Source organism: Rhodococcus sp. PvR099, assembly GCF_017833315.1.
Taxonomy (GTDB): Bacteria; Actinomycetota; Actinomycetes; order Mycobacteriales; family Mycobacteriaceae; genus Rhodococcus_G; species Rhodococcus_G oryzae.
In genome coordinates this window covers 4767857-4823655 of record NZ_JAFIBV010000001.1, presented here as the reverse complement: position 1 = coordinate 4823655, position 55799 = coordinate 4767857, and the positions used below count along the sequence as shown (strand labels likewise).

59 protein-coding genes and 2 riboswitches (2 of these 61 running past the window's edge) are annotated in these 55799 nt (G+C 70.2%); of the genes, 24 read left to right on the top strand and 35 right to left on the bottom strand.

The features are described 5' to 3' along the window. Both JOE46_RS22385 and JOE46_RS22380 read right to left on the bottom strand, forming a co-directional pair. Positions 1–244, bottom strand: the 5' portion of a protein-coding gene (locus tag JOE46_RS22385) for a CorA family divalent cation transporter (RefSeq protein WP_097210161.1). 116 nt of this gene lie to the left of the window's left edge; 244 of the gene's 360 nt are visible here — the first part of the coding sequence; its start codon is at positions 242–244; the stop codon falls past the left edge of the window. Between the two features lie 513 nt (positions 245–757). Next, positions 758–1414 (bottom strand): TetR/AcrR family transcriptional regulator, encoded by a 657-nt coding sequence (locus JOE46_RS22380; protein ID WP_257017024.1) that lies wholly within the window; start codon positions 1412–1414, stop codon positions 758–760. A gap of 157 nt (positions 1415–1571) precedes the next feature. Here JOE46_RS22380 and JOE46_RS22375 point away from each other — a divergent pair, with 157 nt between their 5' ends. The 3 genes from JOE46_RS22375 to JOE46_RS22365 all read left to right on the top strand — a co-directional run bounded on the left by JOE46_RS22375 (position 1572) and on the right by JOE46_RS22365 (position 4867). Next, the gene (locus JOE46_RS22375) at positions 1572–3065 is read left to right on the top strand and encodes an MFS transporter (protein ID WP_097210159.1); all 1494 of its coding nucleotides are present in this window, start codon (positions 1572–1574) and stop codon (positions 3063–3065) included. Positions 3066–3144: 79 nt separating this feature from the next. Continuing rightward, positions 3145–3996, top strand: a complete 852-nt coding sequence (locus JOE46_RS22370) for an SDR family NAD(P)-dependent oxidoreductase (RefSeq protein WP_097210158.1) — start codon at positions 3145–3147, stop codon at positions 3994–3996. 85 nt (positions 3997–4081) lie between these two features. Further along, positions 4082–4867 carry a patatin-like phospholipase family protein gene (locus JOE46_RS22365; RefSeq protein ID WP_097210157.1) on the top strand — a complete coding sequence of 262 codons (786 nt, stop codon included), beginning with the start codon at positions 4082–4084 and terminating at the stop codon, positions 4865–4867. A gap of 23 nt (positions 4868–4890) precedes the next feature. Here the strand turns inward: JOE46_RS22365 and JOE46_RS22360 are convergent, their stop codons facing one another. From JOE46_RS22360 to JOE46_RS22345, 4 genes are all read right to left on the bottom strand, one after another. Then, positions 4891–5715 carry an O-methyltransferase gene (locus JOE46_RS22360; protein ID WP_209928521.1) on the bottom strand — a complete coding sequence of 275 codons (825 nt, stop codon included), beginning with the start codon at positions 5713–5715 and terminating at the stop codon, positions 4891–4893. Between the two features lie 67 nt (positions 5716–5782). After that, positions 5783–7402, bottom strand: a complete 1620-nt coding sequence (locus tag JOE46_RS22355) for a GMC oxidoreductase (protein ID WP_209928519.1) — start codon at positions 7400–7402, stop codon at positions 5783–5785. Positions 7403–7446: 44 nt separating this feature from the next. Then, complete coding sequence (locus JOE46_RS22350) at positions 7447–8037, bottom strand: hypothetical protein (RefSeq protein WP_209928517.1); 591 nt, start codon at positions 8035–8037, stop codon at positions 7447–7449. Positions 8038–8040: 3 nt separating this feature from the next. Further along, on the bottom strand, positions 8041–8448 hold the full coding sequence (locus JOE46_RS22345; RefSeq protein WP_209928516.1) for an NUDIX domain-containing protein: 408 nt from the start codon (positions 8446–8448) through the stop codon (positions 8041–8043). A 177-nt stretch (positions 8449–8625) separates the two neighbouring features. On the opposite strand from JOE46_RS22345, the gene JOE46_RS22340 reads away from it, so the two are divergent. From JOE46_RS22340 to mnhG, 6 genes are read left to right on the top strand one after another with little or no spacing between them, the layout of a single operon-like run. Continuing rightward, a complete protein-coding gene (locus JOE46_RS22340) occupies positions 8626–11451 on the top strand; it encodes a Na+/H+ antiporter subunit A (RefSeq protein WP_097210153.1) in 2826 nt (941 codons plus the stop codon). Further along, the gene (locus tag JOE46_RS22335; RefSeq protein ID WP_209928513.1) at positions 11451–12035 is read left to right on the top strand and encodes a Na(+)/H(+) antiporter subunit C; all 585 of its coding nucleotides are present in this window, start codon (positions 11451–11453) and stop codon (positions 12033–12035) included. The genes JOE46_RS22340 and JOE46_RS22335 overlap by 1 nt, the downstream gene beginning before the upstream one ends. Beyond that, a complete protein-coding gene (locus JOE46_RS22330) occupies positions 12032–13660 on the top strand; it encodes a Na+/H+ antiporter subunit D (protein ID WP_097210151.1) in 1629 nt (542 codons plus the stop codon). Before JOE46_RS22335 ends, JOE46_RS22330 begins: the two co-directional genes overlap by 4 nt. Further along, complete coding sequence (locus tag JOE46_RS22325; protein WP_209928512.1) at positions 13657–14244, top strand: Na+/H+ antiporter subunit E; 588 nt, start codon at positions 13657–13659, stop codon at positions 14242–14244. The genes JOE46_RS22330 and JOE46_RS22325 overlap by 4 nt, the downstream gene beginning before the upstream one ends. Then, complete coding sequence (locus JOE46_RS22320) at positions 14241–14501, top strand: monovalent cation/H+ antiporter complex subunit F (RefSeq protein WP_097210149.1); 261 nt, start codon at positions 14241–14243, stop codon at positions 14499–14501. Before JOE46_RS22325 ends, JOE46_RS22320 begins: the two co-directional genes overlap by 4 nt. Next, positions 14498–14839: a monovalent cation/H(+) antiporter subunit G gene (gene mnhG / locus JOE46_RS22315; RefSeq protein WP_097210148.1), complete on the top strand. Its 342-nt coding sequence runs from the start codon at positions 14498–14500 to the stop codon at positions 14837–14839. The genes JOE46_RS22320 and mnhG overlap by 4 nt, the downstream gene beginning before the upstream one ends. A gap of 1 nt (position 14840) precedes the next feature. Here mnhG and JOE46_RS22310 read toward each other — a convergent pair whose 3' ends face one another. The 9 genes from JOE46_RS22310 to JOE46_RS22270 all read right to left on the bottom strand — a co-directional run bounded on the left by JOE46_RS22310 (position 14841) and on the right by JOE46_RS22270 (position 22894). Continuing rightward, entirely contained in the window at positions 14841–15140 is a 300-nt protein-coding gene (locus tag JOE46_RS22310) for a DUF6191 domain-containing protein (RefSeq protein ID WP_307861324.1), read from the bottom strand. A 42-nt stretch (positions 15141–15182) separates the two neighbouring features. Next, positions 15183–16076, bottom strand: a complete 894-nt coding sequence (locus JOE46_RS22305; protein ID WP_209928511.1) for a DUF559 domain-containing protein — start codon at positions 16074–16076, stop codon at positions 15183–15185. Positions 16077–16166: 90 nt separating this feature from the next. Further along, positions 16167–16910, bottom strand: coding sequence for a hypothetical protein (locus JOE46_RS22300; protein ID WP_209928510.1), 744 nt, complete (start codon positions 16908–16910; stop codon positions 16167–16169). A gap of 261 nt (positions 16911–17171) precedes the next feature. Continuing rightward, a complete protein-coding gene (locus JOE46_RS26880; RefSeq protein ID WP_209928508.1) occupies positions 17172–18353 on the bottom strand; it encodes a hypothetical protein in 1182 nt (393 codons plus the stop codon). Positions 18354–18536: 183 nt separating this feature from the next. Further along, positions 18537–19808 (bottom strand): phosphatase PAP2 family protein, encoded by a 1272-nt coding sequence (locus JOE46_RS22290; RefSeq protein WP_219912800.1) that lies wholly within the window; start codon positions 19806–19808, stop codon positions 18537–18539. A 92-nt stretch (positions 19809–19900) separates the two neighbouring features. Continuing rightward, complete coding sequence (locus JOE46_RS22285) at positions 19901–21025, bottom strand: glutamate--cysteine ligase (protein WP_097210143.1); 1125 nt, start codon at positions 21023–21025, stop codon at positions 19901–19903. A gap of 113 nt (positions 21026–21138) precedes the next feature. Beyond that, positions 21139–21789, bottom strand: coding sequence for a superoxide dismutase family protein (locus tag JOE46_RS22280; protein WP_373560223.1), 651 nt, complete (start codon positions 21787–21789; stop codon positions 21139–21141). A 170-nt stretch (positions 21790–21959) separates the two neighbouring features. After that, on the bottom strand, positions 21960–22529 hold the full coding sequence (locus tag JOE46_RS22275; RefSeq protein ID WP_097210142.1) for a LytR C-terminal domain-containing protein: 570 nt from the start codon (positions 22527–22529) through the stop codon (positions 21960–21962). 38 nt (positions 22530–22567) lie between these two features. Continuing rightward, positions 22568–22894 (bottom strand): DUF3263 domain-containing protein, encoded by a 327-nt coding sequence (locus JOE46_RS22270; RefSeq protein WP_027501275.1) that lies wholly within the window; start codon positions 22892–22894, stop codon positions 22568–22570. A 214-nt stretch (positions 22895–23108) separates the two neighbouring features. Between JOE46_RS22270 and JOE46_RS22265 the strand changes: the two genes are divergently transcribed. The 3 genes from JOE46_RS22265 to JOE46_RS22255 all read left to right on the top strand — a co-directional run bounded on the left by JOE46_RS22265 (position 23109) and on the right by JOE46_RS22255 (position 25554). Next, positions 23109–23699, top strand: a complete 591-nt coding sequence (locus tag JOE46_RS22265) for a peptide deformylase (RefSeq protein ID WP_077040530.1) — start codon at positions 23109–23111, stop codon at positions 23697–23699. Continuing rightward, positions 23692–24651, top strand: a complete 960-nt coding sequence (locus tag JOE46_RS22260; protein WP_097210141.1) for a GNAT family N-acetyltransferase — start codon at positions 23692–23694, stop codon at positions 24649–24651. The genes JOE46_RS22265 and JOE46_RS22260 overlap by 8 nt, the downstream gene beginning before the upstream one ends. Positions 24652–24738: 87 nt before the next feature. Next, a complete protein-coding gene (locus JOE46_RS22255; protein ID WP_097210140.1) occupies positions 24739–25554 on the top strand; it encodes an exodeoxyribonuclease III in 816 nt (271 codons plus the stop codon). On the opposite strand, the gene JOE46_RS22250 is transcribed toward JOE46_RS22255, so the two are convergent. Beyond that, a complete protein-coding gene (locus tag JOE46_RS22250) occupies positions 25551–26225 on the bottom strand; it encodes a hypothetical protein (RefSeq protein ID WP_179800436.1) in 675 nt (224 codons plus the stop codon). The two genes, JOE46_RS22255 and JOE46_RS22250, sit on opposite strands and share 4 nt — an antisense overlap. A 191-nt stretch (positions 26226–26416) precedes the next feature. On the opposite strand from JOE46_RS22250, the gene JOE46_RS22245 reads away from it, so the two are divergent. Further along, positions 26417–27589: a class I SAM-dependent methyltransferase gene (locus JOE46_RS22245; protein ID WP_257017023.1), complete on the top strand. Its 1173-nt coding sequence runs from the start codon at positions 26417–26419 to the stop codon at positions 27587–27589. A gap of 19 nt (positions 27590–27608) precedes the next feature. Here the strand turns inward: JOE46_RS22245 and JOE46_RS22240 are convergent, their stop codons facing one another. From JOE46_RS22240 to JOE46_RS22230, 3 genes are all read right to left on the bottom strand, one after another. Next, positions 27609–28262, bottom strand: a complete 654-nt coding sequence (locus JOE46_RS22240) for a hypothetical protein (RefSeq protein WP_097210139.1) — start codon at positions 28260–28262, stop codon at positions 27609–27611. Between the two features lie 160 nt (positions 28263–28422). Then, complete coding sequence (locus JOE46_RS22235) at positions 28423–28749, bottom strand: GNAT family N-acetyltransferase (protein WP_097210138.1); 327 nt, start codon at positions 28747–28749, stop codon at positions 28423–28425. Between the two features lie 199 nt (positions 28750–28948). Next, positions 28949–29281 carry a GNAT family N-acetyltransferase gene (locus tag JOE46_RS22230; protein ID WP_097210137.1) on the bottom strand — a complete coding sequence of 111 codons (333 nt, stop codon included), beginning with the start codon at positions 29279–29281 and terminating at the stop codon, positions 28949–28951. Positions 29282–29436: 155 nt separating this feature from the next. Further along, a riboswitch (TPP riboswitch) is annotated at positions 29437–29544 on the top strand. On the opposite strand from JOE46_RS22230, the gene thiC reads away from it, so the two are divergent. Then, the gene (gene thiC / locus JOE46_RS22225) at positions 29536–31227 is read left to right on the top strand and encodes a phosphomethylpyrimidine synthase ThiC (protein ID WP_097210136.1); all 1692 of its coding nucleotides are present in this window, start codon (positions 29536–29538) and stop codon (positions 31225–31227) included. It overlaps the preceding riboswitch by 9 nt. A gap of 10 nt (positions 31228–31237) precedes the next feature. Next, on the top strand, positions 31238–32077 hold the full coding sequence (thiD, locus tag JOE46_RS22220) for a bifunctional hydroxymethylpyrimidine kinase/phosphomethylpyrimidine kinase (protein WP_097210135.1): 840 nt from the start codon (positions 31238–31240) through the stop codon (positions 32075–32077). 57 nt (positions 32078–32134) lie between these two features. Here the strand turns inward: thiD and JOE46_RS22215 are convergent, their stop codons facing one another. The 8 genes from JOE46_RS22215 to thiO form a co-directional block, all read right to left on the bottom strand. Further along, positions 32135–32314 (bottom strand): hypothetical protein, encoded by a 180-nt coding sequence (locus JOE46_RS22215; protein WP_027501286.1) that lies wholly within the window; start codon positions 32312–32314, stop codon positions 32135–32137. A 45-nt stretch (positions 32315–32359) separates the two neighbouring features. Then, on the bottom strand, positions 32360–33097 hold the full coding sequence (locus JOE46_RS22210; protein ID WP_373560222.1) for an adenylate/guanylate cyclase domain-containing protein: 738 nt from the start codon (positions 33095–33097) through the stop codon (positions 32360–32362). A gap of 225 nt (positions 33098–33322) precedes the next feature. Beyond that, complete coding sequence (locus JOE46_RS22205) at positions 33323–34804, bottom strand: M28 family peptidase (protein WP_097210133.1); 1482 nt, start codon at positions 34802–34804, stop codon at positions 33323–33325. 108 nt (positions 34805–34912) lie between these two features. Beyond that, on the bottom strand, positions 34913–35707 hold the full coding sequence (locus tag JOE46_RS22200; protein ID WP_097210132.1) for an ABC transporter permease: 795 nt from the start codon (positions 35705–35707) through the stop codon (positions 34913–34915). Further along, positions 35707–36651, bottom strand: a complete 945-nt coding sequence (locus JOE46_RS22195) for an ABC transporter ATP-binding protein (RefSeq protein ID WP_097210131.1) — start codon at positions 36649–36651, stop codon at positions 35707–35709. Before JOE46_RS22195 ends, JOE46_RS22200 begins: the two co-directional genes overlap by 1 nt. Before the next feature lie 105 nt (positions 36652–36756). Next, positions 36757–37527 (bottom strand): thiazole synthase, encoded by a 771-nt coding sequence (locus JOE46_RS22190; protein WP_097210130.1) that lies wholly within the window; start codon positions 37525–37527, stop codon positions 36757–36759. Next, complete coding sequence (gene thiS, locus JOE46_RS22185; protein ID WP_027501293.1) at positions 37520–37738, bottom strand: sulfur carrier protein ThiS; 219 nt, start codon at positions 37736–37738, stop codon at positions 37520–37522. The genes JOE46_RS22190 and thiS overlap by 8 nt, the downstream gene beginning before the upstream one ends. Positions 37739–37745: 7 nt before the next feature. Further along, positions 37746–38813, bottom strand: a complete 1068-nt coding sequence (gene thiO / locus JOE46_RS22180) for a glycine oxidase ThiO (RefSeq protein WP_097210129.1) — start codon at positions 38811–38813, stop codon at positions 37746–37748. Beyond that, a riboswitch (TPP riboswitch) is annotated at positions 38810–38920 on the bottom strand. Its footprint overlaps the gene before it by 4 nt. Before the next feature lie 26 nt (positions 38921–38946). Here thiO and thiE point away from each other — a divergent pair. Continuing rightward, positions 38947–39654, top strand: a complete 708-nt coding sequence (gene thiE / locus JOE46_RS22175; RefSeq protein WP_097210128.1) for a thiamine phosphate synthase — start codon at positions 38947–38949, stop codon at positions 39652–39654. An 18-nt stretch (positions 39655–39672) separates the two neighbouring features. Here the strand turns inward: thiE and JOE46_RS22170 are convergent, their stop codons facing one another. After that, the gene (locus tag JOE46_RS22170; RefSeq protein ID WP_097210127.1) at positions 39673–40572 is read right to left on the bottom strand and encodes an NUDIX domain-containing protein; all 900 of its coding nucleotides are present in this window, start codon (positions 40570–40572) and stop codon (positions 39673–39675) included. 169 nt (positions 40573–40741) lie between these two features. On the opposite strand from JOE46_RS22170, the gene JOE46_RS22165 reads away from it, so the two are divergent. The 3 genes from JOE46_RS22165 to JOE46_RS22155 all read left to right on the top strand — a co-directional run bounded on the left by JOE46_RS22165 (position 40742) and on the right by JOE46_RS22155 (position 45506). Then, a complete protein-coding gene (locus JOE46_RS22165) occupies positions 40742–42097 on the top strand; it encodes a hypothetical protein (protein WP_257017021.1) in 1356 nt (451 codons plus the stop codon). A gap of 89 nt (positions 42098–42186) precedes the next feature. Continuing rightward, positions 42187–43122: a glutamate ABC transporter substrate-binding protein gene (locus JOE46_RS22160; protein ID WP_097210126.1), complete on the top strand. Its 936-nt coding sequence runs from the start codon at positions 42187–42189 to the stop codon at positions 43120–43122. Positions 43123–43133: 11 nt separating this feature from the next. Then, positions 43134–45506, top strand: a complete 2373-nt coding sequence (locus JOE46_RS22155) for a tetratricopeptide repeat protein (protein WP_373560217.1) — start codon at positions 43134–43136, stop codon at positions 45504–45506. 48 nt (positions 45507–45554) lie between these two features. Here the strand turns inward: JOE46_RS22155 and JOE46_RS22150 are convergent, their stop codons facing one another. From JOE46_RS22150 to pta, 3 genes are all read right to left on the bottom strand, one after another. Further along, positions 45555–46151 (bottom strand): dihydrofolate reductase family protein, encoded by a 597-nt coding sequence (locus tag JOE46_RS22150; protein ID WP_097210124.1) that lies wholly within the window; start codon positions 46149–46151, stop codon positions 45555–45557. A 75-nt stretch (positions 46152–46226) separates the two neighbouring features. After that, on the bottom strand, positions 46227–47444 hold the full coding sequence (locus JOE46_RS22145; RefSeq protein ID WP_097210123.1) for an acetate kinase: 1218 nt from the start codon (positions 47442–47444) through the stop codon (positions 46227–46229). Continuing rightward, entirely contained in the window at positions 47441–49537 is a 2097-nt protein-coding gene (gene pta / locus JOE46_RS22140; protein ID WP_097210122.1) for a phosphate acetyltransferase, read from the bottom strand. Before pta ends, JOE46_RS22145 begins: the two co-directional genes overlap by 4 nt. A gap of 406 nt (positions 49538–49943) precedes the next feature. Here pta and JOE46_RS22135 point away from each other — a divergent pair, with 406 nt between their 5' ends. After that, entirely contained in the window at positions 49944–50480 is a 537-nt protein-coding gene (locus JOE46_RS22135; RefSeq protein WP_097210121.1) for a hypothetical protein, read from the top strand. Next, complete coding sequence (locus JOE46_RS22130; protein WP_143548373.1) at positions 50467–51084, top strand: hypothetical protein; 618 nt, start codon at positions 50467–50469, stop codon at positions 51082–51084. The genes JOE46_RS22135 and JOE46_RS22130 overlap by 14 nt, the downstream gene beginning before the upstream one ends. Positions 51085–51089: 5 nt before the next feature. Here the strand turns inward: JOE46_RS22130 and JOE46_RS22125 are convergent, their stop codons facing one another. Beyond that, a complete protein-coding gene (locus JOE46_RS22125; protein ID WP_097210119.1) occupies positions 51090–51449 on the bottom strand; it encodes a nuclear transport factor 2 family protein in 360 nt (119 codons plus the stop codon). Between the two features lie 116 nt (positions 51450–51565). On the opposite strand from JOE46_RS22125, the gene JOE46_RS22120 reads away from it, so the two are divergent. Further along, on the top strand, positions 51566–52519 hold the full coding sequence (locus JOE46_RS22120; protein WP_097210118.1) for a LysR family transcriptional regulator: 954 nt from the start codon (positions 51566–51568) through the stop codon (positions 52517–52519). Here JOE46_RS22120 and JOE46_RS22115 read toward each other — a convergent pair. The 3 genes from JOE46_RS22115 to JOE46_RS22105 form a co-directional block, all read right to left on the bottom strand. Next, positions 52450–53052, bottom strand: a complete 603-nt coding sequence (locus JOE46_RS22115; RefSeq protein WP_097210117.1) for a suppressor of fused domain protein — start codon at positions 53050–53052, stop codon at positions 52450–52452. The genes JOE46_RS22120 and JOE46_RS22115 overlap by 70 nt on opposite strands. Before the next feature lie 42 nt (positions 53053–53094). Further along, complete coding sequence (gene fgd, locus JOE46_RS22110; protein ID WP_097210116.1) at positions 53095–54102, bottom strand: glucose-6-phosphate dehydrogenase (coenzyme-F420); 1008 nt, start codon at positions 54100–54102, stop codon at positions 53095–53097. Between the two features lie 101 nt (positions 54103–54203). Further along, positions 54204–54545, bottom strand: coding sequence for a YidH family protein (locus tag JOE46_RS22105; RefSeq protein WP_077040504.1), 342 nt, complete (start codon positions 54543–54545; stop codon positions 54204–54206). Between the two features lie 252 nt (positions 54546–54797). Here JOE46_RS22105 and JOE46_RS22100 point away from each other — a divergent pair, with 252 nt between their 5' ends. Both JOE46_RS22100 and JOE46_RS22095 read left to right on the top strand, forming a co-directional pair. Next, positions 54798–55250: a C40 family peptidase gene (locus JOE46_RS22100; RefSeq protein ID WP_257017016.1), complete on the top strand. Its 453-nt coding sequence runs from the start codon at positions 54798–54800 to the stop codon at positions 55248–55250. A 97-nt stretch (positions 55251–55347) separates the two neighbouring features. After that, positions 55348–55799: the 5' portion of an HAD-IIA family hydrolase gene (locus tag JOE46_RS22095; protein ID WP_209929228.1), read on the top strand. The gene runs 307 nt beyond the window's last position; the window shows 452 of its 759 coding nt (coding positions 1–452); its start codon is at positions 55348–55350; the stop codon falls past the right edge of the window.

The window sequence follows — 55799 nt, the reverse complement described above, 5'->3', positions numbered from 1 at the left end:
TCGAGCCGTACAGCGACCCGAGGGCACCGGGCACCACAGCGACCGCCGTCCACGCGGTCACCCGGCGGGTCTGTTCGGTGACCTTCAGCTGGTCCTGAGTGATCTCGCAGATTTCTTCCATCTCCGAGTTCAGTCCGCGCAACTCAGTGCTGATGTCGCGTAGCAGCCCCACGTTCTCGGCGCTCGGCGCCATCGGGTCGGCGGTCGTCTGCGCGTAGTCGTTGGTCGGCATCGTGCTGCTCATGGGTGAATCCTTCTTTTCTCGGCATGCCGAAGGGCTGCGCGGTGCGCAGCGGGCGCATCGCGCGGGCAGGCCCGGCGCATGCCTCGATGGGAACGTATTTCGCTGGGAGATCAAGCGGTACGGCACGCGTCAAGGCCGCACCTCCCGGCGGTCGAGGGTGAGCGAAAGCCCAGGCACGACCGCGTGGCGGTGTCGAGAAGAGCGTGGTCTAGGAAAAGCAGGGAGGCGCGAGCACCGCGCAACCGATCGGCGAAGGCACAAGGTCCGGAGGATGGGCCTGTACACGCGAGTCGCCACGCCACGGGGCGTCCGACGGTGCCGTCCCGCGGCACCGGGGCGTTGCTACCGGGCGTCGAACGGGATCGGTAACGGAACCGGTGACGTCTGCGCCTCGGATCTGAGACCAGGCACGCCTACCACCTCCCGCAAGTTGGGGCACGGGCTCGGCACGCGCCGCAGACAGGTTAAACGAATAGCAAAGCAATGCCAAAATCGACGGCCTGGCCGCCCCGCTCAGCCGCGGGCGCGGGCGGTCTTGGCCACCTCGACCTGTTCGTCGGTCAGCGGCGCCAGCGGCAGCGGGTCGCGCGTGGCCCCTTCGGCACGCATGCCGTCGAGCACCAGCGAGAGATACCGCCGCCAGGTCTCGGGCGAGACCGCCCGGTTGAAGTCGATGACCGCGTCGAGCATGCAGCTGACCGCGAACAGGTCGTTGACCTGGATCTCGGGGCGCAGCGCACCCGCTTCCTTCGCCCGGTCGACGAGCTGCTGGATCGCAGGCGTGATCCGCTGTCGCGCGCACGCGACCTGCTCGCGGCCCTCGTCGTTGGTGAAGAAGACATCGCCGAGGCCCCTGCTCAGCGACATCCATTCACTGGTGAGCCCGATGAAGTCGACCAGCGCGGCCCAGGGGTCCTCGCGCCGCAACGCCGACTCGGCCGCCTCGGCGATCTGGTCCATGCTCTGCTCGAAGACACCGTCGACCAGTTCCTGCTTGCAGGTGAAGCGCCGATAGACGGTGCCGATCCCGACCTTGGCGTGCCGCGCGACGTCGTCGAGGGTGATGTCGATGCCGCGGCTCGCGAACAGCTCCATCGCGGCGTCGAGGATCTTGCGTCGGTTGCGTTCGGCGTCGGCGCGCAATGGTCGTGCTGCTGGGGCGGTACTCACAATCGTCGATTCTGCCATTCCCGAAATCTGCCATCAGGGGATTTGTCGTAGCGACCAAATTAAGTGGAGACAAGTCCTCCGCTTAGTGCTACCGTTCCCTAAGTGGAGAATACTCCTCCACTTCAACCTCCACCACTCCACGAGGCGAGGCTCGCTCATGACCACGACCACGACCGAACGCCCGCAGACCGGGCCAGGAGATACGACGCGGGAGCACCAACTGCGCTGGCTGATCCTGGCCGTCATCGGCCTGGCCCAGCTGATGGTGGTGCTCGACGCGACCATCGTGAACATCGCCCTGCCCGCGGCGCAGCAGGACCTCGGCTTCTCCGACGCGGACCGGCAGTGGGTCGTCACGGCCTACGCACTCGCCTTCGGCAGCCTGCTGCTGCTCGGCGGCCGACTCAGCGACCTGTTCGGACGCAGGAACACCTTCGTCATCGGCCTCGTCGGCTTCGCGGGCATGTCCGCGCTCGGCGGCGCCGCGGTGAACTTCCCGATGCTGGTGGCCGCGCGCGCAGGTCAGGGCGTCTTCGCTGCCCTGCTCGCGCCCGCCGCACTGTCGCTGCTGGCGACCACCTTCACCAAGCCGGACGAGCGAGCCAAGGCGTTCGGCGTCTTCGGCGCGGTCGCGGGCGCGGGCGGCGCGGTCGGGCTGCTGCTCGGAGGGATCCTCACCGAGTGGACGTCGTGGCGCTGGAGCCTGTACGTCAACCTGATCTTCGCGGCCGTGGCGCTGGTCGGCGCGGTCCTCATGATCGCCCCGCACCGGTCGGACCACCGGCCCAAGCTCGACATCCCGGGCACCATCACGGTCTCTGCCGCGCTCTTCGGCATCGTCTACGGGTTCTCGCACGCCGAGTCCCACGGCTGGTCCGACCCGATGACCATCACCTGGCTGGTGGCGGGCGGCCTCCTGCTCGCGGCGTTCGTGGTCATCGAGACTCGCGTCGCCCACCCGCTGCTCCCGCTCCGGATAGTCCTCGACCGCACCCGCGGCGGGTCGTACCTGGCGATGTTCGTCACCGGCTCCGGCATGTTCGCGGTGTTCCTGTTCCTCACCTTCTACATGCAGACGGTGCTGCAGTACACGCCTATCATCACCGGCGTGGCCTTCCTGCCGATGGTCGCAGGCATGGTGACCTCCGCGACCACCGCGACCGCGGTGCTGCTGCCGAGGGTCGGGCCGCGGGTGCTGATCACCACCGGCCTGGTCGTCGCCGCAGTCGGGCTGGCGGTGCTCGCCCAGATCGAGGTCGACAGCTCCTACGTGACGATCATCCTGCCCGGACTGGTGCTGCTCGGCCTCGGCATGGGCATGGTGTTCGCACCCGGCATGCAGGGCGCCATCACGGGCGTCGACCCCGACGACGCGGGCGTCGCCTCCGCGACGGTGAACACCATGCAGCAGGTCGGCGGATCGATCGGCACCGCATTGCTGAGCACCGTTGCCGCGACCGCGGCCACGAGCTTCATGAACGGGCGGGTGCCGTCCCAGGAGAACGCGGCCCTCGCCGCCGTCCAGAGCTACACGACGACCTTCTGGTGGGCCGCAGCGATTTTCGTGGTCGGCGCGGCGATCTCGGCGTTCCTGCTCCCCCGCGGTCTGCTGCCCGCCCCGGCCGAGGGGCAGCCGGCCATGGCGCACTGACCCGGATCGCAGCCACGGGCCGTGCTCGACCGCTACGCTCCGACACGGCCCGTGGCCACCCAGGCGACAAGGAGCACAGATGCCGAAAACCGTTGTGGTCACCGGAGCCAATTCCGGGATCGGCCTCGCGATGGCGCACGAACTGGCGGCCCGCGGGGCCACGGTGTGCCTGGCCTGCCGCAATCAGGCAAAGGCGGAGGCCGCCCGCGAGGAGATCGTGCGCCGGACCCCCGGTGCCGAGGTGGACGTGCTCTCCCTCGACCTGGCCTCGTTCGAGCACATCCACCGATTCGCGACGGACCTCGCCGCGCGCCATGAGCGCGTCGACGCGCTGATCAACAACGCCGGCGCCTCCCCGCTCAAGCAGCAGTTCACCGCCGAGGGTTTCGAGTTGCAGTTCGGCGCGAACTACCTCGGCCCCTTCCTGCTCACCCACCTGCTGTTGCCGCAGCTGCGGCGCGCGGCCGAGCAGACCGGCGACGCGCGAATCGTGCACGTGGCGTCCGTCGCCCACAACATCGGCCGCATCGATCCCGACACGTTCCGCGGCCGCTCGAAGTACCGGCCGTTCCCCGCGTACGCGCAGTCCAAGCTGGCCAACCTGATGTTCAACTACGCCCTCGCCCGGCGACTGCCCGACGGACTGAGCACACATGCCATGCACCCAGGGGGCGTCGACTCCGACATCTACCGGGAACTGCCGCGGCCCGTGCACGCGGCGCTCCGCCCGTTCCTCATCTCCGCCGACCGGGCCGGCCGCCTGGGCACCGAACTGGCGCTCTCCCCCGAATACCGGGACCGCTCGGGCGAATACCTCACCGCGCAGCGACCGAACCCGGTCAGCCGACGGGCCCGCGATGTCGCGGCGCAGGAGGCGCTGTACGCCGAGAGTGCCGTGCTCGCCGGCGTGGAGCCGCTCCCCCGACGCTGATCACACCGAGATGCACTGGGTCCGACGCGAATCGGCTGCGGCGCGCCTTGACCTCAGCCACGGTTGAGATAGCAAGATCTTTCTCATGAAACGCGCACTCGTACTCGGTCCCGGTGGCATCGTCGGTACGGCGTGGCTGGCCGGACTTGCCGTCGGCCTTCGCCGTGCGGGCGTGGACCTGGCCGGTGCCGACCTCATCATCGGCACATCGGCGGGCGCGATCGTCGCCGCGCTGCTCGCCACCGGCCAGGACCCGAACCGCCTTGCCACCCTCACCAGATCCGGGAACGGCGCGGCCGACCCTCGCACGCTGACCGAGGTGCTCGCGACGCTCCAGGATCCCGCCCTGGAGCAGGGCGAGAAGTTGCATCGGGTCGGGCGGATGGCCCTCACCGCCGACGTGCCCTCCGAACAGACCCATCTCGACCGGACCGCAGCCCTGATCGTCGCCCGCGACTGGCCCGAACAGCGCCTCCTGATCACCGCGGTCGACACAGAATCAGGCGAACCCGCGCTCTGGGATCGGCACGGGGATGCGTCGCTGCTGCAGGCCGTCGCATCCAGTTACGCGGTGCCCGGCCTCTACCCGCCCATCACGATCAGCGGCCGCCGCTACATGGACGGCGCCTTCCGCGCCGGATCCGACGCGGACCTGGCGGCCGACGCGGGCACGGTGGTCGTCATCGAGCCGCTGGGTCATCTCTACCCCAGCGGAGCCCCCATCTCGATCGCCCCCGACCGGGCGAGCTTGGACGCTTTCGGCCCCAACCTGCACGACATGTCGGCCTGGGAGACGTGCTTCGAGGCCGGTCTGCGGCAGGCGGTGCCTGCCGCAGACCTCATCGGTGGGCCGTGGAACGGCAACGGCTGAGGAGCCCGCTCACGCAGTCGCCGCTACCCCTGATACTCGGACTCGAGCACCAGGTCCCTGAGCACCCGTTGGTATTCGACGTGGGTGGGGTGCTCCGTTGTCCGCCACCGCCCGCCCTCCTCCGAACGCATGAAGGCCAGGTAGTCGGGGGCGCCGGGGAACCTGACGTTGTCCGCGACCACCCGGCTGCCGGGGTGGAGCCAGCCCTCGTCCACGATGCGGAGCAGGTCCGGCAGGTAGGCGCTCTTGAGGTGGTCGACGAACACGAAATCGACTGTGCCGGTATCGATACCGTATTCATCCCGCAGTCGCCTCATGGTCTCGCCGCCGTCTCCGATCGACCCGACCACCGAGGTGATGCGTTCGCCGACCCCCGCGTGCTCGAAGATCCGCCGGGCGATCGCCTCGTTTGCCGGGTTGATCTCGACGGTGCAGATCGTGGCGTTCGGGGGCATCACCCGCGCCATCCGCAGCGCGCTGTACCCGCAGTACGTCCCGAGCTCGAGCAGCAGCGCTGGCCGGGCGCGCCACACCGCCGCGTCCAGGATCTCGCCCTTCTCGTCGCCGACGTTCATCAGGAACTTCCGGGTGTGTGCGAAGTCGTCGATGGCGCGGATCACGTCGTCGAGGTCCCCGCGACGGGCCGTCGCCAGCACGTGCGCGGCCAGCGCCTCCTCCCGCCCGTCACCGACCTGCCCCTCACCCAGCAGGCGCCTGGCACCGAGCGCGAACCGGATCACCGACCACCGCAGAAACGGCACGGGCTTGCCTGCCAGCCGGTTGGCGATCACCGCCGCGCCGACGAAGGCGGCGGCGAACGTCGCAACCACCACCGGTCTCGAGGTCATCTCATCCCCTTCGCCGCTCCCCGCTCAATCGTCGACCCCACGCCGCCACTCGGCAACCGCGCACGCCTCAGCCGTTGGTGGCCAGGAAGTGGTCCATGCACCGCTCCGCGACCGCCGTGATCGTCAACGACGGGTTCACCAGCGCGGTGGAACCGGGGATCAGCGAGCCGTCGACGACGTACATGTTGTCGTAGCCGGCGACCCGGCCCTCGAAGTTGCACGCCTGGCCCATCACCATGCCGCCGAGTCCGTGGAAGGTCGCGGCGCTGCCGAATCCGGCGAGCCGCGGGTAGATCGGGATGCCGTTCGCCGGGTACCCGTGCGCCACGTCCGCCCGTTCGTGGAACCGGCCGGCGAACCGACGCCCGCGGGCGTCGACATCGCTGTCGGCCTCGCCGTGCGGGTAGTTCAGTTCGGCCCGGCCAAGCGCGGGGTTGTAGTCGATCGAACCCCGCTCGCTCGTGATCAACTGGATCAGGTTGGTGCTGGTGTTGCCGCCCGCGATCTCCGGGAACGGCGCCGCCTGCCACGACATCGCCACCGTCCCGTCGGGTGTGTCGTCGTCGTAGAGGGCCGCGACGCCCGGGCCTGCCTGCTTGGCGCCGTACTCGCGGTGCGTCAGGGTGCGCGAGATGAGGAAGTCGCCGTTGTTGCCGAAGCCCTTGCCCACGTGCTCGTTCAGCCTCGGCAGCGCGCCCTTCGCCTTCGCGGTCACCAGCAACGCGCTTGTATAGAACGAGCCGGCCGCCATGAACAGGTAGTCAGCGACCAGGCGTTTGTGCTCGAGGACGAGCCCGTACTCGTCGATGCGCTTGACGGTGACCTCGAACCCGCTCTGCCCCTGCACCTCCCGGATCTCGACGACCTCGTGCAGCGGCAGCACCGTGACGTTGCCGGTCGCCTCGGCCCTCGGCAGGTAGTTGTGATCGACGCTGTTCTTCGCCCCGGAGTTGATGCCGTAGGGACCCTCGCCGACGGTCACCGACGGGCGCCGCGTCCCGGCCAGCTCTTCGCGCACCAGGTCCCAGTCGACGCAGAAGTCGTGGAAGGACGGCTGACCGCCGTAGTCCGCGACGTCGGCGAGCCACGCCCGCGCGCCCTTGTAGGCGGGGTGGGCGAGCAGATCGGCGGGCAGCGGCGAGGTGCCGAGCGACGCCCGCGCCCGCGGGTAGTACACCCGGTCCAGCTCGCCGTAGTCGATCTGCCGCGGGAAGACCTGGTCGAAGTCGCGCCGTCGCGGCTGCGGGGTGTAGGTGCCGAACACCAACGAACCGCCGCCCACGCCTGCGCCGTAGACCGAGTTGATGCCGTTGCCCCTGACCTCGTCGACGACGCCGACGTAGCGCTGGATCGGCTGCAGCTGGGTCAGCGGGTTGATGTACGGCCGGTCGTGCAGCCAGGACGCGCGGCCGTCCGGCGCGTCCAGGGTGGCGAACGTGTTGCCCGCCGGATCGATCGGCCAGCGCCTGCCGCGCTCGAGGACCGTGGTCTCGATGCCCGCCATGCCCAGCCGCAGGCCGGCCACCGCGCCGCCGAAGCCGCTGCCGACGACGATCGCGGTCTTGCCGCCCGGCGGCGCGGCCTGTGCCGCGGCGGTATGGGTGGCGAGCGGGCCGAACGCCGCGGCGCCCAGGCCGAGCGCGGCACCGCGCAGAACGGTACGACAGGACAAGCGAGGCGAGTCCATCTCCGGAATCTAGCCCTCCCGACCGCGGGCGGGAGGGGGAATCGTCAGGCGCCCTCGCCGTCGGCGAAGACGGTGTCGAGCACCCTCCTGCCCCGCGGGCTCAGCCGGTAGCCGACCTCCAGGCTCTCGGTGAGCCCGAGTTCCTTGAGCCGGCGCACCCGGATCTTGAACGGCTGCCGCTCCATCGACATCGCCTCCGCCAGCTCGGTCGAGACCACCGCGGGCCGTTCGCCGATCAGGCGCAGGGTGGCCTCGGTCCAGGCCCCGTTCGCGTCCATCCGCGCCAGCCGCCGCCTCAGCTTCTCCAGTTCGGCCTCCGACAGCTCGGCGTTCTCCCGTAGCGCCTGGCGCGGATCGGCGCCGCCGTAGCGCAGCGCGATCCGGTACAGGATCGGACCGTGCGCCTTCTTGTCGACGAAGGCGAGCATCTTCTCGGCCGACGGGAACCCGGCCGCCTCCGCGTCGGCGTCCGAAACCTCCGCGGGCGTGATCTCCTCGACGGCGTCGAACGCGATCACCCCCACCGCAGTCCGCTGGCTCGACCCCGCCCGCACCCGCGCGCGGTCCCACCGCCGGAACGCGAGCGTCACCGCGCCGGACCTGATGCCCTCGAGGTGCGCCGCGGCGAAGATCACGGGTCAGTCCACCAGACCCAGCGCCCGCAGCCGCTCGAACACCAGCCGCGAGCCGGGCGCGGTCTCCGGCATCGCGGCGTACTCGTCGACGGTGAAGTACCGGAGCTCTGCGATCTCGCTCGTCGCGGTCGGCTCATCCGTCAGGTCCGCGAGGAAACACGTCATGTGCAGCCGGGTCCCGGCCGGGTGCCCGAAGGCCTCCGCCTCGAAAACGCCGAGCGTGCTGAGCGTGTCCTCGACCACGCCCGCGTCGAGCTCCTCACGAATCTCCCTGTGCAGGGCCTCTTCCGGGGTTTCGCCCGGGTCGATCTTGCCGCCTGCCATGTAGAAGGCCGACTTGCCTGCGGAGCGGGCCTGCAGCATGCGGCGGTCCCGGATGTGGGCGAGGGCGACGGTCCTGATCTCGGCCATGCGGACACGGTAGGCGCTCACGCGCCCGTGCGCACATAGCAAGTCCAGGGACTCGCCAACCGCGCACGGGTCGCGAAGCGGCCAACGGCATCCACTAAACTCGGACATCGAGCCCCGGGTACCTCCGGGGCGTATTGACACCCCGCCGCCGCACACGAACAAACGACGGAGTGCCCATTGCTCGCTGTCCTGCTTGCCCACGCGATCGCCGCCGTCCTGGCGCCGCTTGTGGTGCGAGCGATGGGCCGCAACGCATTCCTCCCGCTCGCCCTGGTGCCGCTGGCGAGCCTCGGCTGGGTGATCAAGAACTGGGGTACGCAGCAGAGCCTGCACATACAGTGGGCGCCCGGGCTGTCGATGGACATCGACATGCGGTTCGACGCCCTCGCCGCGATCATGTCCGCGCTGATCCTCGGGATCGGCAGCCTCGTGCTGGTCTATTGCTCGCGGTATTTCACCGACGACGAGCCCCGCCTCGGCATCTTCGCCGCCGAGATGGTCGCGTTCGCCGGCGCCATGTTCGGCCTGGTCACCAGCGACAACATGCTCATCCTCTACATCTTCTGGGAACTGACCACGGTGCTCTCGTTCCTGTTGGTCGGGCACTACGCGGAGCGGGCGTCGAGCCGCCGGGCCGCCACCCAGGCGCTGCTGGTGACCACCGCGGGCGGCCTCGCGATGCTGGTCGGCTTCCTCATCCTCGGCCAGGTCGGCGGCAGCTACCTGATCTCCGACCTGCTCGCCGACCCGCCCGGCGGCTGGCTCGCTGGCGTCGGTGTGGTGCTGGTCCTCATCGGCGCGCTGTCGAAGTCCGCCATCGTGCCGATGCACTTCTGGCTGCCGGGCGCGATGGCCGCCCCGACACCGGTCAGCGCCTACCTGCACGCGGCGGCGATGGTGAAGGCGGGCATCTACCTCGTCGCTCGGCTCGCGCCCGGGTTCGCCGACTCCGCACCGTGGCGGGTCACCGTGATCACGCTCGGGCTGGCGTCGATGCTGCTCGCGGGCTGGCGGTCGCTGCGGGCCTTCGACCTGAAGCTGATCCTCGCCTTCGGCACCGTCAGCCAGCTCGGCTTCCTCATCACCCTGGTCGGCATCGGCGACCGGAACGCCGCGCTGGCAGGCATCACCATGGTGGTCGCACACGCGATGTTCAAGGCCGCGCTGTTCATGGTGGTCGGCGTCATCGACCACACCACCGGCACCCGAGACATCCGCAAGCTCGCCCACCTGGGCAAGCGCGCCCCCGCGCTGTGCGTCATCGCGGTCCTCGCCGCCGCCAGCATGGCGGGGCTGCCGCCCTTCCTCGGCTTCGTCGGCAAGGAGGGCGCCCTCGAGGCGATCGCCACCACCAACGCGCTGAGCCCGCCCGTGCGGACCCTGGTGCTCGCCACGGTCGTCGCCGGCTCGATCCTGACCGTGACGTACAGCATCCGGTTCATCTGGGGCGCGTTCGGCCGCAAGCAGCTCAAGCGGCCGAGCCCCGCCGTCCAGGGCATGCACGCCGCCGGCCCGCTGTTCCTGTTCGTCCCCGCCCTGCTCGCCGTCGGCGGACTCGCCGCAGGCCTGGCGGCCCCGGTGATGGACCGCCTGCTCAGCCCGTACGCGCAGACGCTGCCCGCCGACGGGAACGCCGACTACCACCTCGCGCTGTGGCACGGTTTCGGCCTGCCGCTGTATCTGACCATCCTGGTGATCGGCTGCGGCGCCGTGCTGTTCGTCGCGCACCGCTGGGTCAGCCGGCTGCGCTTCGAGCATCCGCCGCTCGGCAACGCCGACCGCGTGTACGACGCCACCCTGCGCGCGATGGACACCATCTCGATCAAGCTGACCGGCACCACCCAGCGCGGTTCGCTGCCGCTGACGCAGGCGTCGATCCTCGTCACCCTGGTGCTGCTGCCGACGATCCTGCTGGTGTTGAACACCGACACCGGGGTCAATCTGCGGCTGTGGGAGTCCCCGATCCAGTTCGCGGTCGGGCTGATCATGATCGCCGCCGCACTCGCCGCGACCGTGATGCGCAACCGCCTGGCCAGCGTCATCCTGGTCGGCGTCGGCGGCTACGGCTGCGGCGTCATCTTCGCCCTCGACGGCGCGCCGGACCTGGCCCTGACCCAGTTCCTGGTGGAGACGCTGACCCTGGTGATCTTCGTGCTGGTGCTGCGCAAGCTGCCCGCCGAGACCGACGAGCGGCAGTCGGTCGGCTTCAAGGTGCCGCGCGCCCTGCTCGGCGCCGCGGTCGGCGCCACAGTCACGGCGCTCGGTGCGTACGCGATGAACGCCCGCAACACCGCGCCGATCTCGCTGCAGCTGCCCGAGGCCGCCTACACGATCGGCAACGGCAAGAACGTGGTGAACGTGCTGCTGGTCGACATCCGCGCCTGGGACACCCTCGGCGAGATCTCGGTGCTGCTGGTCGCCGCGACCGGCGTCGCCTCGCTGGTGTTCCGGACCCGTCGGTTCGGCACCGCGCCGCGCGTGTCCGACGCGCCGGGGGCCGAGGAAGCCGCGTCGAGCTCGGAGACCACCTGGCTGCGCGGCGGCGACCTGATCGACCCCCGGCACCGGTCGCTGGTCCTGGAGATCACCACCCGGATGATCTTCCCGACGATGATGGTGCTGTCCGTCTACTTCTTCTTCTCCGGCCACAACGCGCCGGGCGGCGGCTTCGCGGGCGGGCTCACCGCGGGCCTGGCGCTGGTGCTCCGATACCTGGCGGGCGGTCGCTACGAGCTCGGCGAGGCGGTCCCCATCGACGCGGGCAAGATCCTCGGGCTCGGCCTGATGTTCTCCGCGGGCACCGCGATGGCGTCGCTGTTCCTCGGCGCCCCCGCGCTCTCCTCCGCGACCCTGGAGGTCACGCTGCCGCTGCTCGGCCACATCAAGATGGTGACCGCGATCTTCTTCGACCTCGGCGTGTACCTGATCGTGGTCGGACTCGTGCTCGACGTGCTGCGCAGCCTCGGCGCGCGTCTGGACGCAGAGGTCGAGGTGAACGCCTGATGAGCGCGAACTTCGGCATCCTCATCGTGGTCGGCGTGCTGATCGCGTGCGGGGTGTACCTGCTGCTCGAGCGCAGCATCACCAAGATGCTGCTGGGGCTGCTGCTGTTCGGCAACGGCGTGAACCTGCTCATCCTCACCGTCGGCGGGCCCCCGGGCAGCGCGCCCATCGTCGGGCGGACGAACGCGGTGTACGACAACATGGCCGACCCGCTGGCGCAGGCGATGATCCTGACCGCGATCGTGATCACGATGGGCATCGCGGCGTTCGTGATGGCGCTGGCCTACCGGTCGTACAAGATCAACACCAAGGACGCGGTCGAGAACGACCCCGAGGACACCAAGGTGATCCGCCGCCGCAGCCCCGCCGAGGCACCGGATCACGACCGCTCCGACGACCCGATCACCGGCGACTCCACCTTCGGCGGCGACGCCTTCGACGACAAGGGCAATCCGATCCCGCTCGAACAGCTCAAGAACCTCGAGGACCTCGAGTGCTACGAGGACCTGCGGGAGGGCGACTTCGACGAGTTCGACTCGGATGGCGACGAACCGCTCCGAGTTCCTGGCGGTGATCGCGAATGACCCTGTCCCCCGATCTGATCCACACCCTGATACCGCTGCCCGTGCTGGTGCCCATGCTGGCCGCGGCGGTCACCCTCATCGGCGGCCGCAGACCGCGGTTCCAGCGCGCGGTCACCATGTCCGCGCTCGTGATCGGCCTGGTCGTCGCCTGCCTGCTGCTGTACCTCACCGACCGCGACGGCATCGCCACGCTGCAGGTCGGCGGTTGGGACTCGCCGATCGGCATCACCCTGGTGGTGGACCAGCTGTCGGCGGTGATGCTGGTGGTCTCGAGCATCGTGCTGCTCGCCGTCATGGGATTCGCGGTCGGGCAGGGCATCCACGACGGCACCGAACGCCAGCCGGTGTCGATCTTCCTGCCCACCTACCTGGCGCTGACCGCGGGCATCTCCAACGCGTTCCTTGCGGGCGACCTGTTCAACCTGTACGTCGGGTTCGAGGTGCTTCTCGCCGCGTCGTTCGTACTGCTGACGCTCGGCGCCAGCGCCGACCGGGTGCGCGCGGGCGTGTCCTACGTGATGGTCTCGATGGTGTCCTCGCTGATCTTCCTGGTCGGCATCGCCCTCGCCTACGCCGCCACCGGCACCCTCAACCTGGCCCAGATGGCGACCCGGCTCGACGGCATCCCGGTCGGCACCAGGACCGCGGTCTTCGGCGTGCTGCTGGTCGCGTTCGGCATCAAGGCCGCGGTGTTCCCGCTCTCGACCTGGCTGCCCGACTCGTACCCGACCGCGCCCGCCCCGGTGACGGCTGTGTTCGCGGGCCTGCTCACCAAGGTCGGTGTGTACGCGATCATCCGGGCACACACCCTGCTGTTCCCGCAGGGCGAGCTCGACAACGTGCTGATGATCTGCGGCCTGCTCACCATGCTGGTCGGCATCTTCGGCGCCATCGCGCAGACCGACATCAAACGACTGCTCTCGTTCACCCTGGTCAGCCACATCGGCTACATGGTGTTCGGCATCGCGCTGTCCACCCAGCAGGGCCTGTCCGGCGCCATCTACTACGTCGCCCACCACATCATCGTGCAGACCGCCCTGTTCCTGGTGGTCGGCCTGATCGAGCGGCAGGCCGGGTCGTCCTCGCTGCGCAGGCTCGGCGGGCTGGCCGCGGCCAGCCCGGTGCTGGCGCTGGTGTTCCTGGTGCCCGCGCTGAACCTGGCGGGCATCCCGCCGTTCTCCGGCTTCATCGGGAAGGTCGCCCTGCTGCAGGCGGGCGTCGCGCACCCGAGCGCGTTGTCCTGGGTGCTGGTCGCGGGCGGCACCGTCACGAGCCTGCTCACCTTGTACGTGGTGGCCCGGGTCTGGACGAAGGCATTCTGGCGCTCGCGCGCCGACGCCCCCGAGGGCGACCTCGCCGACGTCAGTCCGTCCGCCCTGATCGACGAGTCCGAGGAGGACATCGCCTTCGACGACCGCGCCGACGTCGGCCGGATGCCGGCCCTGATGCTGATCCCCACGATCGGCGTGGTCGTGGTGGGCCTGGCCCTGACCCTGTTCGCCGGCCAGTTCATCGCGATCACCGACCGCGCGGCCGCGGACCTGCGGGACCGCTCGATCTACATCGACGCCGTCCTCGGACCCGGATACGCCGAGCAGGCGGCCGCGGCGGGGGGTACGCGATGAACCGGGAACGGGTGCTCCGCGTCGGGGTCCTGGTGTGGCTGACCACGGTGTGGATCCTGCTGTGGGGCAACATCAGCGTCGCGAACATCCTCGGCGGCCTGGCCGTCGGGGTGCTGATCATGGTGCTGCTCCCGCTACCCCGGGTACCGGTCGAGGGCCGGATCCACCTGTGGTCGATCGCCAAGCTGGTCGGGCTCTGCATTGTGTACGCGGCGCAGTCGAGCGCGCAGGTGGCCTGGCTGGCGGTTCGTCCCGGTCCGCCCCCGGTGACCGGTGTGTTGCGCGCCCGGTTGGCCATCAAGTCCGATCTGGTGCTGACCCTGTGCATCGACGTGCTCAACCTGATCCCCGGCACCATGGTGCTGGAGGTCGATCAGGTCAAGCGGATGGTGTACGTGCACGTGCTCGACGTGGGCACCGACAAGGCCGTCGACCAGTTCTACCGGACCGTGCGGCAGCTGGAGCGACTGTTCATCGCCTCGTTCGAGCGCGACGAGGAGTGGAAGCCCTCGCCGTGGCACGTGGACAACCCCGTCTTCGACCCCTCCGCGCTCAAGCCCACCGACCGAAAGGATCTGCCGTGACGACAGTGCTCGTGATCGCCGGGGTGATGCTGTCGGTGGCCGCCGTGATGACCTCGTTCCGACTGCTCGACGGTCCGTCCACGCTGGACCGTCTGGTCGCGATGGACACCCTGGTCGCGGTGGCCATCTGCGGGCTCTCGGTGTGGGCCGCCTACAGCCTCGACACCACGCTGGTGCCCGCCATCGTCGCGCTCTCCCTTGTCGGCTTCGTCGGCTCGGTCAGCGTGGCGCGGTTCCGGGTGCGTGACGACCAGTGAACACCGTGCTCGAGGTCGTCGCCGCCGTTCTCATCCTGCTGGGCGCGCTGCTCGCCATGACCGCCGCGATCGGGATCGTGCGCTTCCCGGACACCCTCTCCCGCATGCACGCCGCGACCAAGCCCCAGGTGATCGGCCTGGTGCTGGTGTTGATCGGGGCGGTGATCCGGCTCCGCGGCAACGTCGACATCTGGATGCTGGTGCTGGTCGGGCTGTTCACCCTGCTGACCGCACCGGTCATCGCGCACACAGTAGGTCGGGTGGCCTACCGCGAGCAGCGCAGTCGCGACGGGCTCGGCATCGTCGGGGACCTCGACCGCAAGGACGGGCCGGAGTAGGTCAGTCGCTTGAGCCGCCCGGTGGGTCGAGCCGGACCGTGCCGCCGCCCAGATCGATCCGCATCCGGGTGCCGTCGCCGCTCGACGCGTCGTGCCGCAGCGACTTCTGCGTCCGCTGCTCGTCGACGACGTGCCGGTGCGAGGGCGACAGCAGCGACTGGATCTCCCCGAACGCGCCGGTGACCGCACCACCGTCGACCGGCGGTCTGCGCTTGCGCCAATAGATCCACCCGCGGCGCTCTGCCCACAGCCCGACCTGGTCCAGGGCGACACAGGCGGCCACCAGGGCTGCAATCGCCACCACAGCATGCATCCGCGTCCCCCCTTCCAGCTCTCGCCCAGGCTACCGACGACCGTTCCCCGCCGGCAGGTCCGTCGCGCCGCCTGCCCGTAGCGCCGAGGCGACCCGCTCGAGCAGTTCATCGGGGTGCCGCAGGACCATCTCCTTCGTGGCCACCACGACATCCCACCCGAGACGACGAATGCTGTTCGTGCGGCGGATGTCCCGCGCGTAGCGGTCCCGTTCCCGGTGGTGGTCACCGTCGTACTCGAGCACCACCCGGTACGTCGGCCACGCCATGTCCACCTGCGCGACGAGTCGGCCGTCCCCGTCGACCAACAGCACCTGGGTCTCGGGCTTCTCGAATCCCGCGCGCACCATCAGGAGTCGGGTCCGCGTCTCCCACGGGGACTCCGCGCCGCCGTCGGCCAGTTCGACGACCCGACGCAACTGCTTGAGCCCCCGGTCTCCGCGATGCCGCTCGATCAGCGCGTGCAGCCCATCGGGGTCGCAACGACCGAGGTTGCAGAGCCCGTCGACCGCCTCGACGGCCCGGTCGAGCGGCAGTCGGCGGCCCAAGTCGTACGCGGTCCGCAGATGTGAGGTCAGCTCGTACCCGTAGACGTCCTCGTGCTCGTCGACGGCCAGCGCACCGTATCCGAACCGCACACCCACCCGACGCCTCGCCGGGCGCGGCAGGATCAGCTCGGGTTCTACCCGCTCGGGGACGTACCGGTACCCGTGCAGCGCGGCGGCCGACCACCCGGACAGCACCCCGTCCGGGAACGCGACGCCCAGCGCCCGCGACCGCTGCGGGTAGTCGACGGGCTGGTCGGACCGCACGTACACCCCGTTCAACACGGGCGTGTAGTCGCGCGAGATCTGCCACGCCGTCATCGTCTGCAGCAGCGTCGCGCGACGGATCGGCCCGGCAGGAAGCTTCGGTACGCGGCCCATCCGCGGGAACCTATCCGCGAGCTAGTTGTTCTCGGGCAGTTTTCGGCACTGACGCCACCAAAACGACTAGCTCGCGGCGCGATTCATGTGTTACGCGACGAGTGCGAGCAGTTCCGGCGACGCCAAGACCGGAACAAAACCGTCGACGAGGACCCGGCGGCAACCATCGAGCTCGATCAGGACGGGTACCGGCGCGGTGTACTCGGGACCCAACAGGGACAGACTGGTTCCCGCGGCCGCACTCGCCGTCGACGTGCAGGGCGGAGCCGGTTCGAGCGCCTCGAAGTACGGGTCGAGACTGTCCCACTGGCTCTCCGCCCCGGCGAACGCGACACCAGCGGCATCGAATCGGTATCGACACACCGAACTCCGCACCGAGTAGTCGCCTGGGACCAGAACGCCCGCTCCAGCCACAGGCAGGGCAGGAACCGTGCCGCACCCCATCAGCTGCTCCACCCCATCGGGCCGCAGCTGGACGCGATGATCGACCCGCCCGACGTTCTCGAGCGCCTCGACCGCCCTCAATCCGCCGATACGCTGAAACTTGCATTCGTCGACCGGATACGACGGCCGGATCGCCCGACCCGCGGCGTCGATCAGCCACAGATCCGGAATGGCCACCATGCTGGCGATCCCGCAGGTGCCCTGGTCGAGGCGGCTTCCCTCGGACGGCGCGTTCAGCTTCGCGATCGCCCCGGAAAAATCTCCCTCCCACCGATGCTCGGCAAAACTGGCCGTCAGATCGGCGTTGATGGTTCGAGCTGAGGTCGGGTCGCAGGTGATGGCCGCCACCGGCTCGAAGTCGTCGGGAACGGTGCCAGGTCGCGGCTGCATCGCCACGAGATCCGGCGGTGTCGTCGCTATCCCATCAAGGTCCACCGGCATCCGGCACGTCGCCGCGCTCACGATCTCCGCAGGCTCCCGGACGGGCGCGGGCCCGTGAATGTATTCACACCCTGCCAACACGGCGGCCGACGCCAGAAACACCGCAACGCGTCGACTCATCACCGATGCATGGTTGCGCGAGCTAGTCGTTTTTGGGTGGTTTTCGGCGCGGACGCCACCAGAACGACTAGTTCGCGGTTGATATCCGGGTTAGCGGCCACACGGGTCGGTCGGTGAGGTCCCCGGGGCACCCGGGGCGCCCGGCGTACCGGAGGCCCCCGGCGTACCGGGAGCCCCCGGCGCACCGTTGGCACCGGGAGCACCGTTGACACCGGAAGCACCCGGCGTGCCCGACGCTCGCGGCTTGTGTGGCGCCGGCAGGCCGGCCGGGTCGGGCTGCGACGGGTCGGGGTCGCTGACCAACCGCACCGAATAGCTGAGCCCGCCCGCGCGCCAGCTGGCCGGCGCGGTGGTGGGTCCGGGTGCGCCGACCCGCGCACAGGGGTCCACGGGGAGACCGGGCGATTTCAACTCGGAGACATCGCTGCGCTCGGGTGTGGTCGGCGCGACCGGTCCCTGCGTCGACGTGGGGGACGGAGCCGGCGTCACCAGTACGGCCGTGAGACCGGCGAGCAGGACCGCGACGACCGCGGCCGCACCGGCGAGCACCTTCCCCTTGGGAAGTGCCTTCGTCTCCCCCGCCGCCGTCGCCGCGAACGCGGCGGGCACGGACGTCTGCACTTCCGCAGCGCTGATCGCGGCGCCGGTCGCCAGATGCCACCGGCCGGCATACGGGACAACGGCGGCCAGCCCGAGCGCAGCGGCGGCGGAACGGATCACGCTCGTCTCGGACGGCCGGATTCCCAGCACGACGACGGCGACCTTGCCACGCGGGGCACCCGACTGCATGTCCTCCAGCAGCGCGGTGGTGAAGGACACCTCACTGAACGTCCCCGCGGTCACCCGCTGGACGCCTGCCTGCGCCGCACCGGACCGTAGGTCGACCGCGTGGGCGAGCACCTCGCCCGGCCACTCGGCGAGAACGAGAGCGGTACGGGCGCCTGCCAACTCGGGTATCGAGCGAAGGAAGGCCAGCCGGGCCTCGGCCGCACCGACCACCGTGACGGCCGGCACGCCGTCGCTGCCCAGCTTCGCCTTGATCGCCTCCGCCGCAGCCGGGTCCGCGGCGACGATCCCGACCGCCGTCGGGTTCAGTCCGATCCGCCTTGCCCGGTCCACCATCTGCTCGGTGGCCCAGACGGCCTGCCCGACATCGTCTCCGGCGCGGTCCTCGAAGCGGCTGTCCACCGGCCCGAGACCGGGCACGTGGGTGTCGATGAGGACCGCCCGCACGCCCTCCTTGCCGAGCGTCACTCCCACAGACTCCCGCACGCGTCCTCCACCGTTTCCCGTCGACAGTGGCTCGCGGGTAACCGGAAGGGACGCCTGTGGTTGCGGCCCGCCGAATTCCTCACTCAGTCCGTCGAATCGAGGTCACCGTAGCGGACCGACCCCGAGACGTGCAGCCGTACCCCGCCCGCGGCGCGGTTCGGACCCGCCGAGCGGCCTCGTCCGCTAGCTCGCGGCGCGCACCGGAACCGGGTCTGCCTCGACCCGTCCGCCCCACCGACCGAGCGCGGTCCCCGGTGCGGCGAAGAAGCTCGCATAGAACCCGAGCACCACGGCGCCCATGACACCGAGGATCAGCGGACCGAAGAACAGCGGGTACTCCGCGATCTCGACCGCGAGGTACCGATAGCCGAGCAGCAGCGCCGCGAACGCGACCGCCCCGCCGACCACGAGCCGCACGCGGAACCGGCCCCAGCCCCGCTCGGGATCGCGCAGCGCGGACTCCAGGGTCAGGCACAGCACGACGCCCGCGACCAGGTCGACGCCGTAGTGGTAGCCGAACCCGAGGGTGGCCATCAGCGTGCACACCAGCCAGAAGGTGCCACCCCAGCGCAGCCACCGCGGACCGCTCCGCGAGTGGATGAATATCGCCAGCGCCCAGGCGGTGTGCAGGCTGGGCATGCAATTGCGCGGCGCCGGGCTGTCGAACGGGATCGCAGCCGGGTCGACGACATTCGGCACCACGGCGGGCCAGTAGTTGCCGAGCTGGGAGCCCGCGCCCGCGGTGCCGAAGGCGAAGTCCGGGCCGACCACGGGGAAGAGCAGGTAGAACAGCGGACCGATCAGCCCGATGAGCAGGAAGGTGCGCACCAGGTAGTGCGACGGCCAGCCGTTGCGGAGCTGATACAGGGCGACGACGATCGCCGCGACCGGCAGCTCGATGTACACCCAGTGCAGAACCCCGTAGCCGACGCTGCCGAGCGAATCGACGACGCCGCCCATCACCCAGGACGGATTGCCCAGCGCCCGGTCGGCGAGCTGCACGTATTCGTCGAGCACCAGCGGGCGGGTCAGCACGGTGATCTGCAGCCAGACGTCGCCGACCTTGGTGGCCAGGATCAGCAGCGCGCCGAGCCCGACGCCGCGCAGCGCGCTACGACGCTGTTCGCCGGTCCAGGCCACCGTCGCGTAGAGCCCGATCCCGGTCAGTACGAGGGTGGGGCCGTTCCCGATGGCGACGGGCCCGTCGAACAGCAACCGACCCGCCGCGAACAGCAGGTCGAGGACCACCGCGGCGGCCAGCGCGCGGATCCGCTGCGGGTTCGTGAGCCCCACCAGCGCGAGCGCGAATCCCGCCCACGGCAGCGACATCGACTTGGGAGTGCCGACGAAATCCTTGGCCAGGCTGTGCAGCGGTCCCTCGAAGCCGTAGCGCATCGCGGCCAGTTGCAGCGCGACCAGGGCCGCGACCAGGACCACGCCCGCCGAGATGAGGATGGGGTGCGACCGCAACGAGAGCCGACCGGTCCCTGAGACCGGTGAGTCGTTGATCAGCACCGGTCCATAGTAAACGGAGCATGAACGCGGCCTTACGTGTCGAGCTCGTTCACCAAGGAATCGACGACGAGTGTCAGGTCACCGCCGGAGGCCGCGGCGACCTCGCGCTGACGGAGGTAGGACGCGCCGCGCCGCGGGATGTCGGCCACCCGCGCCAGTTCGTCGGCGCAACCGAGCGACCTCGCCACCGGCATCAGCTGTTCCAGCAGATCGTCCAGGTCGTCGGTGACCAGTCGCTCGTTGCTGTCGGCGTCGAGGATGATCTCCGCGTCGAGCCCGTACCGCGCGGCCCGCCACTTGTTCTCCTGCACGTGCCACGGCGGCATCCCCGGCAGCTCCTCGCCCGCGTCGAGCTTGCGGTCGAAATACACCACCAGGCAGTGGATGAGGGCGACGATCGCGCCCAGCTCGGTCCGGGTGGAGACGCCGTCGCAGACGCGCACCTCGATGGTCCCCCACTGCGGTGCGGGCCTGATGTCCCAGTGCAGCCCACCGAGCTTGTCGATGACGCCGGTCTTGATCTGATCGTGGGCGAATCCCTCAAACTGCGACCAGGTTTCGAACTGGAACGGAAGACCGGCCGTCGGCAGCTGCTGAAACATCAATGCCCTGTTGCTGGCGTACCCGGTGTCCACGCCGGTCCACATCGGCGACGAGGCGGAAAGCGCAAGCAGGTGAGGGTACTTCACCAGCAACGCGTTGAGGATCGGGAAGACCCGATCGGCCGAGGAGATCCCGACGTGCACGTGCACACCCCAGATCAGCATCTGACGTCCCCACCACTGGGTGCGCTCGATCATCTCGTCGTAGTGCGGGCTGCGGGTCAGCTGCTGGGTGGACCATTCCGCGAACGGATGGGTGCCCGCGCAGAACAGGTCGACGCCGATCGGGTCGGCGACCCGGCGCACCAGGTGCAGGGTCTCGCTCAGGTCGTCGATCGCCTCGCCGACGGTGTCACAGATCCCGGTGACCAGCTCGACGGTGTTGCGGAGCAGCTCCTTGTGCAGGCGCGGTGACTCACCACCCGCGAGGGAGTGCGCCGCGTCGAAGATCTGTCCCGCGGTGTTCGAGAGATCGCGGGTGGCCTTGTCGACCAGGGCGATCTCCCACTCGACGCCGATTGTCGGCCGGGGCGAACCGGCGAAGTGGACTCCCACACTGGGAATCCAACCACAGCGATCCGGCTGCCGCCGTCACCGGGACCTGCACCGGCGAACACCAGAACGACCCCCCACCGTGGCGGTGAGGGGTCGTTCTGAGCGATCAGTGTCTACTCGATGACGCCGCAGGCGACGCGGCCGCCGGCATCACCGGTGGCCAGCGTGGCCTGGTCCGGCACAGGAGCGTTCTCCGGGAGGGTGTACCGCGTCGGGATGTTGGCGAAGTTGTCCGCGCCGGCATGCACCATGATCGCGGTGCCCTTGCCGTGGTTACGCAGGTCCTCGAGGGTGAAGGCGTCGGTGGTGGTGACCAGCTCCGCGGTGCCGTCCTCGCGCACCTGCAGCGAGGTCAGGTCGCCGCTCGCGGGATGTCCCGTGTGACCCTCCGCCTGGAAATGCCCACCGGCGGAAAGGAAGTCGCCGGGCGCGCCGCCGGACGGCGCCACCGAGTTCGCCTCGCACTTGGCGACCTCGTGGACGTGCAGTCCGTGGAAGCCGGGGGTGAGGTGCTCGGCCTCGACCGAGACCTGGACGAACCCGTCACCCTCGGTGAAGCGGACGGTACCGACCTCGGCACCCTTCGCGTCCTTGAGCTCGACGGAGATCGCGCCCTCTTCGGCCGCCGATCCGTGGCCACCTTCTGCCGCGCCGTGGCCCGGCACGGACGCTCCCGTCCACACCGGAGGGGTGGTACCGGGGACGTCGCTCGGCTCCTGGCCGTTGGAGCACGCGGTGAGGCCAACGGCCGCGATCGCGACCATCGGGGCGACGACGCGCCAGGACACGCGGGCGGGACGGCGTGCATTCTCGGCACCGCCGAGGTGCGAGTCGCGTCGGGTAAGCAGGGCCATCAAACCGCTCCTTCTAGATGGGCTGGCAGTGAACTGATCATAGACGCGCGCGCGGAACGGTTGTCCGCTGGTGCGTCCACCTAGGGCGCGGTGACGATCACGATGACGCCGGGCGACGCGCTCGTGATGCCGGGGAACCGTGGCTCGGCGGACACACCCAGCGTCGCGGCGATCTCCGTCGCGGCCGCCTTCTCCGCAGGCGACGAGGCCGAGTAGTAGACGGTGGTCGAGCTCACCGAGCCGTCGCTGTAGTTGCCGGTCTCGCCGACCGTCCAGCCGTCGGACTCGATGGTCCTGGCGGTCTGCGCGGCCAGGCCGCTGACCGTGCTGTTGTTGAGCACCCGGACCGACACGGCCGACTTGTCCAGCACCGGCGCCGTCGTGGTGGTGGCGGCAGCCGTGGTCGACGTGATCGCGGCGGGCGGCCTGGCCGAGGTGACCGCGGCAGGCGGCTTGGCGGAGGTGACCGAGGCGGCCCCGTTGCCCGCCGCCCGCGCCACGCTCGAGGTGGTCTCGGGCTGCTCCGACTCGGAATCGTTTCCGGACAGCGCCATGGCGCCGATACCGGCAAAGGCGATCGCGAGCGCAATCAGGACCATCGCGAACGCACGCAGCGGCGGTCCGCTCGGTGGCTGCTCAGGAGTGCTCACTCGAATGACCTTAGAGGCCGCGCCGCGTCCGCCGACACCTAGGTGATGTCGAATCCGAGGCGACGTGCGGCTCGCGCCTTCTGTCTACTCGCCCTCAGCCGGCGCAGTCGCTTGACCAACATCGGGTCGGCTGCGAGGGCCTCGGGGCGGTCGACCAGCGCGTTCAGCACCTGGTAATAGCGGGTGGCGGACATGTCGAAGAGTTCCTTGATGGCCTCTTCCTTGGCGCCCGCGTACTTCCACCACTGGCGCTCGAAGGACAGGATGTCGTGGTCGCGGCGGGTCAGTCCGTCCTCGCCGATCGCGTTCGCGTCCTGCGGGTCGGTCTGCTCGGAATTCCGGTTACGCGCCGCTGCCCCGTCCATCTCACTCCCTCAACTTCGAGCTCTCGCCCAACGCCACTGCTCTCGCGTGATGCATCGAAACCAAAGTTCCCCGACGACCCGGCTGGCTTCACGATTACCGGGCAACGAATTACATATCTGTTCTTCCGGGGATTATTCAACCATGATCCGCACGGGCGCGGCCTGGTTGCGGTGCTGGCGCGTCGCGTCCGGGCGCCCCACTATCCTTGCTCAAATGGCAATACTTCCGATCCGGATCGTGGGCGATCCGGTGCTCCATGAGCCCACGCGGCCCGTCACCGAATCGCCGGCGGAAATCGCCGAGCTGATCGCTGACATGTACGAGACGATGGACGTCGCGAACGGCGTCGGTCTGGCGGCGAACCAGGTGGGCGTCCCGATGCGACTGTTCGTCTACGACTGCCCCGACGTCGACGGCGACGGGAACTCGATCCGCCGTCGCGGCGCCGTGGTCAACCCGGTGCTCGAGACCTCGGAGATCCCCGAGACCATGCCGGACCCCGACGACGACGAGGAGGGCTGCCTCTCCGTTCCCGGCGAGCAGTTCCCGACCGGCCGCGCCGACTGGGCCAAGGTGACCGGCACCGAGGCCGACGGTTCGCCGGTGGAGATCGAGGGCACGGGGTTCTTCGCCCGGATGCTCCAGCACGAGGTCGGACACCTCGACGGATTCCTCTACGTCGACGTGCTTATCGGCCGCAACGCCAGGGCCGCGAAGAAGATCATCAAGCGCTCCGGTTGGGGCGTCCCGGGCAAGAGCTGGGTGCCGGGCACGGTCGAGGATCCCTTCGGCCACGATGACTGACATCGTGCTCGGTAGCCGGGTGGTGTTGCGATACGAATTGCCGCCCGGCTACCCGCAGCCCCTGACCGACATCATCGGGGAGTTGGTGTCGCTCACACCGGCCGTCGTGGTCCGCGCCCCGGACGGACGGGTGGTGCAGGTCGTCCCCGACAAGGTCGTCGCGCTCAAGTCGATCGGTGCCCGACCGATCCTGAGCCGGGAGATCCGCGCGCTCGAGCTGGCCGCCGCCGATGGCTGGCCCGGCCTGGAGCAGAGCTGGATCAACGGCTGGCTTGCCCGCTCCGGTGGCGGGTTCACAGGCCGCGCCAACTCGGCGTCTCCCCTCGGGAAGGCCGACCGGATCGGCGACCTCTACAGCGGCGACACCCTCGAGCGCCTGCAGAAGTGGTACGCCGACCGCGATCAGCCGCTGCGGCTGTTGCTGCCGGACCGCCTCGGCAACGCCCCCACCGACTGGGAGACCTCTGACGAGGTGCTGGTGATGGCCGCGGAGATCGCGAACCTCACGCTGCCCGAAGGCGATTCGCTGGTGACCGTGTCCGGCGAGCCGGACGATCAGTGGCTGCCGCTGTACGACCACAACGGGGCAAAGCTGCCGGACTGTGCCCCTGAGGTGCTCGGGTCCGTCCGCGACGGCGAGCTCGGCTTCGGCCGGCTCGGCAGCCCGAGCACCGAACTGCTCGCCATCGCGCGGGCCGCCGTGACCGAGGCGCCCGACGGCCGACGCTGGGTCGGACTGAGCGCGGTGGAGGTGGCGCCCGCCCACCGCAGGCGCGGGCTCGGGATGCTGATCTGCGCGGAGATGATCCGCTGGGGCCGCGACCGGGGCGCGACGCACGCGTACATCCAGGTGGTGGCCGACAACGAGGCGGCGATCGCCCTGTACCGCACGATGGGGATGCTCGACCATCACCGGTACCGCTACGCGGCGGCACCCGGCACCGCCTGGTAGCCGCACGAGCCCGCACGAACGACGGCGCCCTCCGGACCCACAGGGGGGCGCCGTCGTCGTCGCCGCCGTCGCACTAGGCTGCCTCGAATGCGATTGGCGACGTGGAATGTGAACTCGGTCCGGGCCCGCACCGATCGGGTCGTGGACTGGCTGGTGCGTACCGACACCGACGTGCTGGCGATCCAGGAAACCAAGTGCCGTGACGACCAGTTCCCGACGGAACGATTCACCGAGCTCGGCTACGAGGTGGCCCACGTCGGGCTGAGCCAGTGGAACGGCGTCGCGATCATCTCCCGTGTCGGGCTCGAGGACGTGCAGGTCGGCTTCGAGGGGCAGCCGGGCTTCGCCAAGCCCGCGGCGGACAGCCTGGACATCGCGACCCCGGTCGTCGAGGCCAGGGCCATCGGCGCCACCTGTGGCGGGGTCCGGGTGTGGAGCCTGTACGTGCCGAACGGGCGCGAGCTCAGCGACCCGCACTACGAATACAAGCTGGACTGGCTGGCCACCCTGCGCGACGACGCCGCGAAGTGGGTGGCGCAGGACCCGACCGCCCAGATCGCGCTGGTCGGCGACTGGAACGTGGCACCGACCGACGAGGACGTCTGGGACCCGGCGCTGTTCGAGGGCAAGACGCACACCTCGCAGCCCGAACGCGACGCCTTCGACGCCTTCCAGGACGCGGGCTTCGTCGACGTCGCCCGCCCGTTCACCCCCGGCCCCGGCGTCTACACGTACTGGGACTACACGCAGCTCCGGTTCCCGAAGCGTCAGGGCATGCGGATCGACTTCGTCCTCGGCTCCCCCGCACTGGCCGAACGGGTCTCCGGTGCGTCCATCGACCGCGAGGAGCGCAAGGGCAAGGGCGCCAGCGACCACGCCCCGGTCGTGGTCGAGCTGGACTAGCCGGAGACGCGGCGAGCGCGCAGCAGTTCGGCGGCCAGCCACAGCGCGCCCGCCGCCACCAGCACCCCGTGGGCGACGCGCATCCACGGGCTGCCGAAGAACTGCGGGATGAACAGGGCGAACCCGACCGCGAGCGGGACCCCGCTCCATCGGGCCAGCACCCCGGACCGCCAGATCCCCACCGCCGCGGCGACCGCGCCCGCGGCGACCAGCAGCAACCCGACCGTGAACATGGTCATCTGGGTGCCGCCGCCGCGCACGCCGTCGACCAGGTCGAGCAGCTCCGGCGTCCCGTCCGCGACCGCGCGCCCGCCGATCGCATGCAGGCCGAAGTCCTCGGCGCCGTAGTAGGGCAGGGTCAGGCCGACCCCGACCCAGGTCAGCACGGTCGCGGCGATGCCGGCACGGTCCCCCTCGGTGCCGCGGAGGATCTCCCGTAGCGCCTGCACTGCGAGGCCGAGCAGCAGGAACCCGATCATCCCGAAGAAGTGCGCCGAGACCCAGGCGCCGGACGCGTAGGCCCGCGCGCCGTCCATGGTGGCCTGGTTCAGGTAGTCCGAGTAGGGCCGGACCGCGGGGTAGAGCAGGAACAGCACCCCCGCCACACCGAACAACGCCGCCGCCGCGATCCGTGCGCGATCGGTGCCCACCCTCTGTGCCGTGTCGATCATGCTTGCCTCCTCCAATAACGAGAGCGGCGCTCTCTCTTATGAGCAGTGTTCACCAACGCGCGGGAGAAAACAAGAGCAGTGCTCTCAAATTTCGGGCGCTCCCCCGCCCGGTCTACGATTCATCCACCGTGTCCGCCCGGTCCGGGCGTGCTTCGCAGGCGTCGCGCCGCCCCCATCGCTAGGAGTCCGCCGTGGAGACCCCGCGCGATCAGCCCGACCGCACCGAGGTCGAATGGTTCGAGGCGGGCGAACGCCACGCTGCGCCGTGGCGGTCCAACAGCAGTGTCAAGCCGCCGAAGACGGTCGAGACCTTCGGCGACGAGCTCCGCGCCGACGATGCGATGCGGCTCGCGTCGGAGGGCACCGCGATCCTCTGGCGCGGCGACTTCCTCGGCGCCCGGCAGCTACTCGACGCACTCAAGCGCCGGCTCGACCGGCAGCAGGTCAAGCCCGATCCCGACCTCGCCGTGACCTTTCACCGGCATCGGCAGGCCAGGGCGCACCGCACCCGCATCCTGAGCATGGTCCTGATCGAGCTCGGCACGGACTTCGGCATCGACCTCCGCCGCGCTCCCGACATCAGGGACGCGTGCCGGGAGGCGTACGGCGAGGCGACCGAGCCGAGTGTGGCCTCCCTGCAGGAGCTGCTCGGGGCGGTGGGCGCGCACGAGTGGCGGCGGCGCGGCGTGCTGGTCCCCGCCCTCGGGGCGCGGATCCACCCGCACTACGGCGTGTTCGCCCCCACCAGGAACGAGTACGTCGACCTGGTCGCGGAGGCGCAGTTACCCACTCCGGGAACGGCGTTCGACCTCGGCACAGGGACCGGCGTGCTGGCCGCCGTGCTGGCACGTCGGGGCGTCGGGCGGGTGGTGGCCACGGACATCGAGCCCCGCGCGGTGGCCTGCGCGACCGACAATCTGCAGCGGCTCGGGCTCGCCGACCGGGTGGAGGTGGTCCGCACCGACGTGTACCCGGCAGGCGCGGCCGACCTGGTGGTGTGCAACCCGCCGTGGGTGCCCGCCGCCCCGACGTCCTCGATCGAGCTGGGCGTGTTCGACCGCAAGGGGCACATGCTCACCGAGTTCATCCGGGGCCTGCCGGATCATCTCAACCCCGGCGGCGAGGGCTGGCTGGTGCTCTCCGACCTGGCCGAGCGACTCGGGCTGCGCACGCGGGCACAGCTGACGGACCAGTTCGAGCAGGCGGGCCTGACGGTGCTGGGCCGCACCGACACCCGGCCTCGGCACCCGCGCGCGAGCGGCGCCCGCCCCGAGGGACGCGGAACGGGCGGACGCGACCCGCTGGCCGCCGTCCGTGCTGCTGAGGTGGTCTCGCTCTGGCGACTCGCGGTCCGCGCGCACTGACGCGCAGACCGGCGATCACCTAGCGGACGAGCTCCCTGACCAGGCCGTCCGCGCAACCGCCCGCGAAGCCGGTCACCGCACCCGAGGCGGCACCCGCGGCCACCCCGCCGACCAGCCCGGCCGGCCCCGCGGCCACGCCCGCGGCGGACGCCGCGGTCACAGCGCCGGACAGCGCTCCCGCGATCGCGGGCTTCACCCCGGACTTCACGCACTCCTCGGCGAAGGCACCGGCCTGGTTGACGACCTCCGTGGCCACCACGACCCCGGCGTCGATCGCGGTGTCCACGACCGCCGACACGACCTTGCCGCCCTCGGCAATGGAGTAGGTGATGCCCTGCACTGCGCCGTCGACCTCGATACGCACCGGAAGGTTCTCCAGCACGCGGCCCGCCTCGTTCACTGCGGCGATGGCGTTCGTCTGGGTGTCTCGGACGAACCGTCCGGACTCGAGCTTGATCTGCGCGGTACTCGCCTCGACCTGGGTCGCGACGAACTTGGCGAACTCCCGGATCGGGCCCGCCTGCGCGGGCGGCGCGACGGCCACCGATGCGAGCGCGAACCCCGCGACGCCGAGCGCGACGACCAGCGAGGCCGTCCCCGCCCTGACATCGGCCGAGATCCCGGCCACCGACCCGCCCTTGGCGCTCTCGGACACGGCAGCAACGATCGTCATTCTTCCCCCAGTTACACGGCGCGTCGATACGCGAAGCGATGAGATGACGCCCGCCACGCGGTGCCGGGGGAAGCCGAAATCTGTTTCGGATCCACGTTTTCCGGCCCCGACCGCGACGGGTCAGGGGAAGCATAGGGTCAGTGCCGCTCTCCGTGTCGGACTACGGCGAATTCGGGGTCGGAGTGAAGTCCTCGTCGACGATCAGGTCCAGTTCCTCGGGGTGGGCGCCCAGGTAGCGCTGCACATACGTGCAGACCGGCTGCAACCGCCAGCCGCGTTCCCTCGACAGCGCCAGCACGTCACCGACCAGCACGGCGGCCCAGCCGCGACCGCCGTATTCCTCTTTGACGACCGTGTGCATGAGCGCGACCACCTCCCCGCGGCCGCCCGTGAACTCGGTCGACTCCCCTCCGCCGCGATAGCCGAGGATTCCGATCAGTTCGTCACCGACCCAGAGGTCGAAGCGGGCGTGCGAGGGGTTGTCCATGACGCGCGCGAGCGCCGGGTTCGCAAGGACAGGGGCGGGCGCAGTCACCACCGCTGCCGGGACGGGAGGTCGCTTGAAGATGTGAGACACCTCACCATGGAAGCAGTCCCGCCCCGGCCCGGTCGCCCGATTTGGGGCCGATGGTGCGATTTGTTGCCCAGTCACCATCGAATCGTGGCCGAATCGGCACCCGAAGTTCTCACACGGGGACGATGAGGTCCCGGTACTCGGGGTTGTCCGCGACGAATCGCTGGAGATAGGTGCAAACCGGCCGGATCTTCCAGCCGTAGCCCCGCGCGGCGTCGAGGGACCGGCGCACCATCACCGCGGCGAGTCCCCGGTGACCGAAGTCCTCGACGATCACTGTGTGCATGAACGAGACCACCGGCGTCGCGGCCGAGGACCGCTTCGCGCTCCGTGTGTCCAAGTCGTAATAACCGAGAATGCCGACGAGGTCCCCGTTGAGCCTCAGCTCGAACCGGTTCTGACCTGCATTGTTCGTCACCTCTGCCGTCGGCGATTCCGTGATCATGTGCCCGTCTCCTTGCCCGATCCGTAATCACAATGTGATTTCCGCCACTATAGGCACGCCGGTCGCTCCTGCGCCCCGATTTGCGCCAAGAAATCTCCGCGGCCCGCCCGCGCTCGCCCGCTCACGCGCTGTGCCCTAGGGTCGTGCCCGACAACTACACAACCCACGGGGGCTCGCACCAGCGGGCTGAGAGGACGGCTAGGGCCGTCGACCGTTGAACCTGACCGGGTAATGCCGGCGTAGGGAGAGCACGCATGAGGGACACCTCTGTTTCCGGAACCACCGTCACCACCGGCCCCATCGAGGGCAGCAGCAAGCAGTACCTGACCGTCGACGGCCTGTCCGTGCCGGTCCGCCGGGTCCACCTGACCAACGGCGAACACCTCGACCTGTACGACACCTCCGGCCCGTACACCGACGCGCGGGCAACCATCGACCTCGAGGCCGGTCTCGCGAAGACCCGTGACGACTGGGCCAAGCCCGATCCAGTCGATCTCGGCGGCACCAGCCGCAGCGGCGGACCCAATCTCGCGCGCACCCAGCTGGCCTGGGCCCGGGCCGGGATCATCACCAGGGAGATGCGCTATTGCGCTGCCCGCGAAGGTGTTTCGGCTGAGATCGTGCGCGAGGAGGTGGCCGCCGGACGGGCCGTCATCCCCGCGAACCACAAGCATCCCGAGTCCGAACCGATGATCATCGGCAAGCGATTCCTGGTGAAGATCAACGCGAACATCGGGAACTCCGCGGTCACCTCCTCCATCGCCGAGGAGGTCGAGAAGATGGTCTGGGCCACCCGATGGGGCGCGGACAACATCATGGACCTGTCCACCGGCAAGGACATCCACCAGACCCGCGAGTGGATCCTGCGCAACTCGCCCGTGCCGGTGGGCACCGTGCCGATCTACCAGGCACTGGAAAAGGTCAACGGCGACCCGACCGCGCTGACGTGGGAGATTTACCGCGACACCGTGATCGAGCAGTGTGAGCAGGGCGTGGACTACATGACCGTGCACGCCGGGGTGCTGCTGCGGTACGTGCCGCTGACCGCCAAGCGGGTCACCGGGATCGTCTCGCGCGGCGGCTCCATCATGGCGGCCTGGTGCCTGGCCCATCACCGAGAGTCGTTCCTGTACACACACTTCGAGGAACTCTGCGAGATCCTGCGCGAGTACGACGTGACCTTCTCGCTCGGCGACGGGCTGCGCCCCGGGTCCATCGCGGACGCCAACGACGAGGCCCAGTTCGCCGAGCTGCGGACCCTCGGCGAACTGACCAAGATCGCGAAATCCCATGGTGTGCAGGTGATGATCGAGGGCCCTGGCCACGTCCCGATGCACAAGATCGTGGAGAACGTCCGGCTCGAGGAGGAGCTGTGCGAGGAGGCGCCGTTCTACACCCTCGGCCCGCTCGCCACCGACATCGCGCCCGCCTACGACCACATCACATCGGCGATCGGCGCGGCCATGATCGCGCAGGCAGGCACCGCGATGCTCTGCTACGTGACACCGAAGGAACACCTCGGCCTGCCCAACCGGGACGACGTGAAGGTCGGCGTCATCACGTACAAGATCGCCGCGCACGCCGCCGATCTCGCCAAGCAGCACCCGCGGGCCCAGGAGCGCGACGACGCGCTGTCGAGGGCGCGCTTCGAGTTCCGCTGGCGCGACCAGTTCGCGCTCTCGCTGGACCCGGACACCGCCCGCGAGTACCACGACGAGACCCTGCCCGCGGAGCCGGCGAAGACCGCGCACTTCTGCTCGATGTGCGGGCCGAAGTTCTGCTCCATGCGGATCTCGGCGGACGTGCGCGAGTACGCCGAACAGAACGGGCTCGAAACGCAGGAGGACATCGACCGGATGATCGCCAACGGCATGGCGGAGAAATCCTCGGAATTCGCGGACCGCGGCAACCAGGTCTATCTGCCCGTCGTTCCGGCCGGTGGATAGGCTCTCACGCGTGAAGTTGCTGCCCCTGACCCCGGACGGACAGACCCCGATCCGCGTCCTCACCATCGCCGGAACCGACTCCGGCGGCGGTGCGGGCATCCAGGCCGACTCCCGCACGATGGCCATGTGCGGTGTGCACGCCTGCGTCGCCGTCGCCGCGGTGACGGTGCAGAACTCGGTCGGGGTCAGCGGCTTCCACGAGATCCCGCCGCAGATCGTCGCCGACCAGGTGCGATCGGTGGTCGGCGACATCGGGGTCGGGGCGGCCAAGACCGGGATGCTCGCGTCCACCGCGATCATCGATGCCGTCGCGGAGGTCTGCGGCGAGGTGGGCATCGGGCGCGGGCATGCGGTGCCACTGGTCGTCGACCCGGTGTGCGCATCCATGCACGGCGACCCCCTGCTGCACGCCGAGGCGCTCGACGCGGTCCGGCACACCCTGATCCCGATCGCCTCGCTGGTGACGCCGAACCTGGACGAGGTCCGGCTCATCACCGGGATCGACGTGGTCGACGACACCTCCGCCCGTCGGGCGGCCGAGGCGCTGCACGGGCTCGGGGCGCAGTGGTCGCTGGTCAAGGGCGGGCACCTGCGCACCTCGACCTCGAGCACCGACCTGCTCTTCGACGGCGACGTCTTCCACGAGTTCACCAGCCCGCGGATCGACACCGGGAACGATCACGGCGGCGGGGACACCCTGGCCGCGGCGATCGCGTGCGCGCTGGCGAACGGGTACCCGATGCCCGAGGCCGTCGCGTTCGGCAAGGAGTGGGTGACGCGATGCCTGGCCGCGTCGTACGACCTGGGCGCGGGCCACGGTCCGGTCTCCCCGCTCTGGCGCCTGCACTGACACGTCTGTGCGCGTCGCCCCTCCCGAACCGGGGCGACGCGCACAGCACGCGCAACGTCAGCGCGAGTAGTCCCGGAAGGTCATGACGCCCCCGACCAGGACCACCAACACCGCGAGGATGTAGACCGTGACGCGGAACCAAGCCGGCCCGTAGTAACTGACCACCATCGAGGCACCGAGCGCCGCGAGAATCATCACCACCCCGTAAAAGGGTGTGCGTTGCTCCCTGTCAACCATTCATCCAGTGTCCGCCGACGGCGCCACGGGTGGCAATGCCCGACCTCATCGCGCCTGGACGGTGAAGATGCGCAGGCCATCCGGGACCCCGCGCATCGGGGCTGCGAACAGCCCCCGCCGGTAGGGCTTGGCCGCGGCGCGCAGGTCCGCGAGGAACCCAGGCTGGAGCGCCGCCAGCGTGGTCTCGGAGACGATGACGTTGCCGTCCCCGCCGAGTTCCATCATGCGGGCGGCCACGTTCACGTCCACGCCGAGCCAGTCGGACGCCATCTGCCGGGGCGACCCGGTGTGCACACCGATCCGCATCCGCGGCCGGTAGCCCTCGACCTCCACCTCCGCGAGCTGGGCACGGGCGGCGAACATCGCCTCGACGGCGCGGTCCGGCCGGGCGAAGACCGCCATCAGCCCGTCGCCCATCCGTTTGACCACCTGGCCGCCGCGGTCGACGATCGGCGTCTCGACCGCCTTCGCGACCTCCCGCAGCAGCTCGAGGGTCACCTCGTCCCCCGCGCCGAGCGACCAGCTCGAGAATCCGATCAGATCGGTGAAGACGATGGTCACCTCGCGGGGGCCGCGACCGCGACCGGTCCGCTCGAGCAGCGCCTGCCACACCTGGAGCGCACCGAGGCTCACCTCGCGGGAGGCACCGGGGCCGTCGTCGAGGAACCGGTCCGCCGCCCTGGCCATCGCCCGCACGCCGCCGGGTCCCGCCGTGGACAGCGGATCGCCGAAGGACGGGTCGCCCGGCAGTGCCCGGCGGATCCTGCGGAACGCGTCGACCACCTGCGGTCTGGTGTTGACCCCGCGGACCCACCGGGCGACGGCCTCGGGCCTGCCGCGTCGCGCAGGCGCGGAGCCCGCGGAGCGCCCAGGCGAGGAGCCCGCGGAGCGCCCAGATGCAGAGCCGGCGGCGTCGCGTTCGCTCGCGTCGTCGGGGTCGCCGCCCGAGGTCGAGGGGTCCTCAGTCACAGGCCAAAGTGTAACTCAGAGTCACAGATACTATCGGGATCATTGTCCGGCACCCTCCCGAGCCTTCGCCCGGTCCGCCCGGGCGGGAACCCCGTCCGGGCCATCGACGGAGTTCGCGTAGGTACCGACGCCGAACGCCACCGCCGCCGCGTTCTGCGCCAGCGCCGCCCGGTCCACGTTCGCCAGGGTGTCCTCCGGCGAGTGGTAGCCGGGATCGAAGGTCTCGCCCGCCGTACCGCCCCACTTCAGTGCCTGCTCCTCGGACTTGCGGTCGTCCGCCCCGCTGTCAACCCCACCGGACGGAATCCCCATCTCGATGAACGGGCCGTAGTCGGATCGTCCGTCGAAATCGGTTCCGTCCGCCACGATCCCGCGCCAGGCGAGGTAGCCGCCCAGGGTTCGCTCGATCGCGTCGGAACCCTGCGGTCCAGGTCCGGCGCCCTCCCGGTCGGAATCGTCGCCGTCGAGGGTGAAGTACCCCGCGTTCCGCGAGCCGAGCATGTCGAAGTTCAGGTACAGCGCGATGTCCTCGCGTTCACCCTCGTCGAGCCCCTCGGCGTACCGCTCCGATCCGACCAGGCCCAGTTCCTCCGCGCCCCACCAGGCGAAGCGCACCGCGTTCGTCACGTTCGGCGCGCTGCCCAGCCGCAGCGCGGTCTCGAGCACCGCGGCCGACCCGGAGCCGTTGTCGTTGATCCCCGGGCCCTTCTCGACGCTGTCCAGGTGCGCGCCGACCAGCACCACGTTCTCCGTCGACCCGGTCGTGGTCTGCGCGATCACGTTTCGGCTCGTGGCGGCCTCGGTGACCGCCTCCAGCTTCAGCGACAGCTCCGGTGCGGCCGCGACCGCCGGACCCTCGGAGCCCGGCACGCTCACGGCGGGGATCCGCGGGTCCGTGTCCTCCCCCAGCGTGCCGCCTGCCAGCGGGCCGTCCTCGTTGTTGAACACGACGATGGCGACGGCGCCGCGATCGGCGGCCATCTGCTCCTTCGCCGAGAAGGGGCAGACCCCGCGCCGGACCACCACGATGGCGCCGGCGGCGTCGCGCCCGTCGTAGTCGGTCGCCTCGCAGCCGGGGCTGCCGTCGTCCGGCAGGGCGAGGGTCCGCGCCGTGATCCCCTCCGGCGGCGTCGGCGGCGAGTACTCCAGGGTGCCGGCGGTGAACTGGCGGTCACCCGCCCGCAGTTCCACCGGCCCGGCGATGAAGCGGTCCACATCGAACTCGGGGGTGGACACCTCGAAGCCCGCGTCCCGGAGCCGGTCGGCGACGTAGTCGACGCTGGCGTCGTAGCCCGCGGTCCCCGCGGCCCGGTTGCCCCCGTTGTCCGTGGCGATCCGCTCGAGCGCCTCCATGTGCGCGGCGACGGCGTCGCCACCGACGGCGGCCGCCAGCGACTGCCCGTCGACCGGCGGTGCGGGAGGCGACTGCTCCTCGTCCCGTCCGCACCCGGACACCAGCGCGATCCCGGCCAGCATCGCGGCGGTAGATGCTCCGACCCGTGCCCGAATGGACTGTCGCATTTGCCGAGCGTACTGCTCGCGAGCGGCGGATCGACCCCAAAACACACGTGCGCGCCCGGTACCCGAAATCGGGTACCGGGCGCGCACGCTCGTGGTGTGGCCGCGGATTCAGGCGTCGCGGCGGTTCACGGTGAACAGGGCGAGTCCGAAGATCACCGCGACGAAGGCCGCGAAGTACGCCAGGCTGCCCCACGGTCCCCAGTGGAAATCGACGCCCTGCGGCGCACCGAGGAAGTTGTTCGCGTTCATGAAGGGGAGGAACGGCTTGATGTTCTCGCCGAACCGCCCGAACAGGCCGAACAAGTTCTCGACCAGCAGCGGCCAGAGCAGCAGCAGCGCGATGGCGCCGGCCGACTGCCGGAGCAGGGTACCGACCGCGACGGCGAGCACCACGCACAGGAAGGCGTAGATCGGCACGCCGTAGATCGCCCGCCAGGCCTCGGAGCCGGACAGCTTCAGCGCCGCACCCGCGTCGGATCCCGCCGTCGCCTTGGCGATCGCGTAAGCGCCGAAGGTGAGCAAGAAGGTGAGCAGCGCACCGAAGCCGCCGATCAGGCCGGCCTTGGTGATCAGCACCGAATCGCGCTTCGGCACGGCCTGGAAGGTGGTGCGGATTATGCCGAACCGGTACTCGCTCGTCACCGCGAGGGCCGCGAGGATCATCAGGATCAGCACGCCGAACCCGGACACCCCGCCGACCGCGTCCGCGAGCGTGGGCAGGAAGGGCTCGAAGTCGGGCTTGTCGCCCTTCGCGACCTCGTCCACGAAGGCGTTGTAGCTCGCCTTGGCGCTCAGCCCGATCACCGCGGCCAGGCCGAGGCCGAGCGCGATGATCGCGACGGTGCACCACCACGGCGACCGGGTCGAGGTGAGCTTGATCCGTTCTGCGTTCACGACACCCATCAGAGCGCCCCTCCCATCACTTCGTCGATGCCTGCGGCGTGGTACTGCACGTCGTCCCCCGTCAGTTTCATGAAGGCGTCCTCCAGGGACCCCTGCTGGGCGGCCAACTCGTGCAAGACGATTCCCTGGCCGCCTGCGATCTGGCCGACGACGTCGGTGGTCGCCTCGAGCACGATGAGCGCCCCACCGAGCTCCGAGGTGCCGTCCTCGCGGACCGTGAGCCCCTGCGAGGTCAGCGCGCTCCGAAGCGCATCCAGCTGGGGGCTGCGCACCCGCACGGTCGATTCGGACGACCGGTCGACGAACTGCTTGACGGTCGTATCGGCGATCAGGCGTCCCCGGCCGATCACCACGAGATGCTCGGCGGTGAGCGCCATCTCGGAGAGCAGGTGGCTGGACACCAGCACGGTGCGTCCCTCAGCCGCCAAGCGCTGCATGAACTTTCGGATCCAGACGATGCCCTCGGGGTCGAGCCCGTTCACCGGCTCGTCGAACAGCAGGACCTTCGGGTCACCGAGCAGGGTGGCAGCAAGTCCGAGCCGCTGGGACATGCCGAGCGAGAACCCGCCTGCCTTCTTGCCCGCGACCTCGGTCAGGCCGACCAGCCGCAGCACCTCGTCGACCCGGGACATCGGGATCCCGTTGGATGCCGCCATCCACTGCAGGTGCGCCTTCGCGGACCTGTTGGGGTGCACCCACTTCGCGTCCAGCAGCGCGCCGACGGTCCGGAGCGGCTGCTTCAGGTCGTGGTACCGCTTGCCATCGATCAGCGCGGTTCCCGCGGTCGGCCGGTCGAGGCCGAGGATCATCCGCATCGTCGTGGACTTGCCGGCACCGTTCGGTCCCAGGAATCCGGTCACCATGCCGGGCTGAACCGTGAAGGTCAGGTCTTCGACCGCCTTCGTGGGCCCGAACTCTTTCGTCAAACCCCTCACTTCAATCATGACGTGAAGGATTCCTCAGACAGAGCCCGCGCACATCGCCCGCAGGTCGCGTCCCGTGTCATACCTAGGGATGACCCGACCCTGAGAGGGAGTGGGGGGTCGGGGTCAGAGGTCGGGTGAGGACGCCTGCGCCCAGAACCTCTTCGGGATCCGTCCGGCGCGACGGGCCAGGTAACCGGCGGTCACCGCGGACGCCATCGCCGACGCCATCAGCGCCGGGTCCTTGGCCCTGGTCACCGCGGTCGCGAGGAGGACGGCGTCACACCCGAGCTCCATGGCCAGCGCCGCGTCGCTCGCGGTGCCGATGCCCGCGTCGAGGATCACCGGGACCCCTGCTGCCGCCACGATCATCTCGATGTTGTGCGGGTTCGAGATGCCGAGGCCGGTCCCGATCGGTGCACCGAGCGGCATCACCGCCGCGCACCCGACGTCCTCGAGCCGCCGGGCCAGCACCGGATCGTCGGTGGTGTACGGCAGCACGATGAATCCGTCGTCGACGAGTTGTTCTGCGGCGGAGACCAATTCGATGGCATCGGGCAGGAGGGTGCGCTCGTCGGCGATGACCTCCAACTTCACCCAGTCAGTCTCCAGCGCCTCCCGGCCGAGCTGCGCGGTGAGCACCGCCTCGGCGGCGCCCCGGCAGCCGGCCGTATTGGGCAGCGGGGCGATGTCCAGCTTGCGGAGCAGGTCGAGCACCCCTGTGCCGCCCGCCGCATCGACACGGCGCATCGCCACGGTGGTCAGCTCCGTGCCGGACGCGACGAGCGCCTCCTCCAGCACCGCGAGGTTGGCCGCACCCCCGGTGCCCATGATCAGCCGGGAGCCGAAACTGCGGTCGGCGATGGTCAGACGGTCTGCGGCGAGCGGCTCAGCCACCCTGCACCGCCGTCAGGATCTCGATCTCCCAGCCCTTGCCGACCGGGGTATCCCAGGACGCCCGCGGGAACACCGCCCCGTCCACCGCGACCGCGATGCCCTTGCTGGGCAGGCCGAGGTGCTCCAGCAGCTGGGCCACGGTCAGCGGCTCGGACAGCTGATGGTCCTCGCCGTTGACGGTGATCCCGATGTTCACCGGTGTGTTCGTCATCGAGTCCTCACTCATCGTTGAAGGTGAAACGTTCCGGGGAGGCACTCTTGGCCTCCGCCAATGTCGCGCCGTCCAGCTCGGCGACCACCGCGTCCGCGGTCAGCGGGGTCAGCAGCACGCCGTTGCGTCCGTGCCCGGTGGCCAGCACCACCCGGTCCGACACCCGGCCGATGATCGGCAGGTTGTCGGGGCTCATCGGACGAAGTCCGGCGGCGCACTCGTGCAGCTCGTACTCCCCGATGCTCGGCATCAGCGTCTGCGCGTCGGCGATCAGGTCACGGACCCCGGCGACGGTGACCTGGGTGTCCTCCCCCGACTCGTGCTGGGTCGCGCCGACCACCAGGCCGTCGCCGCGCGGCACCAGGTACACCGGGCGCCCGTGCACGCTGCCGCGGATGGTCATGGTCGGGGCGGGTGCCACCCCTGGCCTGCGGTGCAGCCGCAGGATCTCGCCCTTGACCGGACGGACCGGCAGCCGTGGCCACAGCCGCGCGGATGCGGTACCGGCGGCCACCACCACCTGGTCGGCGGCCACGGCGGCGGGGTCGGTGACCGCCTCGGCGACGAACTCCACCCCCGACGCGACACAGGCCGATCGCAGCGCCGCGATCAGCGCGCGGTTGTCGACGGCGGACTCGGTGGCGGCGAGCAGGGCCAGCCGGATGTTCGGGGCGAGCGACGGCTGGGCGGCCCGGATCTGCGCCCGCGAGAGCAGTTCCAGCTCGTAGCCCTGGCCGGCGATCCACTCGGCCACGGTCCGCAGGTCCGCGGCGTCGGCCGCGTCCAGCGCGACGGTGAGCGAGCCATGGGAGGTGAACAACGTCTCGCCGGACAGGGTCTCGAGCTCGGCGCCGAAGCCGGGCCAGCGGGCCAGCGAGGCTGCCCCGACCTGCAGGACCGCATCCTCGCCCGGCCAGCCCTCCGACAGCGGTGCCAGCATCCCGCCCGCCACCCACGACGCTCCCGATGCGGGCGCCGGATCGTGGACGGTGACGCTCCAACCAGCCTGGGCGGCACGCCACGCGATCGACAGACCGATCGCTCCGCCACCGATCACCGCGACGGTTCTGCTCACTACTCCACCTCACTCCCTGCGCCGGCATGATCCGGGTCAGGTATGACGGTCGGGGCTCGCGGCCCCCTCTCAGCCCCGCGTTCGCCGGGACTCCCGTGTCACTTCTCTCTGCGTAGAGACTACCGTTGAGAACGTGCACCCCTCGCATTCCGGCAGGCACCTCACCCCTAGAGAACGCCTCGCCACCGCCCGTCTGTATCTCTGTACCGATGCCCGACGTGACAAGGGCGACCTCGCGAAGTTCGCCGAGGCCGCGCTGTCCGGCGGCGTCGACATCATCCAGCTGCGCGACAAGGGGTCGGCTGGCGAGCGGAAGCTCGGCCCCATGGAGACCCAGGAGGAGCTGGGCGCGCTGGCCGAGCTCGGCGCGGCCGCCCGCAGGCACGGCGCGCTGCTCGCCGTGAACGACCGTGCCGACCTGGCGCTGGCCGCGGGCGCCGACGTCCTGCACCTCGGCCAGGGCGACCTCCCGGTGCACTACGCCCGCCGGATCCTCGGCCCGAACGTGGTGATCGGCCGCTCGACGCACAGCCGCGCGCAGGCACAGCTCGCCTCCATCGAGGACGACGTCGACTACTTCTGCACCGGACCGGTGTGGGCCACCCCGACCAAGCCCGGCCGGACCGCTTCGGGCATCGAGCTGGTCCGCTCGACCGCCGACTCGCACCCGACCCGCCCGTGGTTCGCGATCGGCGGCATCGACGAGAAGCGGCTGCCCGAGATCCTCGAGGCCGGGGCCGAGCGCATCGTGGTGGTGCGGGCGATCACCGAGGCGCGTGACCCCCAGGCGGCGGCCCGTTCACTGGCCGACGCCCTGGCCCGCAACGCCGTCCGCCGCTAGTCGGCACGCGGCGCGGACTCAGTCCAGCCACCCCAGCACAGTCGACGGCGACAGCTGCACGACCGTCTCCGGCAGGCGCTCGCGCAGCCCACGGTCCGCGGTGACCACGGCGGTCAGGTGCTGGTCGACACCACCGAAGGCCGGGTGTCCGACGCCGCCGCCCGCAGCCATCGCCAACTCCGTGCCCGTGCCCGCCAGCAGGGCCAGTTCGTCGTCCCCGCTGCCCGCGGCCACGTGCACGGGCACCCGGGCGTCCACCGCGGTGACGGTGCGCGCCTGACCCTCCAGGACGGCCTCGATCCGCGGCAGCCAGCCGAATCCGCCGTCCGGCAGCTCGATGGTCCTCGGCAGCGTCGCGGCCAGCGCGGCGAGCAGTTCCCCGGTCGCCCCCGCCCGGTCCCGCCACCAGCCGTTCGGCCGCGAACCCAGCACGTTCGCGGTGTCCAGCAGCAGCCGGACCGGTGTGCTCCGCAACTGCGGCCAGCTCGCCGCGAATCCCGGGTGCAGCAGCAGCCCAGACACCTCGTCCTCGGGCACCCAGCGCAGTTCCGTGCTCTCACCGTTCGGCACCGTCGTCAGCGGACCGGCCGCGTCGGCGATCACCGTCGTGTAGCTCCACCCGCTGCTGGCGTTGGCGGTCACCCGTTCCGCACGGACCCGCAGTTCGCAGCCGGGGATGCCGGCCTCCTCCTCGGCCTCGCGGATGGCGGCGTGGACGGTCGACTCGTGGCTGTCGCGGGCACCGCCGGGCAGGGCCCAGGTGCCGCCCTGATGACTCCACTGGGCGCGGTGCTGCAGGAGCACGGTGGGGGTTCCGTCGGCCGTGGGAGCGCGGAGCAGCAGCCCCGCCGCGCCGAATTTGCCCCAATGCCGAATTCCGTCATCGCTCTTGGCCCAGCCGTCCCCGTCACCGCGCATCGACTTCGTTCACCTGCCCCACATCCGGCCACGTCACACCCCACGCGGTCCCTCACGCCTCGTCAACTCGTTCACGACCGAACTTAGGCCAGTCACGCACAACAAAGCTCAGTTACTGCTTATATGCTCCCCCTTGACTGGCATCCGGGCCAGCTGGGAAGGGTGCGTGGTGGCCGTTCGGGAAGCACCGTCGACGGAACCGCTCGGCGATGATCTCGCGCCGCGGTCCGTCGGGTCTGCCGATCCGCAGGGCCGATACGGCCGGCTGTCCGAGTTCCTCAGGACGACCCCCGCCAAGATGCTCGCGCTCGGGACCGCGCTGATCGTGGTGGCACTGGTCGCGGGCACCGTCGCCGCCATCCAGGTCGCGGACCGGCAGCGCACCCTCGACACGCTGCTCAACCAGGTCGAGCCCCAGGCGAACGCCACCCAGAACCTCTACAGCTCCCTCTCGATCGCGGACGCCGCCGCCACCACCGCGTTCATCTTCGGCGGCATCGAACCGGCCGTGGTCCGCGACCGGTACACGCAGTCGATCGGCGAGGCAGCAGCCGACCTGATCGGCGCGTCGAGCGGCATCATCGCGACGAACGCGTCGGGTCAGCGGCTGCTCACCGAGCTGTCCACCGGGCTGCCGGTCTACACCGGCCTGATCGAGACGGCCCGGTCCTACAACCGCAGCGGCTACCCCGTCGGCACCGCGTACCTGCGCGAGGCCTCGTCCATGATGCAGTCGACCCTGCTCCCGATCGCCGAGGAACTGCACAGCCAGCAGGCGGAGTCCGTCGTGCAGAACCAGGACGAGTTCGCCACCCCGCCCTGGCTGGCGATCGGCCTGCTCCTGCTGTCGCTGATCGCCCTCGTTGTCGGCCTGGTCCTGCTCGCCGGATGGACCCGGCGGATGCTGAACCCGGGACTGATCCTGTCCGCCGTCGCGATCGCGGCGCTGCTCGGGTGGCTGCTGATCGCCGGGCTGATCTCCTCGACCTCCACCGGGCGGGCCCTGGAGCAGGGCGCCCGGCCGCTGATGCAGCTGACCACCGGGCGCATCCTCGCGCAGCAGGCCAGGGCCGACGAGACCCTCGGCCTCGTTCGCCGCGACGTGAAGGGCGGCTATGCGGAGGCGTTCGGCACGCACCTGGCACGCCTCGAAGAGATCCTGGCCGAGTATCCGAATGACGGCCGCGTGAAGGTGGCCACCGATCTGGTCAGCCAGGCCGCCGAGGCCGAGAAGGACTGGTCCGCCGCGCACGAGCGGGTGCAGCGCCTGCTCGACAACGGCGACTGGGCCGGGGCAGCTGCCGTGGTCACCGGACCAGGAGAGGAGGACTCGACGGCACACTTCGCCAGGGCCGACGCCGCGCTCGACGACGCCATCGTGACGACCCGCAGCGAGTTGCGCGCCGATATCGACCGCGCCCACTCGACCCTGTACGGCCTCGGATCCGGTGCGCTCGTGCTCTCTGCCGTGGCCGCGGCCGGTGTCGGGGTCGGCCTGTGGCCACGGCTTCGGGAGTACCAGTGACGAGCCCTGCATCCGGATCGGCCGGGCGGCGCCCGACGCGACAGGGGTGGCGGACCGCCGGGGCTGTCCTGCTCGTCGCCGCGTCCCTGATGACGGCCGGCTGCACGCAGGCCGAGCCGGGCATCGTCGCGGACACCGGCGGCTACACCGAACCTCCCCTGCCCGAGGGGGCCACGATCGCGCCGCCGCCGACGGGGCCCCCGACGAACGGGGCGAACTGTGGGGACCCGACGGCGAGCCTGCGTCCCTTCCCCGGCGTCCCGCCCGAACCGCCGCCGCCGAGCGCCTCCCTCGCCGAGATCCAGACCAGGGGCAGGCTCATCGTCGGCCTCGACACCGGCAGCAACCTCTTCAGCTTCCGCGATCCGGCGACTGGCGCCATCGAGGGCTTCGACGCCGACATCGCCCGCGAGCTGGCACGCGACCTGGTCGGCGACCCGAACCGTGTGGAGTTCCGGATCCTGCCCTCCGTCGGCCGCATCCCGGCGCTGATGAACAGCACGGTCGACGCGGTGGTCAAGACGATGACGATCACCTGCGAGCGCCGCGAGAAGGTCGACTTCTCCACGGTGTACTTCGAGGCCAAGCAGCGGGTGCTGGCGGTCAAGGGGTCCGGAATCACCGGCGCCGCCGATCTGGCGGGCAAGCGGGTCTGCGCGGCCGAGGGCACCACCTCCGTCGATCGCATCCAACTGGTGCAACCCGAGGCGACCGTGGTGACGGTCCCGAACTGGGGCGACTGCCTGGTGGTGTTGCAGCAGCGTCAGGTCGACGCGGTGAGCACCGATGACTCGATCCTTGCCGGTCTGGCGGCACAGGACCCGTACCTGGAGATCGTGGGCGAGAGCCTGAGCTCGGAACCGTACGGGATTGGGATCAACAAGTCGGACGCCGACCTGGTGCGGATGGTCAACGGCAGCCTGGAGCGGATGCGCCGGGACGGCACCTGGAATCGGATCTACGATCGATGGCTGAGAGTACTCGGGCCGTCGCCGGGCCCACCGGTCCCGCACTACCTGGACTGAAAGCGGAGACAATGGCTGGAACGCAAGGAGATCCGGGACCGGAGCCGTCGGTCCCGGAGCCGCCGTCCGCGCCGACCGAACGGTCGATGCGGACCCAGGCCTCGATGCCGGAGCCGTCCGTCCGCACCCAGGCCTCCGCACCGGATGTCTCCGGCCGCACCCAGGCGTCCGTACCGGAAGCGTCCGGCCGCACCCAGGCGACCGCACCGGAATCGACCGCGCCCGCCCGCACCACCGGGCGAGGGAGTCGCTCGCAACGGTCGAGGACAAGTGTGCGCCGCCGCCTCGGCGCCGGCCTGGTCGAGGTCCCGCCGGTCACCGCCGTCGAGCCCGCCGACGCGGTGATGGTCGATCCCGTCGTGCCGGAGAAAAAGCGGTTCTGCTGGAAATGTGGAAAGCCGGTCGGCCGCAAGGGCCACTCCGAACCCGCGGCGTCCGCGGGGATCTGCCCCTCCTGCGGCACCATCTTCGACTTCACTCCGCTGCTCGGTCCCGGCGACCTGGTCGGCGGTCAGTACGAGGTGCAGGGTTGCATCGCGCACGGCGGGCTCGGCTGGATCTACCTCGCGATCGACCGCAACGTCAGCGATCGCTGGGTGGTGCTCAAGGGCCTGCTGCACTTCGGGGATGCCGAGGCGCAGGCCGTCGCGCTCGCCGAGCGGCAGTTCCTGGCGGAGGTGGCGCACCCGAGCATCGTGAAGATCTACAACTTCGTCGAGCATCCACGGCCCGACGGCAGCCCGATGGGGTACATCGTCATGGAATACGTCGCCGGGCATTCGCTCCGCGACGTACTCAGCACTCACAAACGGCCGGAACGGATTCCGGTCGAACAGGCGATGGCGTACGTGCTCGAGATCCTGCCCGCGCTCGGCTACCTGCATTCGGTTGGCCTGGTCTACAACGACCTCAAGCCAGAGAACATCATGATCACCGACGATCAGCTCAAGCTGATCGATCTGGGCGCGGTCGCGGGCATCGAGGACTACGGCTACCTCTACGGCACTCCCGGGTACCAGGCGCCGGAGATCCTCAGGACCGGTCCGACCATCGCCTCCGACATCTACACGGTCGGCCGGACCCTCGCCGTGCTCAGCCTCCAGATGCCTTCCGCCAAAGGCAAATACCTCGACGGACTGCCCGATCCCGAGCAGGCACCGCTGATCGCCGAGTACGAGTCCTTCCATCGGCTGTTGCTGCGGGCGACCGCCGCCGATCCCGATCACCGGTTCAGCTCCGCGGAGGAGATGGCCAGCCAGCTCACCGGGGTGCTCCGTGAGACCCTGGCCCAGCAGACCAACGAGGAGCGTCCGGGGCTCTCCGAACTCTTCAGCCCGCAGCGGACCACCTTCGGGACCGAGGAAGTGGTACGGCAGACCGATGTCTATGTCGACGGCCGCAAGCACGAGCCGACCATGTCGGGGCGTGACATCACCGCCGCGCTGGCCGTTCCGCTGATCAACCCGTCCGACCCGAGCGCCGCCCTGCTCGCGGCCGCGGTGCACGCCGAGCCGGATCAGACCCTGGACGCCATCCGCCACGCCAGGGCGAACGGGCTCGAGCGAACGGTGGACGGCCGTGCGGGGTTCACCGCCGAGATCGCGCTGGCCGAGGCGAAGGCACACCTCGACCTCGGCGACGCGACCGAGGCGTCTCGGGTGCTCGGTTCGCTCAGCGCGGCAAAGGGATCGAACTGGCGGGTTGACTGGTATGGCGGCATGGCCTCCCTGCTCGGCGCCGAGTACGAGCAGGCGATGAGCCAGTTCGAGTCCGTGCTCGAGGCGCTCCCCGGCGAGATGGCCCCGAAGCTGGCGTTGGCCGCCACCGCGGAACTCATTCTGCAGCACTGGGACACCGACCAACCCGAGCAATGGCGCAGGTTCGCCGAGAAGTACTACCGAACGGTCTGGCGCACGGACCGCAGCATGGTCAGCGCCGCCTTCGGGCTCGCCAGGCAGCTGGCCGACAAGGGCGACATCACCGGCGCGATCGCGGCCCTCGATCAGGTGCCGCCGAGCTCACGGCATTTCAACGTCGCCCGGATGACCTCGGTGCTCACGCTGCTCTCAGGCGGGCCGCTCGAGGAGATCCGCGAGACCGCCATCAGGGAGGCCGCGCGCCGGGTGAACGCGTTGCCGCCCAACGAGGGCCGGGCCCTGCAGATGCGCACGCTGGTGCTCGGCACCGCGCTGGACTGGGTGCTGCTCGGCCACGTCGCGAAATCCGAACACGAACCGATCCTCGGTGTCGCGTTCACCGAACGGGGACTGCGCGCGGGCACCGAGGCCGGGCTGCGGGCCCTCGCGCGCAACGCCGAGGACCGCAGACACCGGTACGTACTCGTGGACCTCGCCAACTCGATCCGGCCCAAGAGCCTGATCTGACCGGGCATCGCACGGTCCCCGCCCGATCGGACGGGGACCGTCGCGGTTCTAGCCCTCCGTGACCGGCCGGTAGGTGCACACGTGCACACCAGCCGGGCTGATGGCGGTGGAGACCAGCTCGAGGCTGTTCAGCTTGCCGCCGTCGGGGAAGATCTTCTTCCCGCCGCCGAGCAGCACCGGCATGACCATGAGCCGGAGCTCGTCGACCAGGCCCTCCTGCAGGAGGGTGCGCACCAGGGTGGGGCTGCCCATGACCACCAGGTCGCCGCCCTCGGTCGCGCGCAGCTCCCGGATACGGGCAACGGCCTCGTCGCCGGCGATCCGCGTGGTGTTCTCCCACGTCAGCTCGTCCTCGGCCAGGGAGTCGGACACGACGTATTTCGCGATGGCGTTCATCTTGTCGGCGAACGGGTCACCGGCCCGCTCGGGCCACGCCCCCGCCATCGTCTGCCACGTCCGGCGTCCGAACAGCAGCGCCTCGGCCTTGCTCAACGCATCGTCGAACGCACCGCCGACCACCTCCGGGTCGAAGAACGGGTGCGACCAGCCGCCGTGGGCGAATCCACCGTCGGTGTCCTCCTCGGGTCCACCCGGTGCCTGCACGACGCCGTCCAAGCTGATGAACTCGCTGATAACGATGCGCATGGGACTCGCCCCTCTTCGGTTGTTGTTCGTCTCTGGTGGGCTTTCAGGGATGTAGACCCGCGAGCCGCCCGAAAATCATCGCTGCCCTTGCTCGCCCGCGCCATCCGGAGCGAAGCTCCGCGCGGCCCTGGCGATGGCCAACTCCTCGTTTGTCGGCACCACCAGCACCGTGACCCGCGACGAGTCCGTCGAGATCACCCGGGCGGAACGGTCTTTCGCCGCATTGCGCTCGAGGTCGATCTCGATTCCGAGCGACTCGAGACCGGCGAGCGCGTCGGCGCGAACCTCGACCGCGTTCTCGCCCACCCCGGCGGTGAAGGCGATGGTGTCGACCCTGCCCAGGGTGACCAGGTACGCGCCGATGTACTTGCGCAGCCGGTGGATGTAGACGTCGTAGGCGAGCCGGGCCGCCTCGTCGCCGTCGGCGATGAGGCGGCGGAGCTCGCGAAAGTCGTTGACCCCACACAGACCCTTGAGCCCGGACCCGCGATTGAGCAGGTCGTCGATGGCGTCCACGTCCAGGTCCGCGCTGCGCCGCAGGTGCATCACGATGCCCGGATCGATGTCACCGCTGCGGGTGCCCATCACCAGCCCCTCGAGCGGGGTCAGCCCCATCGAGGTGTCCATCGCCCTGCCGCCCGCGATGGCCGAAGCCGAGGCCCCGTTGCCCAGATGCAGCACGATCTGGTTGAGCTCTGTGTTGTCCCGGCCGAGCACCTCCGCCACCCGGCCGGAGACGTACTCGTGCGAGGTGCCGTGGAATCCGTAGCGGCGCACCCCGTGTGCCGCCGCCACCTGGGCGTCGATGGCGTAGGTCCGGGCCTCCGCGGGCAGCGTGTGAAAGAAGGCGGTGTCGAAGACCGCGACGTGCGGGAGGTCGGGGAAAACCCGCATCGCGCTCTCGATGCCGACCACGTTCGCCGGATTGTGCAGCGGGGCAAGGGCGGACAGCCGGGAGATCTCGGCGATCACGTCCGCGGTGATCCGGGTCGGCCGGTAGAACACCTCGCCGCCGTGCACCACGCGGTGACCGACCGCGGCGATGCCCGCTGTCGTCAGATCCATACCCGCCTCCGCGAACATCGCGAAGGCCAGCCGCAGGCCCTCCGCGTGGTCGGCGATCGGACCGCGATGCTCGCTGTCGGTGCCGCCCTGCCGGTGCCCGATGACGCCGTCCGGCTCGCCGATCCGTTCGACGAGTCCCGAGGCGATGGCCTCGCCGCCGTCGGGGTCGATCAACTGGTACTTGATCGAGGACGAGCCCGAATTAATGACCAGCACCGGACCGTTCACCGCTGACCCCCTTCTTCGACGCCCTGCGCCTGGATCGCCGTGATGGCGACCGTGTTGACGATGTCCTGGATCAGCGCGCCGCGGGACAGGTCGTTGACCGGTTTCCTCAGGCCCTGCAGGACCGGGCCGACCGCGACCGCCCCCGCGCTGCGTTGCACCGCCTTGTACGTGTTGTTCCCGGTGTTCAGATCGGGGAACACGAACACCGTGGCCCGCCCGGCCACCTTCGAATCGGGCAGCTTCGTGCTCGCCACCGTCGGCTCGATGGCCGCGTCGTACTGGATCGGTCCATCCACCAACAGGTCCGGCCGCCGTTCGCGGACCAGGACAGTCGCCTCGCGGACCTTGTCCACCTCCGCACCGGAGCCCGAGTCGCCGGTCGAATACGACAGCATCGCGATCAGCGGGTCGATGCCGAACTGGGCCGCGGTCTGCGAGGAGGAGATCGCGATGTCCGCCAGCTGCTCCGAGGTCGGGTCCGGCACGACCGCGCAATCGCCGTAGGCCAGCACCCGGTCGGCCAGGCACATCAGGAAGATGCTCGAGACGGTCGAGACGCCGGGCGCGGTCTTGATGATCTCGAACGACGGCCGGATCGTGTGCGCAGTGGTGTGCGCGGCACCGGAGACCATGCCGTCGGCGATCCCCAACTGCACCATCATCGTTCCGAAGTAGGAGATGTCGGCCATCACCTCGCGGGCGCGTTCGACGGTCATCCCCTTGTGCGCCCGCAGCCGTGCGTACTCCTTCGCGAACTGGTCGGTGTACTCGCAGTTCGTCGGGTCGAGCACCGTGGCCGCACTCAGGTCGACGCCGAGCTCCGCGGCGCGCCTGCGCACCGGGCCCTCCTCCCCGAGGATGGTCAGGTCGGCGACCTTGCGCTGCAACAACCGTCCTGCCGCCCGCAGGATCCGGTCGTCGTCGCCCTCCGGCAGCACGATGTGTTTGCGGTCCGCCCTGGCCCGCTCGATCAACTGGTACTCGAACATCTGCGGGGTCACCACCTCGGGCCTGGCGACCTCGAGACGGGCCAGCAGGTCGGCCGCGTTCACGCGCTGCTCCATCAGGCTCAGCGCGGTGTCCACCTTGCGCTGCGAACCGACCCCGACACGTCCCCTGGCCTGCGCGGCCGCGCTGGCGGTGTCGAATGTCCCGAGGTCGGTGGTGAGGATCGGCAACCGCGGCTTGAGTCCGGCGACGAGCTTCGCAATGGCCGGGTGCGGTGCGATGCCACCGTTCATGATGATCCCGGCGAGCGACGGAAACCCTTCCGCCTCATGGGCATTGACCATCGCGAGCAGCACGTCGGACCGATCGCCCGGGGCGATCACCACCACGCCCTCCGAGAGCCGCTCGAGGATGTGCTCGGCCGTCATCCCGCCGACCATCACGTGCAGTGCCTCGCGCTGCAGCAGCTCGGGATCCCCGCTGTACAGCTCGCCGTCGACCGCGGTCAGCAGCTCACCCATGGTCGGCGCGACCAGCAGCGGGATCTCGGGCAGGGTCCATGCGGGCACCGCCATCGGCTCCAGCGCCGTGGTCACCTCGCCGAGCCGGGCGGGGTCGCAGCGGTTCGCGACGATGCCCACCAGGTGGGCGTGCTGCGCGCGCAGCTCGGCCGCGCAGATCTGGGCCAGCTGCAACACCTCGTCGGGGGTCCGGCCCGACCCGCGGAGCGCGAGCAGCACCGGTGCATCCAGGTTCACCGCGATCCGGGCGTTGTAGCTCAGCTCGCTCGGGCTGGCGACGTCCGTGTAGTCGCTGCCGATGATCACCACGGCGTCGCACTGTTCCGCGACATCGTGGTAACGCGAGACGATCTCGCTGAGCGCCAGCTCCGGATCGGCGTGTACTTGCTCGTAGGTGACGCCGAGGCACTGCTCATAACCGAGATCCGCGGACGTGTGGTCGAGGAGTAACTCCAGGATGTAGTCCGGCTCGTCGGTGGAGCGCGCGATCGGCCGGAACACCCCGACCCGGGCGGCCGAGCCGCTGAGCATCTGCAGCACGCCGAGCGCGATGGTCGATTTCCCGGTATCCCCCTCTGGGGAGGCGATGTAGATGCTCGAGACTGCCGACTCCGCGGATGCCATGGCGTCCACCCTAATGGTGCGGATCGCGGTCCGCCGTCGGCCACAGCCACGGCCGCGGGCACGCCGGACTCGGGTAGTCGACTACGCGTGCCCGGTCCGGAACCCGGTGGCAATGTCGTACTCAGGCCCGATCATGTGATTTGGCCACAGGGGATGAGTATCGATGCGAACTACATCCTGGTCGATGGCGTCCGTGCTCGCAGGCGTGGCCGTCGCAGTGGTGTTTACTCTCACAGCGCCCGGGTTCGAGGCGACTCCTGCGCAGGCGACCGCGCTGCCGGTGCCCACCATCCCCGATTTGCCGGATCCAAGGCGGGGCGGACAGGAATGGCCCCCGCTGCCGCCGCCGACCATTCCCCAGTGGACCCCTGGGCCTGGCCCCAGCATTCCCACATGGACGCCCCCTGTGTCGACGATCCCGAGCCCGCCCCCATGGACGGACACCGAAACGACGGACCCCCCGGTCACCACGGAAGCCCCTTCGAGCACCGGCGGCACCGGGGGCGCCGGCCCGCAGCGCGGTGCCTCGACGCTCACACCCGGCCCGACGGGTGCGCCGGCTGGAGGAACCGCGAACACGACGCAACCGGATCCGCGCCTGACGCTCACGCCCGATCGGGGGTCGCCTACCACCACCGGTCGGCCGATCTCGACCACCGACGAGTACGTCACCCCCGGCTCGGCGGGCTCCCCGCCGGTCGCCGTGATCGCCACGGCCGGGTTGACCTCCGTCGCCGCGGCCGCGGGCGCCGGGGTCGTGGTGCGGGCCCGGCGAGTCCGGCGGTGGCCGACCGAGCACGTGGACACCCAGCCGAAGCCGGCGCCCCCCGTCGTCGCGGTCGAACCGCCGCCGGGGCAGATGCACGGTCATGCCGTGCGCCTCGAACCCCGGGAGGACGCCGGCCACCAGTTCATCGAGGAGAACGGCCGTGACCAGAACTGAGATCGTGACCAGATCGACCCTGCGCGCCACCGTGTTCGGGCAGCAGTCCGACGACGCCCTGACCTCGCGCATGAAGCCCCACCTGCCGCCGACCGGGATGACCCCGGACCGGGTGTCCACCACCCGGGCGGTGCCGCGCTCGGCGCTGCGGCTGATCGACAGCCGCATCCTGTCCACCGCGTTGCGCTTCCTCGATCAGGACCCCTGTCCCCTGCTGCTGGCCGGGCTGAAGAAGTACCGGGCCCTCGCCGAGGCTGCGCGCGTCACCGCGGCCTCGCCCGGTCGCGAGGAGGTGGTGATGCTGGTCGATCCCTACCGCGTCATCTCCGAACACCGGCCGGAGGTCGCGCTGCTCATCGACGGCACCGAGGTCGCCCGGATCGGGTTCGACCTGCGGATCGCCTTCGGCATGTGTGAGACGGCGGTCGCGGTGCGGCTCGGGGCCATCGATTCCGTCGACTGCGAGGCCGGTGCGGTGTCCGTGGATCTGTCCGTTCCCGGCGGCGAGAAGCTGCTGCACGGGGAGGCGGAGTACTCGGTGCGGCGCGAGCTGCGGCCACCGATCGTGATTCCGGTCGATCCGCTGCCTGAACGTCGTCTGTGAGCGACTCAGCCGCGGGCCTCCGGGCGGTCCATGACCCGCAACCAGCTCCCATCCGGCTGACGACGCACCACCTGCACCCGACCGCCGGTGTCGTCCGCGGGCCGGGTGGAGGTCATCGCCAGGTCCCCGCTGCGCACCGTCGGCATCGGCTCCTCGACCTCGAAGTGCGGCCGGTTCGCCAGGAGCTGCTCGATGACGGCACGGATCGCCTCCCGTCCCACGGTCTCGCTGCCCGGCGGGAAGGCCAGCACGGCGTCGGGCTCGTACAGCTCGGCGATCCCGGCGGCGTCGCCGGCATTGGCTCGCTCGACGAACATCCTGGCCAGATCCTCTGGGGTGGTTGCCTTTTCGCGTAGGCTGGTCATCGCGGTCTCCCTCGTTCTCGCTCCGCGCGGAGCTGATGTTCCTGACCACTCCATCCTGCGAGGACCGCGTCGATAAGTCCAAGAACTGGTTTGTCTCGTAGCTAGAATCTCTGGTTATGGAACTTCGCCAACTGGAGTACTTCGTCGCGGTGGTCGAGGAGGCGAATTTCACCCGGGCGGCCGAGCGGGTGCACGTCGCCCAGCCGGGCGTCAGCGCGCAGATCCGCCGGCTCGAACGCGAGCTGGGACAGGAACTGCTGGACCGATCGGGCCGCACCGTCCGGCCGACCGCCGCGGGCGAGGCGGTGCTCCCCCACGCCAGGGCCGCCCTGGCCTCGGTGGCTGGGGCGCGGGCCGCCGTCGACGAGCTGGCCGGACTGATTCGTGGGCACGTCTCGGTCGGGATGGTCACCGCGGGCCCGACGGTCACCGTGGCGGACATGCTGGCCGGCTTCCACGCCGAGCACCCCGGCGTGGGTATCTCGCTCTCGGAGGACACCTCCGAGCGGCTACTCGGCGCGCTGCGCGAGGGCAGGCTCGACGTCGCGCTCGTCGGGCTGGCCGGACCGCCGCCACCGGGGGTGTCCGTTCACGTCCTCGTGGACGAGCCGTTCGTCGCCGCGGCCCCGCCGAGCGACCCACTGGCCGCCCGCGACAGCGTCACACTCGAGGCGCTGTGCGACCGTGAACTGATCGCCCTGCCCCGCGGTACCGGCCTCCGCACCGCCCTCGACAACGCCTGCGCCCGAGCCGGATTCACACCCCGCGTGGCATTCGAGGCGAGCGACCCGAATGTCCTGGCACGGCTGGCGGCGCGCGGGCTCGGGGTGGCCGTCCTGCCGACGACGGTCGCGGACGCGCACGCGGGCGCGCTGCGGGCCGTCACCATCACCCGGCCAGGATTGCGCGGCCGCATCGCGCTCGCCTGGCGCTCGGACGGCCCGGCCAGTTCGGCGGCCGCGGCGCTGGTCGCGCACGCCCGGCTGAGCCTGCCCGCGCGTCAGAACACCGGCGCGCGATCGATGTCCGACACGTCCGCGCCTGCCGCCTCGAGCCGCCGGAAGAGCTGATCGGTCCCGTTGGCGGCCGAGAACTCGAGCTCGCTGTCGCTGATCGGCACCGCCTGCAGCCAGGTGTCGACGCTCTCCTCGGTGTCGACCAGGATCTCCAGGTCCGGCCAGATGAACGGCACCACCAGGAGCAGGTGCTTCATCGACCGCGCCGGGTCCACCTCGCGGATCGCGTTCGGGATGATGCAGTTCGGCGTCAGGTGGAACGAGCCGGATGCCACCGCGAAGGCGCACTGCGCGAGCACGTCGGCCAGCGCGCGGTAGTCGGCGCGCCCGACCGTGACCAGCTCGGTGCGGATCGGCCGGCCGTCATCGGTGGTGACATTCGTCGGGAAGCGGGACATGTCCAGCGTCGCGTACGAGGCGTAACCCGGACCCGGGCAACCGTCCCCGACCGCGATCGACACCTCGTCCGGGGTCTCGCCGTCGGTGTCCGCATCGACCGCAGCCCGGAATCGCAGCACCTGCGGCAGCCCGCCGAACACCGCCCCGATCCGGCGTGCTGCTTCCATGACGTCGTCGCTGGCATCCATGACCGGCAAGCCTAGTGCGCCTGCCTACCGGCCCGGCCCGCGCTATCCGAGCTTGCGCAGCCGCGGTGCCAGGTCGCGCTCGAACAGCTCCAGGAACCGGCGCTGGTCGTGGCCGGGGGCGTGGAAGACCAGGTGGTTCAGGCCCGCGTCGGTGTACTGCTTGACCTGCTCGACCGCCTCGTCGGGGTCGGAGGCGACGATCCACCGCTTGGCGACCTGCTCGATCGGCAGGGCGTCCGCGGCCGCCTCCATCTCGATCGGGTCCTCGATGGAGTGCTTCTGCTCGGGCGTCAGCGACAGCGGCGCCCAGAACCGGGTGTTCTCCAGGGCCAGTTCGGGGTCGGTGTCGTAGGAGATCTTGATCTCGATCATCCGGTCGATATCGGACGACCTTCGCCCCGCTTTCTCGAGTCCTTCGGACACCGCGGGCATCAGCTTCTCGGTGTAGAGGTCCATGCCCTTGCCCGAGGTGCAGATGAAGCCGTCACCCGCGCGGCCCGCGTACCGGGCGACCACCGGGCCGCCTGCCGCGATGTACACGGGGATGCCGCCCTCGGGGACGTCGTAGATCGAGGCGCCGGTGGTGCGGTAGTACTCGCCCTCGAAGTCGGTGCGCTCGCCGGTCCACAGCTGGCGCATCAACTGCACCGACTCGCGCAGCCGCGCGAACCGCTCCTTGAACTCCGGCCACTCGCCCTGGTAGCCCGTGGCGATCTCGTTGAGAGCCTCACCGGTGCCGACGCCGAGCATGATGCGTCCCGGGTACAGGCAGCCCATCGTCGCGAACGCCTGGGCCACGACGGCCGGGTTGTAGCGGAACGTCGGGGTCATCACCGAGGTGCCCAGCTGCAGCGTCGTGGTGCGCTCGCCGACCGCGGTCATCCAGGCGAGGGAGAACGGCGCGTGCCCACCGTTGTGCCGCCACGGCTGGAAATGATCCGACACCGTGGCCGAGTCCATCCCGTGCGCCTCGGCCAGCACGGCGAGTTCCACCAGCTCGCGCGGCCCGAACTGCTCCGCAGAAGCCTTGTACCCGAGCTTGAGAGCCACCGTTCCTCCTAGCGAGTGCTACCCGTCACAACCGAGACTCACTATGCACGGGACATTCTCGGCCCGCCACGGGGGGTCGGGTTCGCCTCGACGCCGCCCGCTCAGAGCGCGCCGATCACGGTCACCACCACGGTGAACCCCGCGACCAGCGACACGGCGACCGCGAACAGCCACAACTCCCTGGCCTCGGGCATCGGCGCTCCGCGCTCGAGCGCGTGCCGGACCTGCAGCCAGCGTCGCATCCCGACCAGCGAGGCCGCGACGGACAGCAGGATCAGCACGAGCCCGAGCAGGGTGCGCACCCACCCTGTGCTGAAGTCGGGCACCAGGTGGACCATGGCGATGCCACCGGCAAGGAACCCGAGCGAGGTCCGCATCCACGCCAGGAACGTCCGCTCGCTCGCCAGGGTGAACCGCTCATCGGGCCGCTCGATTTCCGCCACCGGGTGATCTTCGCACCGGCAGGCGCGCAGGCGTCGAATCCGCGCCGGTTCGCCCCCGGACTGTTGCGCTGTGGGCCACACTGTGCAGTGACCTGTAACACTCCGCGACTGTTCTGTGATCCAAGGTGTCAGAGATCTATTCCCAGGTGCCCCACCGAGGAGGACATTTCCGTGACCCCATCGACAACGAACGGCAGATCCGGGAAGTACCTACGCAGAGCACTCGCCGGGACGGCAGTGGCGGCCTGCCTCGTGACATTGCCCGTCGCACCGGCCCTGGCCCAGCCTGGCAGCTCCGGGAGCGCGGGCAGTTCGGGGAGCGCTGGCAGCTCCGAGTTCGCCCTGCCCGTCCCGAGCCCCGCGGGTCTCATCGCGCTGGCAGCGGCCACCACCCAGACCGGGAAGCCCTACCTCTGGGGCGGCACCGGCCCCAACGCCTGGGACTGCTCTGGCCTGACCCAGTGGGCGTTCCGGCAGGCCGGGGTGCAGCTGCCGCGGGTCAGCCAGCAGCAGGCGTGGGCCGGCAACTCCGTCCCCGCATGGGCGATGGCGCCCGGCGACATCATCACGTTCCGCACCGCGAACGACCACGTCGGCATCTACGCGGGCTTCGGGCAGGTCTTCAATGCCTACGGAGCAGGCGTGCCGATCGGGCTGACCCCGTTGTCCGAACTGCCCCCGATCAACCAGGTCCGCCGATTCTGACGACCGTCCGGACTCGGCGACAAACACGGGAGGGGCGCGCACAGGTCACAATTGACCCGTGACCACCGACGAGCAGACCACCGGCTGGACCTACCTCATGGACATGGACGGCGTCCTCGTCCACGAGGACCACCTGATCCCGGGGGCCGACGAGTTCCTGGCCGAGCTCCAGACGGCAGGCACCCCGTTCGTGGTGCTGACCAACAACTCGATCCGCACTCCCCGCGACCTGCGCGCCCGCCTCGTGCAGACCGGCCTCGACATCCCCGAGGAGGCGATCTGGACCTCGGCGCTGGCCACGGCGACCTTCCTGCGCACCCAGCGCCCGAATGGCAGCGCATATGTGGTCGGCGAGTCCGGGCTCACGACCGCGCTGCACGACATCGGGTACGTGCTCACCGATCGGGATCCGGACTACGTGGTGCTGGGCGAGACCCGCACCTACTCGTTCGAGGCGATCACCACCGCGATCCGATTGATCGAGCGCGGCGCTCGGTTCCTCGCCACCAACCCGGACGCGACCGGGCCGTCGCGCGAGGGTTCGCTGCC

Excerpts from the sequence above, each read along its gene's own strand:
- JOE46_RS22230 (WP_097210137.1), bottom strand. The coding sequence starts at position 29,281 with ATGATCACGGAATCGCCGACGGCAGAGGTGACGAACAATGCAGGTCAG.
- JOE46_RS22270 (WP_027501275.1), bottom strand. The coding sequence starts at position 22,894 with ATGGACGGGGCAGCGGCGCGTAACCGGAATTCCGAGCAGACCGACCCG.
- JOE46_RS22150 (WP_097210124.1), bottom strand. The coding sequence starts at position 46,151 with ATGCGCATCGTTATCAGCGAGTTCATCAGCTTGGACGGCGTCGTGCAG.
- JOE46_RS22205 (WP_097210133.1), bottom strand. The coding sequence starts at position 34,804 with ATGCGACAGTCCATTCGGGCACGGGTCGGAGCATCTACCGCCGCGATG.
- JOE46_RS22125 (WP_097210119.1), bottom strand. The coding sequence starts at position 51,449 with ATGACCAGCCTACGCGAAAAGGCAACCACCCCAGAGGATCTGGCCAGG.
- JOE46_RS22235 (WP_097210138.1), bottom strand. The coding sequence starts at position 28,749 with ATGGACAACCCCTCGCACGCCCGCTTCGACCTCTGGGTCGGTGACGAA.
- JOE46_RS22215 (WP_027501286.1), bottom strand. The coding sequence starts at position 32,314 with ATGGTTGACAGGGAGCAACGCACACCCTTTTACGGGGTGGTGATGATT.
- JOE46_RS22360 (WP_209928521.1), bottom strand. The coding sequence starts at position 5,715 with ATGACCTCGAGACCGGTGGTGGTTGCGACGTTCGCCGCCGCCTTCGTC.
- JOE46_RS22375 (WP_097210159.1), top strand. The coding sequence starts at position 1,572 with ATGACCACGACCACGACCGAACGCCCGCAGACCGGGCCAGGAGATACG.
- JOE46_RS22255 (WP_097210140.1), top strand. The coding sequence starts at position 24,739 with ATGCGATTGGCGACGTGGAATGTGAACTCGGTCCGGGCCCGCACCGAT.
- JOE46_RS22155 (WP_373560217.1), top strand. The coding sequence starts at position 43,134 with ATGGCTGGAACGCAAGGAGATCCGGGACCGGAGCCGTCGGTCCCGGAG.
- JOE46_RS22345 (WP_209928516.1), bottom strand. The coding sequence starts at position 8,448 with ATGGCCGAGATCAGGACCGTCGCCCTCGCCCACATCCGGGACCGCCGC.
- JOE46_RS22365 (WP_097210157.1), top strand. The coding sequence starts at position 4,082 with ATGAAACGCGCACTCGTACTCGGTCCCGGTGGCATCGTCGGTACGGCG.
- JOE46_RS22160 (WP_097210126.1), top strand. The coding sequence starts at position 42,187 with ATGACGGCCGGCTGCACGCAGGCCGAGCCGGGCATCGTCGCGGACACC.
- thiS (WP_027501293.1), bottom strand. The coding sequence starts at position 37,738 with ATGACGAACACACCGGTGAACATCGGGATCACCGTCAACGGCGAGGAC.
- JOE46_RS22370 (WP_097210158.1), top strand. The coding sequence starts at position 3,145 with ATGCCGAAAACCGTTGTGGTCACCGGAGCCAATTCCGGGATCGGCCTC.
- JOE46_RS22325 (WP_209928512.1), top strand. The coding sequence starts at position 13,657 with ATGAACCGGGAACGGGTGCTCCGCGTCGGGGTCCTGGTGTGGCTGACC.
- JOE46_RS22195 (WP_097210131.1), bottom strand. The coding sequence starts at position 36,651 with ATGATTGAAGTGAGGGGTTTGACGAAAGAGTTCGGGCCCACGAAGGCG.
- JOE46_RS22300 (WP_209928510.1), bottom strand. The coding sequence starts at position 16,910 with ATGCAGCCGCGACCTGGCACCGTTCCCGACGACTTCGAGCCGGTGGCG.
- JOE46_RS22170 (WP_097210127.1), bottom strand. The coding sequence starts at position 40,572 with ATGCGCGGTGACGGGGACGGCTGGGCCAAGAGCGATGACGGAATTCGG.
- JOE46_RS22330 (WP_097210151.1), top strand. The coding sequence starts at position 12,032 with ATGACCCTGTCCCCCGATCTGATCCACACCCTGATACCGCTGCCCGTG.
- JOE46_RS22200 (WP_097210132.1), bottom strand. The coding sequence starts at position 35,707 with ATGGGTGTCGTGAACGCAGAACGGATCAAGCTCACCTCGACCCGGTCG.
- JOE46_RS22260 (WP_097210141.1), top strand. The coding sequence starts at position 23,692 with ATGACTGACATCGTGCTCGGTAGCCGGGTGGTGTTGCGATACGAATTG.
- JOE46_RS22250 (WP_179800436.1), bottom strand. The coding sequence starts at position 26,225 with ATGATCGACACGGCACAGAGGGTGGGCACCGATCGCGCACGGATCGCG.
- JOE46_RS22115 (WP_097210117.1), bottom strand. The coding sequence starts at position 53,052 with ATGGATGCCAGCGACGACGTCATGGAAGCAGCACGCCGGATCGGGGCG.
- JOE46_RS22355 (WP_209928519.1), bottom strand. The coding sequence starts at position 7,402 with ATGGACTCGCCTCGCTTGTCCTGTCGTACCGTTCTGCGCGGTGCCGCG.
- JOE46_RS22240 (WP_097210139.1), bottom strand. The coding sequence starts at position 28,262 with ATGACGATCGTTGCTGCCGTGTCCGAGAGCGCCAAGGGCGGGTCGGTG.
- JOE46_RS22280 (WP_373560223.1), bottom strand. The coding sequence starts at position 21,789 with ATGGTCGCGATCGCGGCCGTTGGCCTCACCGCGTGCTCCAACGGCCAG.
- JOE46_RS22305 (WP_209928511.1), bottom strand. The coding sequence starts at position 16,076 with ATGGGCCGCGTACCGAAGCTTCCTGCCGGGCCGATCCGTCGCGCGACG.
- JOE46_RS22335 (WP_209928513.1), top strand. The coding sequence starts at position 11,451 with ATGAGCGCGAACTTCGGCATCCTCATCGTGGTCGGCGTGCTGATCGCG.
- thiC (WP_097210136.1), top strand. The coding sequence starts at position 29,536 with ATGAGGGACACCTCTGTTTCCGGAACCACCGTCACCACCGGCCCCATC.
- JOE46_RS22120 (WP_097210118.1), top strand. The coding sequence starts at position 51,566 with ATGGAACTTCGCCAACTGGAGTACTTCGTCGCGGTGGTCGAGGAGGCG.
- JOE46_RS22265 (WP_077040530.1), top strand. The coding sequence starts at position 23,109 with ATGGCAATACTTCCGATCCGGATCGTGGGCGATCCGGTGCTCCATGAG.
- pta (WP_097210122.1), bottom strand. The coding sequence starts at position 49,537 with ATGGCATCCGCGGAGTCGGCAGTCTCGAGCATCTACATCGCCTCCCCA.